The 54,421-nt window shown below is 72.6% G+C and carries 48 protein-coding genes, 2 tRNA genes and 2 pseudogenes; 13 read left to right on the top strand and 39 right to left on the bottom strand.

Annotation, left to right across the window (positions count from 1 at the left end; all coding sequences use genetic code 11):
- Window positions 1-74: 74 nt before the first annotated feature.
- The 4 genes from ACO1BR_RS19315 to ACO1BR_RS19300 form a co-directional block, all read right to left on the bottom strand.
- A complete protein-coding gene (locus tag ACO1BR_RS19315; RefSeq protein WP_426796303.1) occupies window positions 75-1,304 on the bottom strand; it encodes an MAB_1171c family putative transporter in 1,230 nt (409 codons plus the stop codon).
- Entirely contained in the window at window positions 1,297-1,968 is a 672-nt protein-coding gene (locus ACO1BR_RS19310) for a hypothetical protein (protein WP_426796302.1), read from the bottom strand. The genes ACO1BR_RS19315 and ACO1BR_RS19310 overlap by 8 nt, the downstream gene beginning before the upstream one ends.
- Entirely contained in the window at window positions 1,931-2,437 is a 507-nt protein-coding gene (locus tag ACO1BR_RS19305; RefSeq protein ID WP_426796301.1) for a helix-turn-helix domain-containing protein, read from the bottom strand. The genes ACO1BR_RS19310 and ACO1BR_RS19305 overlap by 38 nt, the downstream gene beginning before the upstream one ends.
- Before the next feature lie 330 nt (window positions 2,438-2,767).
- Window positions 2,768-2,841: transfer RNA gene (locus ACO1BR_RS19300), tRNA-Pro, on the bottom strand.
- 246 nt (window positions 2,842-3,087) lie between these two features.
- On the opposite strand from ACO1BR_RS19300, the gene ACO1BR_RS19295 reads away from it, so the two are divergent.
- On the top strand, window positions 3,088-3,828 hold the full coding sequence (locus ACO1BR_RS19295) for a transketolase (RefSeq protein WP_426796300.1): 741 nt from the start codon (window positions 3,088-3,090) through the stop codon (window positions 3,826-3,828).
- Between the two features lie 83 nt (window positions 3,829-3,911).
- On the top strand, window positions 3,912-4,814 hold the full coding sequence (locus tag ACO1BR_RS19290) for a transketolase family protein (protein WP_426796299.1): 903 nt from the start codon (window positions 3,912-3,914) through the stop codon (window positions 4,812-4,814).
- 28 nt (window positions 4,815-4,842) lie between these two features.
- Here the strand turns inward: ACO1BR_RS19290 and ACO1BR_RS19285 are convergent, their stop codons facing one another.
- Window positions 4,843-5,757 (bottom strand): alpha/beta fold hydrolase, encoded by a 915-nt coding sequence (locus ACO1BR_RS19285; RefSeq protein ID WP_426796298.1) that lies wholly within the window; start codon window positions 5,755-5,757, stop codon window positions 4,843-4,845.
- A 167-nt stretch (window positions 5,758-5,924) separates the two neighbouring features.
- On the opposite strand from ACO1BR_RS19285, the gene ACO1BR_RS19280 reads away from it, so the two are divergent.
- A complete protein-coding gene (locus ACO1BR_RS19280; RefSeq protein WP_426796297.1) occupies window positions 5,925-9,140 on the top strand; it encodes an amidohydrolase family protein in 3,216 nt (1,071 codons plus the stop codon).
- Window positions 9,141-9,436: 296 nt separating this feature from the next.
- A complete protein-coding gene (locus ACO1BR_RS19275; RefSeq protein WP_426796296.1) occupies window positions 9,437-10,687 on the top strand; it encodes an acyl-CoA dehydrogenase family protein in 1,251 nt (416 codons plus the stop codon).
- 91 nt (window positions 10,688-10,778) lie between these two features.
- On the opposite strand, the gene ACO1BR_RS19270 is transcribed toward ACO1BR_RS19275, so the two are convergent.
- From ACO1BR_RS19270 to ACO1BR_RS19240, 7 genes and pseudogenes are all read right to left on the bottom strand, one after another.
- On the bottom strand, window positions 10,779-11,375 hold the full coding sequence (locus tag ACO1BR_RS19270) for a GAF domain-containing protein (RefSeq protein WP_159510236.1): 597 nt from the start codon (window positions 11,373-11,375) through the stop codon (window positions 10,779-10,781).
- 68 nt (window positions 11,376-11,443) lie between these two features.
- On the bottom strand, window positions 11,444-12,064 hold the full coding sequence (locus ACO1BR_RS19265) for a GTP-binding protein (protein ID WP_426796295.1): 621 nt from the start codon (window positions 12,062-12,064) through the stop codon (window positions 11,444-11,446).
- On the bottom strand, window positions 12,042-12,401 hold the full coding sequence (locus ACO1BR_RS19260) for a DUF742 domain-containing protein (RefSeq protein ID WP_426796294.1): 360 nt from the start codon (window positions 12,399-12,401) through the stop codon (window positions 12,042-12,044). The genes ACO1BR_RS19265 and ACO1BR_RS19260 overlap by 23 nt, the downstream gene beginning before the upstream one ends.
- Window positions 12,402-12,442: 41 nt before the next feature.
- Window positions 12,443-12,892, bottom strand: coding sequence for a roadblock/LC7 domain-containing protein (locus ACO1BR_RS19255; protein ID WP_159507060.1), 450 nt, complete (start codon window positions 12,890-12,892; stop codon window positions 12,443-12,445).
- Window positions 12,882-14,924: a sensor histidine kinase gene (locus tag ACO1BR_RS19250; RefSeq protein ID WP_426796293.1), complete on the bottom strand. Its 2,043-nt coding sequence runs from the start codon at window positions 14,922-14,924 to the stop codon at window positions 12,882-12,884. Before ACO1BR_RS19250 ends, ACO1BR_RS19255 begins: the two co-directional genes overlap by 11 nt.
- Window positions 14,925-15,250: 326 nt before the next feature.
- Window positions 15,251-15,415 (bottom strand): annotated as a pseudogene (locus tag ACO1BR_RS19245) (MBL fold metallo-hydrolase); the annotation flags it as partial.
- A 402-nt stretch (window positions 15,416-15,817) separates the two neighbouring features.
- The gene (locus tag ACO1BR_RS19240; RefSeq protein ID WP_426796292.1) at window positions 15,818-17,041 is read right to left on the bottom strand and encodes an MBL fold metallo-hydrolase; all 1,224 of its coding nucleotides are present in this window, start codon (window positions 17,039-17,041) and stop codon (window positions 15,818-15,820) included.
- Window positions 17,042-18,281: 1,240 nt separating this feature from the next.
- Here ACO1BR_RS19240 and ACO1BR_RS19235 point away from each other — a divergent pair.
- The gene (locus ACO1BR_RS19235) at window positions 18,282-19,256 is read left to right on the top strand and encodes a carbohydrate kinase family protein (RefSeq protein WP_426796291.1); all 975 of its coding nucleotides are present in this window, start codon (window positions 18,282-18,284) and stop codon (window positions 19,254-19,256) included.
- Here ACO1BR_RS19235 and ACO1BR_RS19230 read toward each other — a convergent pair.
- Window positions 19,206-19,322, bottom strand: coding sequence for a hypothetical protein (locus tag ACO1BR_RS19230; protein ID WP_426796290.1), 117 nt, complete (start codon window positions 19,320-19,322; stop codon window positions 19,206-19,208). The two genes, ACO1BR_RS19235 and ACO1BR_RS19230, sit on opposite strands and share 51 nt — an antisense overlap.
- Window positions 19,323-19,359: 37 nt before the next feature.
- Between ACO1BR_RS19230 and ACO1BR_RS19225 the strand changes: the two are divergent.
- Window positions 19,360-19,542: pseudogene (locus tag ACO1BR_RS19225) on the top strand (STM4011 family radical SAM protein); the annotation flags it as partial.
- Between the two features lie 46 nt (window positions 19,543-19,588).
- Here ACO1BR_RS19225 and ACO1BR_RS19220 read toward each other — a convergent pair.
- Genes ACO1BR_RS19220 through ACO1BR_RS19210 form a run of 3 tightly spaced genes read right to left on the bottom strand, consistent with a single transcriptional unit; the run spans window position 19,589 to window position 21,642 of the window.
- Window positions 19,589-20,494, bottom strand: coding sequence for an SAM-dependent methyltransferase (locus ACO1BR_RS19220; protein WP_426796289.1), 906 nt, complete (start codon window positions 20,492-20,494; stop codon window positions 19,589-19,591).
- Between the two features lie 10 nt (window positions 20,495-20,504).
- Complete coding sequence (locus tag ACO1BR_RS19215; protein WP_426796288.1) at window positions 20,505-20,768, bottom strand: DUF397 domain-containing protein; 264 nt, start codon at window positions 20,766-20,768, stop codon at window positions 20,505-20,507.
- Between the two features lie 7 nt (window positions 20,769-20,775).
- On the bottom strand, window positions 20,776-21,642 hold the full coding sequence (locus tag ACO1BR_RS19210) for a helix-turn-helix domain-containing protein (protein WP_426796287.1): 867 nt from the start codon (window positions 21,640-21,642) through the stop codon (window positions 20,776-20,778).
- 136 nt (window positions 21,643-21,778) lie between these two features.
- Between ACO1BR_RS19210 and ACO1BR_RS19205 the strand changes: the two genes are divergently transcribed.
- Window positions 21,779-22,240, top strand: coding sequence for an ATP-binding protein (locus tag ACO1BR_RS19205; RefSeq protein ID WP_426796286.1), 462 nt, complete (start codon window positions 21,779-21,781; stop codon window positions 22,238-22,240).
- Between the two features lie 72 nt (window positions 22,241-22,312).
- Here ACO1BR_RS19205 and ACO1BR_RS19200 read toward each other — a convergent pair whose 3' ends face one another.
- Window positions 22,313-23,113: an SGNH/GDSL hydrolase family protein gene (locus ACO1BR_RS19200; RefSeq protein WP_159507066.1), complete on the bottom strand. Its 801-nt coding sequence runs from the start codon at window positions 23,111-23,113 to the stop codon at window positions 22,313-22,315.
- A gap of 264 nt (window positions 23,114-23,377) precedes the next feature.
- Between ACO1BR_RS19200 and ACO1BR_RS19195 the strand changes: the two genes are divergently transcribed.
- Complete coding sequence (locus ACO1BR_RS19195; RefSeq protein ID WP_426796285.1) at window positions 23,378-24,187, top strand: tyrosine-protein phosphatase; 810 nt, start codon at window positions 23,378-23,380, stop codon at window positions 24,185-24,187.
- 421 nt (window positions 24,188-24,608) lie between these two features.
- Here ACO1BR_RS19195 and ACO1BR_RS19190 read toward each other — a convergent pair whose 3' ends face one another.
- The 16 genes from ACO1BR_RS19190 to ACO1BR_RS19115 form a co-directional block, all read right to left on the bottom strand.
- A complete protein-coding gene (locus ACO1BR_RS19190) occupies window positions 24,609-25,991 on the bottom strand; it encodes an aspartate aminotransferase family protein (RefSeq protein ID WP_426796284.1) in 1,383 nt (460 codons plus the stop codon).
- On the bottom strand, window positions 25,988-27,871 hold the full coding sequence (gene dxs / locus ACO1BR_RS19185; protein WP_426796283.1) for a 1-deoxy-D-xylulose-5-phosphate synthase: 1,884 nt from the start codon (window positions 27,869-27,871) through the stop codon (window positions 25,988-25,990). The genes ACO1BR_RS19190 and dxs overlap by 4 nt, the downstream gene beginning before the upstream one ends.
- Before the next feature lie 102 nt (window positions 27,872-27,973).
- The gene (hpnH, locus tag ACO1BR_RS19180) at window positions 27,974-28,999 is read right to left on the bottom strand and encodes an adenosyl-hopene transferase HpnH (RefSeq protein WP_426796282.1); all 1,026 of its coding nucleotides are present in this window, start codon (window positions 28,997-28,999) and stop codon (window positions 27,974-27,976) included.
- 5 nt (window positions 29,000-29,004) lie between these two features.
- Complete coding sequence (locus tag ACO1BR_RS19175) at window positions 29,005-29,661, bottom strand: 1-hydroxy-2-methyl-2-butenyl 4-diphosphate reductase (RefSeq protein WP_426796281.1); 657 nt, start codon at window positions 29,659-29,661, stop codon at window positions 29,005-29,007.
- Entirely contained in the window at window positions 29,661-31,733 is a 2,073-nt protein-coding gene (gene shc / locus ACO1BR_RS19170) for a squalene--hopene cyclase (protein WP_426796280.1), read from the bottom strand. The genes ACO1BR_RS19175 and shc overlap by 1 nt, the downstream gene beginning before the upstream one ends.
- A gap of 106 nt (window positions 31,734-31,839) precedes the next feature.
- Window positions 31,840-32,904 carry a polyprenyl synthetase family protein gene (locus ACO1BR_RS19165; RefSeq protein ID WP_426796279.1) on the bottom strand — a complete coding sequence of 355 codons (1,065 nt, stop codon included), beginning with the start codon at window positions 32,902-32,904 and terminating at the stop codon, window positions 31,840-31,842.
- Window positions 32,905-32,957: 53 nt separating this feature from the next.
- On the bottom strand, window positions 32,958-34,385 hold the full coding sequence (gene hpnE, locus ACO1BR_RS19160) for a hydroxysqualene dehydroxylase HpnE (RefSeq protein ID WP_426796333.1): 1,428 nt from the start codon (window positions 34,383-34,385) through the stop codon (window positions 32,958-32,960).
- Between the two features lie 115 nt (window positions 34,386-34,500).
- Window positions 34,501-35,454, bottom strand: a complete 954-nt coding sequence (gene hpnD, locus ACO1BR_RS19155) for a presqualene diphosphate synthase HpnD (RefSeq protein ID WP_426796278.1) — start codon at window positions 35,452-35,454, stop codon at window positions 34,501-34,503.
- Window positions 35,451-36,317, bottom strand: a complete 867-nt coding sequence (gene hpnC / locus ACO1BR_RS19150; RefSeq protein ID WP_426796332.1) for a squalene synthase HpnC — start codon at window positions 36,315-36,317, stop codon at window positions 35,451-35,453. Before hpnC ends, hpnD begins: the two co-directional genes overlap by 4 nt.
- 450 nt (window positions 36,318-36,767) lie before the next feature.
- Window positions 36,768-37,559, bottom strand: a complete 792-nt coding sequence (locus ACO1BR_RS19145; protein ID WP_426796331.1) for an ABC transporter ATP-binding protein — start codon at window positions 37,557-37,559, stop codon at window positions 36,768-36,770.
- Window positions 37,560-37,563: 4 nt separating this feature from the next.
- Entirely contained in the window at window positions 37,564-38,493 is a 930-nt protein-coding gene (locus tag ACO1BR_RS19140; RefSeq protein ID WP_426796277.1) for an ABC transporter permease, read from the bottom strand.
- A 78-nt stretch (window positions 38,494-38,571) separates the two neighbouring features.
- On the bottom strand, window positions 38,572-39,444 hold the full coding sequence (locus ACO1BR_RS19135) for a glycosyltransferase family 2 protein (RefSeq protein ID WP_426796330.1): 873 nt from the start codon (window positions 39,442-39,444) through the stop codon (window positions 38,572-38,574).
- Window positions 39,445-39,458: 14 nt separating this feature from the next.
- Window positions 39,459-40,238 (bottom strand): CDP-alcohol phosphatidyltransferase family protein, encoded by a 780-nt coding sequence (locus tag ACO1BR_RS19130; RefSeq protein ID WP_426796276.1) that lies wholly within the window; start codon window positions 40,236-40,238, stop codon window positions 39,459-39,461.
- On the bottom strand, window positions 40,216-41,277 hold the full coding sequence (locus ACO1BR_RS19125; protein ID WP_426796275.1) for an iron-containing alcohol dehydrogenase family protein: 1,062 nt from the start codon (window positions 41,275-41,277) through the stop codon (window positions 40,216-40,218). Before ACO1BR_RS19125 ends, ACO1BR_RS19130 begins: the two co-directional genes overlap by 23 nt.
- Window positions 41,265-42,023 (bottom strand): sugar phosphate nucleotidyltransferase, encoded by a 759-nt coding sequence (locus tag ACO1BR_RS19120; RefSeq protein ID WP_426796274.1) that lies wholly within the window; start codon window positions 42,021-42,023, stop codon window positions 41,265-41,267. The genes ACO1BR_RS19125 and ACO1BR_RS19120 overlap by 13 nt, the downstream gene beginning before the upstream one ends.
- Entirely contained in the window at window positions 42,020-43,702 is a 1,683-nt protein-coding gene (locus tag ACO1BR_RS19115; RefSeq protein WP_426796273.1) for a DUF5941 domain-containing protein, read from the bottom strand. Before ACO1BR_RS19115 ends, ACO1BR_RS19120 begins: the two co-directional genes overlap by 4 nt.
- On the opposite strand from ACO1BR_RS19115, the gene ACO1BR_RS19110 reads away from it, so the two are divergent.
- Entirely contained in the window at window positions 43,670-43,870 is a 201-nt protein-coding gene (locus ACO1BR_RS19110; RefSeq protein ID WP_426796336.1) for a hypothetical protein, read from the top strand. The genes ACO1BR_RS19115 and ACO1BR_RS19110 overlap by 33 nt on opposite strands.
- A gap of 475 nt (window positions 43,871-44,345) precedes the next feature.
- Complete coding sequence (idi, locus tag ACO1BR_RS19105) at window positions 44,346-44,957, top strand: isopentenyl-diphosphate Delta-isomerase (RefSeq protein WP_426796272.1); 612 nt, start codon at window positions 44,346-44,348, stop codon at window positions 44,955-44,957.
- Here the strand turns inward: idi and ACO1BR_RS19100 are convergent.
- The 4 genes from ACO1BR_RS19100 to ACO1BR_RS19085 all read right to left on the bottom strand — a co-directional run bounded on the left by ACO1BR_RS19100 (window position 44,932) and on the right by ACO1BR_RS19085 (window position 48,171).
- Window positions 44,932-45,423, bottom strand: a complete 492-nt coding sequence (locus tag ACO1BR_RS19100) for an ATP-binding protein (RefSeq protein WP_426796329.1) — start codon at window positions 45,421-45,423, stop codon at window positions 44,932-44,934. The genes idi and ACO1BR_RS19100 overlap by 26 nt on opposite strands.
- 123 nt (window positions 45,424-45,546) lie before the next feature.
- Window positions 45,547-46,215 carry an HdeD family acid-resistance protein gene (locus ACO1BR_RS19095; RefSeq protein WP_426796271.1) on the bottom strand — a complete coding sequence of 223 codons (669 nt, stop codon included), beginning with the start codon at window positions 46,213-46,215 and terminating at the stop codon, window positions 45,547-45,549.
- 161 nt (window positions 46,216-46,376) lie between these two features.
- Window positions 46,377-46,450: transfer RNA gene (locus ACO1BR_RS19090), tRNA-Met, on the bottom strand.
- A gap of 68 nt (window positions 46,451-46,518) precedes the next feature.
- Window positions 46,519-48,171, bottom strand: coding sequence for an ABC-F family ATP-binding cassette domain-containing protein (locus tag ACO1BR_RS19085; protein WP_426796270.1), 1,653 nt, complete (start codon window positions 48,169-48,171; stop codon window positions 46,519-46,521).
- A 54-nt stretch (window positions 48,172-48,225) separates the two neighbouring features.
- Between ACO1BR_RS19085 and ACO1BR_RS19080 the strand changes: the two genes are divergently transcribed.
- Window positions 48,226-48,996, top strand: a complete 771-nt coding sequence (locus ACO1BR_RS19080; RefSeq protein WP_426796269.1) for an enoyl-CoA hydratase/isomerase family protein — start codon at window positions 48,226-48,228, stop codon at window positions 48,994-48,996.
- A 33-nt stretch (window positions 48,997-49,029) separates the two neighbouring features.
- On the opposite strand, the gene ACO1BR_RS19075 is transcribed toward ACO1BR_RS19080, so the two are convergent.
- Both ACO1BR_RS19075 and ACO1BR_RS19070 read right to left on the bottom strand, forming a co-directional pair.
- Window positions 49,030-49,701: a DJ-1/PfpI family protein gene (locus ACO1BR_RS19075; protein WP_426796268.1), complete on the bottom strand. Its 672-nt coding sequence runs from the start codon at window positions 49,699-49,701 to the stop codon at window positions 49,030-49,032.
- A 92-nt stretch (window positions 49,702-49,793) separates the two neighbouring features.
- On the bottom strand, window positions 49,794-50,756 hold the full coding sequence (locus tag ACO1BR_RS19070; RefSeq protein ID WP_426796267.1) for a GlxA family transcriptional regulator: 963 nt from the start codon (window positions 50,754-50,756) through the stop codon (window positions 49,794-49,796).
- 131 nt (window positions 50,757-50,887) lie between these two features.
- Here ACO1BR_RS19070 and ACO1BR_RS19065 point away from each other — a divergent pair, with 131 nt between their 5' ends.
- The gene (locus ACO1BR_RS19065; protein ID WP_426796266.1) at window positions 50,888-51,775 is read left to right on the top strand and encodes an SCO6745 family protein; all 888 of its coding nucleotides are present in this window, start codon (window positions 50,888-50,890) and stop codon (window positions 51,773-51,775) included.
- A gap of 141 nt (window positions 51,776-51,916) precedes the next feature.
- Window positions 51,917-54,397 carry a Tex family protein gene (locus tag ACO1BR_RS19060; protein WP_426796265.1) on the top strand — a complete coding sequence of 827 codons (2,481 nt, stop codon included), beginning with the start codon at window positions 51,917-51,919 and terminating at the stop codon, window positions 54,395-54,397.
- The last annotated feature ends 24 nt before the right edge of the window (window positions 54,398-54,421 follow it).

The following is a 54,421-nucleotide window of genomic DNA, read 5'->3' as shown; positions in this document are numbered from 1 at the left end:
ACGAGCCGGTCCCGCCGCTGTGCAAGGGCGGCCCGGACCCCCGTACCGGGCCACCCCGTCTGTGCGACTGCGCGTCAGGTGCGCGGCCGGGCGCTGCGCTCCCGCAGCTCGGTCAGCACGGTCTCGATCAGCGGCGAGCGGTAGACGTCCGCGACCAGCGCCAAGTGCTCGTACTCAGCCGCGAGTTGGGCGCCCTCCCGGCCGGTGGGGGCGGCGTCGACCACGACGCTGTCGGCGCCGTGGGCCGGGACATGGCCCACCGCGCGGTTCTCCAGGCCGCGCCGCAGCGCCGCCGCCTCGGCGACCGCGGCCAGCTGCCGGTCGTCCAGGGCGACCGCGCGGGCCCGTTCGAGGACGATGTCGACCGCGTCGGACTCCACATGGCGGCGGATCCCGCGCTGTACGTCGCGGATCTCGGCCATCTGCCGGTTGGCCCGCCACTCCAGGTCGGCGAACGGCCAGCGGCCCGACCAGCGCGAGCCGTCCATGGTGACCTCGGGGCTCTGCGCGGTGACGGTCCGCCAGAGCGGGGACAGGCGGCGCAGCCGGCGCCAGGCGGCGACGCGCGGGCCGGCCGCCGGCAGCGAGAATCCGGCCAGGACCAGGATCGCGGCGACGGAGGCGCTCAGCGGGGCGACGCCGTTGGAGAGCCAGCGCGCCGGATGCCCGGACCAGGACAGGACGAAGCCGATGACCTTGCAGGCGCAGTAGACCAGGCCGAGCCAGCAGCCGGCGCCCAGCACCCGCAGCCCGCGCGCCAGCCACGATCCGCCGAGCCGGGCGGCGTAGCGCGGGCAGAGGGTCCCCAGGCCCGCCAGACTCGATCCGAAAACGGCCAGATACAGCAACAGGAAGAGCATCACGCCGGGTGCGTCGGTGTAGGCGGTGCTGAAGTCGCGGGGGTGCTCGACGGCGTCCGGCCGGCCGACCGCGAAACCGGTGACGGCCACCGCCCAGAGCGCGGCCACCACCCCGACCGCCACCCGTGCCCTGACCCGCGCACGGGCCCGCGCCGCCTCGCCGTCCCCCGCCGTCCAGCGCAGCAGCAGCACCAGCGCTCCGGCCGCGAAGACCACCACGGAGGAGTAGAGGAAGACCATGGCGAGGTTGGCCACCCCGAGCAGCCGGTCGAATCCCCGGTAGAGGCTGGGCGCGGAGAAGAGGAAGACGGTCGCCACGCCACCGGTCATCACACAGGCGAGCCCCAGGTCGGTGTTGCTGCGGTCCCGGAACCAGGCGACGGACTTGTACGCCACGAGCGCCCAGGCGGCGGCCCCGAAGCAGAGGTAGACGATGTCAAACACGGGTGCCTCCCGCCTGCCCGGCGTCCTCCTGCTGGCGCCGGATGTGCTGGAGCGCGGGCCCGAGCGCCGCCGCCACCTCGGCGGCCGGCCCCTCCAGGGGGACCTCCCGCTCCGCCTCCGACGGCACCACCCGCTCCATCAGGAGCGTGCCGAGCACCTCGGTCTCCCGCTCGGCGAGGCTGTCATAGCCGTGGTGCCGGGCGAAGCCCATGGTCAGGCCCATCCGCCGCATGGCGGTGGCGACGTCGACGGACGGTGTCCAGATCCGCAGCGCCTCTTCGGTGACGGCCGGGTCCTGGGCGTGCCCGAGGAGCAGGTGGCTGAGTTCGTGCAGCACGATATGGGTCTGGTGCCAGGGGGAGGTCTTGAGTTCGTAGAAGACCCAGTAGCCGTCGTCCGTGGTGGCGGTCATCCCCGAGACCACCCCGCCCAGGCTCATCGGCACCAAGTGGACCGGCTGCTCCACCCGTGCCGCGACGATGTCGCAGACCCCCCGCAGATCGGTCGAGGCGGGCAGCTCCAGTTCCTTGATGAGCTGCTTGCACCGCCTGCGTATCCGCCCCACTCGCATGCTCGTCCCGTCCTCGTCTGCGGCCCGCCGCCAGGTAGTGAAGATGCGGTCGTGCTCAGCGGTCCGTATCGGGCCGTTCGCCACGCCGATCACCACCCTGCTCCGGCGGGTCGGCCGGCAGGTTCATCTGCCGGCGGAACTGGGAGATGATCGTCGTCAGGCTGTCCTGCACCTCCGGCGGCAGCCCGACCGAGCGCAGCGCGATTGCCCGTACCCGCTGGTCCCGCATGGCGGCCAGGAACCGGACCTCCTCCTCCACCCGCGCGGCCTGCGGCTGCGAGAGGTCACCCAGCAGATACCCGACCGGCACCGCGAAGAACTTGGCCAGCGCGCGCAGGAGTTCGGGGCTCGGATTCGTCCGCCGTCCGTTGCGCAGCATCGACAGATACTGCTCGGTGACCCTGACCCCGCCGTACTCCGCCGCCCCGCTGCTGATCTCGTCGGCCACGAAGGCGTTGGTGTACGGCGCGCCGGGCGGGTGCATGTGCGCGAAGAGGTGGTTGAGCCGTTCCGCGAGCAGGCCCCCCACCCCCTTGGACCGGCCGTCGCCCCCCACTGCCATGCCACCGTCCCATCGATCGAGCCCAACGAACAGTTAAGGCCGCGGAAACCGTGCTCTCCATCCTGTCATGCCCGGAACGCGCCGCACCAGTCCACATACGGACAGTGAGGGCGGTCGGGCTTAACCACGAGTTGAGTGACCGGACAACGGCCGCGCGCCGGGACAGCCCTGGCGAGAGGGACGGAAGGGGCGCGCGGGACGGCGGGGGCTGCGAGCGGGCCGGGAACGGCGGGCGCGTCCGGGACGGCGGGCTGCGACGCACCCGGCGGGGACGACGAAAAAACCGCCTCCTCTGATGAGGAGACGGTTTCCGACCTGTGCTGTCACAAGTCGGGACGACAGGATTTGAACCTGCGACCCCTTGACCCCCAGTCAAGTGCGCTACCAAGCTGCGCCACGTCCCGATGCCCGTTCCGCCAAAACCCCGGGCGGTCGTGCACGAGAACAATACCCCATGTCAGAGGGTCCGCGTCGCCACATTCCGGCCGGACCGGGCACGAGGGACGGCGGACGGGGTGAGCGGGCGCACCGCCGCCGGCCGCACCACCCTCCGGCCGCACCGGCGATCGGGATCACCGGGCCGCAGCGGCCCACGGGATCCACGGACCTCACTTGACCTCGACCAAGCTTGAGGTTGCACCGTTTCCGACATGACGAACACAGCGACGGACACCACACCGGAAGCCCGCACCGGCGACGCCCCGATCGGATTCGGCGAACTGCCCCGCCTCATGGGCCTGATGACGGGCGATGAGAAGCACGGCCCGGCTGCCACCTCCACCCTCGACGCCCTATGGGTCCTCTACGACCGGGTGCTGCGGGTCTCCCCCACCACCGCCACCGACCCCGGGCGGGACCGCTTCCTGCTCTCCAAGGGCCACGGCCCCATGGCCTACTACGCGGTGCTGGCCGCCAAGGGCTTCTTCCCGACCGACTGGCTGCCGGGCTTCGGCGCGTACGATTCGCCGCTCGGCCACCACCCCGACCGGGAGCTGGTGCCCGGCGCCGAGATCGGCAGCGGATCGCTCGGGCACGGGCTCCCGCTGGCCGTCGGCACCGCGCTCGGGCTGCGTGCCCAGGGCCGCCCGGAGCCGGCGGTCTGGGTGCTGATCGGCGACGCGGAACTGGACGAGGGCAGCAATCACGAGGCGCTCGCCTTCGCGGGCGCCGCGGGCCTCGACCGGCTGCACACCCTCGTCATCGACAACTCCTCCGCCACGCACGGCTGGTACGGCGGCATCGCCTCCCGGTTCACGGCCGCCGGCTGGTCCACGGCGACCGTGGACGGCCGCGACCACCAGGCGCTGTACGAGGCGTTCAGCGCACCGCACCCGGGCCGTCCGCATGCGGTGGTGGCCCGCGTGGAGCCCAAGGAGAAGCAGGTCTTCTGACCGCTCTCCCCAGCAGCCTCACCTGATTTCCCCGACTTCCCCCAACTTCCCTGATATCCCCCGACTTCGAGAGGTTCCCAGTGATGGACACCATGCGTGAGCGTTTCGCCGCGGTCACCTCGCGGCTGCTGGACGAGGACCCGCGGCTCGCCCTCGTCCTCGCCGACATCGGCGTGGACGGCTTCGCCGACGCGGCCCGACGGCACCCCGAGCGGGTGGTCAACGTCGGCATCCGCGAGCAGTTGCTCATCGGCGTCGGCGGCGGGCTGGCGCTGACCGGACTGCGGCCGGTCATCCACACCTTCGCCAGCTTCCTGGTGGAGCGGCCCTTCGAGCATCTGAAGCTGGACTTCGGCCACCAGGGCACCGGCGGCGTCCTGGTGAGCGCCGGCGCCTCCTACGACTGGCCGAGCGGCGGTTTCACGCACATGGCACCGGGCGACGTGGCCCTGCTGGACACCCTCGACGGCTGGACGGTGCACGTGCCCGGCCACCCGGACGAGGCCGAGACCCTGCTGCGGCGGGCCACGGCCGCCGGCGACGACAAGGTCTACGTGCGACTGTCCCTGCAGGTCAACGCGGCCCCGCGGCCGGTGGGCGAGAACCGGTTCCTGACCCTGCGGCAGGGACGCCGCGGGGTGGTGGCCGCCGTGGGGCCGATGCTGGACAACGTGCTGGCCGCCACCGAGGGCCTGGACGTGACCGTGCTGTACGCGACGACCGTGCGGCCCTTCGACGCCCGGACCCTGCGCGCCGCCGCCGGGGCCGCCGACGCCGCCGACGTGGTGCTGGTCGAGCCGTACCTGGCGGGCACCTCCACCCGGTACGCCAACGACGCGCTCGCCGACCGGCCGCACCGGGTGCTCGGGCTCGGCGTGGGCCGCCGGGAGCTGCGCCGCTACGGGCAACTCGACGAGCACCTGGCGGGGCACGGGCTCGACCCGCAGGGCCTGCGGGCCCGCATCACCGGGTTCCTGGGCGGATGACACCCCCGGGGGACCGGCCGCGGCGGGGTCAGATGTGCTTGTCGAGCCAGCCGACCAGATCGTGCTGGACCTCGTCGCGGTGGGTCTCGTTGAGGATCTCGTGGCGGGCGCCGGGGTAGCCGCGCCAGGTCAGCTCGCGGATGCCGAGATAGCGGAAGTCCTCCAGGAGTTCATGGACCAGGGTCATCCGCTGGTGGCAGGGGTCCTGGTCGCCGACCGCGACATGGACGGGCAGGCCGCGCGGGATGCGGGCGAGGTGGGCCGGGTCGTTGACCTTGCGGACGGCCCGTACCCAGTCGAGGGCGAGCCCGGCGCAGAACGGGAAGCCGCACTGCTCGTCGGCCACATAGCGGTCCACTTCGGCGGTGTCGCGGGAGAGCCATTCGTAGCCGGTGCGGTGCGGGAAGGCGTCGTTGAAGAAGCCGAAGGTGCGCGGGATGAAGGACGAGAGGTGGGCGCGGCCGTGGGCCGTGATCTCCGCCTCCAGTTCGGCGGACGCGGCGTCGATGTCCAGGCCCGGCAGCGTGCGGAAGGTGCCGGTGAGGATCAGTCCGGCGAGGTCGGCGCCGTATTCCTGGGCGTAGTCGCGGGCCAGCATCGCGCCCATGCTGTGGCCGAGGAGGACGAGCGGGACGCCGGGGTGGGCCGCGGCGGCGTGGTCGCCGATGCCCTTGAGGTCGCCGACGATCGCCCGCCAGGCGTCCTCGCCGACCACGCCGAGGCCGCCGGTGGTGGCGGCGGTGGCGCCGTGGCCGCGGTGGTCGGAGGCGACGACGGCGTAGCCGTGGCCGGTCAGGAAGCGGGCGAAGCGGTCGTAGCGGCGGCCGTGTTCGGCGGCGCCGTGGGCGATCTGGACGAGGGCGCGCGGCGCCCCGGACTCCGGGAGCCAGGTGTAGGTGGCGATACGGGCGCCGTCGGGGGCCTGGTGGAAGTCCTGCTGCATCGTTGCCTCCTGGGGGCTGGCGGGCATCGGTCGCGCCCACTCTGTCCCGCCGGGCGGCGGTGCGCCACGGGGCGCGCGGCGGAGTTGGCCCGCGGCCCGTGCGGCGTGGCACGATCGGGCGGTTCTGTGTCGGCCCTGTGCCGCAACCCCCTTTCGCAGGAGGACCGTTGGACACCGCAGACCCTTCCGGCGACGCTCCGATCCGGCGTTCGCCGCTGTCCCGCCGCAGATTTCTCCAGGGCACCGCGTCGGCCGCCGCGGCGGCCGGGCTCGCCGGGGTCGCCGCCCCCGCGCCCGCGGCGGCGCAGCCCGCCGCCGGCGCGTCCGGCACCGCCCTCTCCTTCACCGCCGCGACCAATGGCGCGGCCTCCCTGGCCCCCTCCGGCGACCGGCTGGTCGCCGAGGTCCAGAACGTCCTGTGGTCGCTGCCCCGCACCGGCGGCGACGCGGTGGCGCTCACCCCGCCCGACCTGGAGCCGACCCGTCCGGTGTACTCCCCCGACGGCCGCCGGATCGCCGTCTGCGCCTACCGGGGCGGCACCTTCCACCTCTGGACGCTGCACCCCGACGGCTCCGGCCTCCGGCAGCTGACCGACGGCCCCTGGGACGACCGCGGGCCCGCCTGGTCGCCGGACGGGACCCGGATCGCGTTCGCCTCGGAGCGCGGCGGCGACGCGGTGAGCGGCAGCCCGTACCGGTTATGGGTGCTGGAGGTCGAGAACGGGCGGCTGACCCGGGTGACCGGGCTGCCCGGCCAGGAGGGTCCCCATCAGGACGGCGCCTGGGAGGACTTCGACCCGTGCTGGTCGCCGGACGGCTCGCGGCTCTTCTTCGTCCGCGGGCAGGTGGCCGGCGCCGCGCTGGCGTCCCGTACGGTCGCGTCGGTGCCCGCCGACGGGCGGGGCGCGGTGCGCACCGAGCACACCGAGACCGCCGCGGCCCAGGTGATGGTGCCGGCGCTCTCCCCGGCCGGCCGGCTGGCGTACCTGCGGACCACCGACTATCCGGGGCCGACCTGCACGCTGGTGGTGGACGGTGCCGCGGTCGCGGTCGGCGGCGACGTGGAGCCGGTGCCGCCGCGCTGGGTGTCGCGTGACGAGCTGCTGCTGACGGTCGGCGGCCAGTTCCGGGTCGTGCGGCCGGACGCCCCGGAGCGGGCCGAGCACATCCCGTTCACCGCCCGGCTGCCGCTGCACCGCCCCGATTACCGCGTCAAGGACTACGGCTTCGAGCGCACCGCGGCCGGTCCGGTGCGCGGGGTCCATCTGCCCGCGCTCTCCCCCGACGGCCGCAAGGTCGCCTTCGCCGCGCTCAACTCCCTCTGGCTGGCGCCCACTTCGGGCGGCGGTGCACCGCGCCGGATCACCGCCGCCGACGCCACCCGCTATGTGCTCGCGCCGAGCTGGGCGCGCGACGGCCGGTCGCTGGTGTACGCGGACGACCGGGACGGGCTGTTCGCGGTGCGCCGCCGGGACCTGGAGTCCGGGGCGGAGACGGTGCTGGCGGCCGGCGGGCGGGTGCAGCCGGCGCTGTCCCCGGACGGCGGGCGGCTGGCCGCGCTCGACATGTCGGGCAATCTCGTCGTGCGGACCCTGGCGGACGGCACGGAGAAGGTGCTGGCCGCGCCGATGGGCGCGGGCGGGCTGCCCGGCCGGCCCAGCTGGTCGCCGGACGGGCGCTATCTGGCGCTGTGCGACCGCAACCGGCTCAACCGCCGGTTCCGCGAGGGCTACAACGTCATCCGGATCGTCGACGCCGAGTCCGGCAAGGACCGGCTGCACCCGGTCGCCGAGCATGTCTCGATCGCCGACCGCTACGACTCCGGCCCGGTCTGGTCGCCGGACGGCCGGCAGCTGGCGCTGATCGCCGAGTCGGCGCTGTGGGTGCTGCCGGTGCGCCCCGACGGTACGCCGGACGGTGCCCCGCGGCAGCTGACCGAGGAGAGCGCCGACCATCCCTCCTGGTCCGGGGACTCCGCGACGCTGCTGTACCTCTCCGCCGGGAAGCTGCGGCTGATCCCGGCGTCCGGCGGTCCGGCGCGGACCGTGCCGGTCGCCCTGCAGCGTCGCGGGTCGCGCGCCCGGGACACCGTCGTGCACGCGGGCCGGTTCTGGGACGGGACCGGCGAGGCGGTGCGCGACGACGTCGACGTCGTCGTACGGGAGGGGCGGATCACGGCCGTGGAGCCGCACCGGGCGTCCCGGGCCGGTACCGCCCGGCGGGTGGACGCCTCGGCGAGGACCGTGCTGCCCGGCCTGTGGGACGCGCACACCCATCCCTGGCAGACGACCTACGGCGGCCGGCAGACCGCGCTCCAGCTCGCGTACGGCATCACCACCACCGTCTCGTGCGGCGGCTTCTCCTACGAACAGGCCCGGCTCCGGGAGGCGTTGGCCGCCGGGGCGCTCACCGGGCCGCGGCTGCTGAGCTGCGGTGAGCTGCTGGACGGCGGCCGGGTCGCGTACAGCATGGGGCGGGCGCACCGCACCCGCGAGGGACTGCGGCGGTCGCTGGAGCGCGGCGCGGCGCTGGACTGGGACTTCGTCAAGACCTATGTCAGGGCGCCGGGTTGGGTGATGGCGGAGGCCGCACAGTTCGCCCACGAGCGGCTCGGGGTGCGCTCCGGGAGCCATCTGCTCACCCCGGGCATGCAGCTGGGGCAGGATCTGACGACCCATCTCCAGGCCACCCAACGGCTGGAGTTCGGGCACGCCGTGTCCAGCACCGGGCATGCGTACCAGGATGTCGAGGAGGTCTACACGGGCGGCGGCTTCCACATGCTCGCCACCCCGTTCTCGGCGACCGCGCTGATCGGCGAGGATCCCGCGCTGGCCGAGGACGTGCGGGTGACCAGGCTGATGCCGCCGTGGGACACCGCGGTCGTACGGGAGGGCGCCGGGCACCGGCCGACGCCCGCGCAACTGGCCGACATCCAGACCGAAGTGGGCGTCTACCGGCGGATTCTGGGCGGCGGCGGGCTGATCGCGCTGGGCACCGACCAGCCGCTGGTGGCGGTCGGGCTGTCGCTGCATCTGGCGCTGCGGGCACTGCACCGCGGCGGGCTGACGGTGAGCCAGACGCTGCGGACGGCGACCGCGCTGCCGGCCCGGGTGTTCGGCGCGGAGGGGGACCTGGGGACGCTGGAGGTCGGCAAGCTGGGCGACATGACGCTGGTGGACGGCGATCCGTTCAGCGACTTCAGCACCCTGGTGCAGACCTCGGCGGTGGTCAAGGGCGGACGGCTGTACGAGCAGCGGGCGTTGGTGGACGCCTTCCCCGCGCCCGGCGGGCCCACACTGCGCTCGGCGGCCGCGGCCGGTACCGACTGGCTGGAGGTGGGCCGCCAGCAGCGGCGCGAGTCCTGCTGCGGCGGCGGCCACTGACCTGCGGTATCGCTCACCGCGGGGGCGGGTGGCGCGCGGTGGCGCGGTTCCGGGACGGTCCGGGGCCGCGCCACCGGCGTTGCGGGCACGGGGGGTTGTGCGGCCGTTCCGTGTGCGCCAGCCGCTGACACGAACGCACCCGGTTGATGTTTTATGCCGGCCGCAGTAGGTATGCCAACGGGTGTTGCACGCGGTAAGCGACACATCACGTTCCGGTACGACCACAGGCGGCGCCGCCGGTGCCGCCCCGAGGAGGGAGCGGCCGGCGCGGGCCAGTTCGCGGAGGAGGGCTAGCCTTGCAGCGCTACTTCACCGACCAGCGGCACGAGGCACTCCGGCAGCGGGTGCGGGACTTCGCCGAGCGCGAGGTGCGGCCCCGGATTGCGGAGATGGAGGCGCACCGCACGGTCTGCCACGACCTGTCGCGACTGATCGCCCGGCAGGGCTGGATCGGCGCGACGGTGCACCGCGCCTACGGCGGGATGGGCGCGGGCCATGTCGCCAAAACCCTCGTCATCGAGGAGATCTCGCGGGTCAGCGCCGCGATGGGCGCCATGGTGCAGGCGTCCCAGCTGGGCGTCGCGAAGATCGTCCACTTCGGCAGCGAGGAGCAGAAGAAGACCTGGCTGCCGGCCATCGCGTCCGGCGACTGCCTGCCGACCATCGCGGTGACCGAACCGCAGTCCGGCGGCCATGTGCTGGGCATGGCCTCCACCGCGGTCCGGGACGGCGACGACTACGTCCTCAACGGGCGCAAGATCTACGTGGGCAACAGCCATGTCGGCGATCTGCACGGTGTGGTGGTCCGCACCGGCGAGGGCTCCAGGGGCCTGTCGGCCTTCCTCGTCGAGACCGGCACCCCCGGCTTCCGGGTCGGCGCCGAGCAGCCCACCATGGGACTGCACGGCTTCAGCTTCGGCGAGCTGTTCTTCGACAACTGCCGGGTGCCGGCGGCCAGTCTGCTGGGCGGGGAGGGCGACGGGCTGTCCGTGGCGTACTCCTCCAGCGTGCTGTACGGGCGGCCCAACCTGACCGCGGTGTCCCTGGGCATCCACCAGGCGGTGCTGGACGAGACCACGCGCTTCTGCACCGAGCGGCAGCGCTACGGAAAACCGCTGGCCGCCCTGGGCGCCGTCAAGCTCAAACTCGGCCGGATCCAGTCCCGGTTGCTGCTCGCCCGGCTGTCCGCGTACCACGCGGTCCATCTCCTGGACCAGGGGCTGCCGTGCGACGCGGAGCTGATGAACGCCAAGCTGGTCAACGTGGAGTCGGCCCTGGAGTCGGCGCGCGACGCGATGGACATCCACGCCGCCTGCGGGCTGTTCACCGACCGGCCCGTGGAGCGCTTCCTGCGCGACGCGCACCACATCTTCGCGCCGGCCGGCACCTCGGACATCCAGCTGCTGCGGCTCGGCGAACTGGCGCTGGGCCAGGCCAAGGGCGAGTGGTCCAGCCGGCTCGCGGAACTGGTACGGCGGGATCCGGCCGACTGGCCGGAGGAGGCGGAGCTGCCGGACGGACCGGCGCCGCTCGCGCGCCTGATCTAGGGTCCGTCCGGCGGCTCGGCGCCGGACGCGGCCACCGCCGTGCCGGGCCCCGGAGCCGGCCCGGACGGACCCCGGGGCCGGGCGCTCCGGCTCAGGACTCCCCGGACTCGGACGCCTTCTGCCGCCGCTCCATCTCGTGGATCTGCTCGACGAGTTCGGCAGCCAGCGACTTGATCGTGTGCAGTCCCTCCCGCCCCCAGGGACGCGGTTCGAGGTCGACGACGCAGACGGTGCCCAGCGTCGTCCCCGTATGGTCGATCAGCGGCGCGCCCATATAGGTGCGGATGCCGAGCTCGTCGACGACGGGGTTGCCGGCGAACCGCGGATAGTCGCAGACGTCCTCCAGGACCAGCGCCTTGCGCCGTACCACGACGTGCGGACAGTAGCCGTGGTCGCGGGCCATCACCCGGCCCGGCCGGCCGCTGGCGGGCGCCGGGCCCAGCTCGACGGCCTTGTCCTGGCCGGGCACATAGAGACCGGCGAAGTACTGCTCGTGCTCGTCGATGAAATTGACCATGGCATACGGGGTATCGGTGGTCCGCGCGAGCTTGCGCGCGAAGTCGTCGAACGCGGGCAGCGGATCCTTGCCGATGCCCAGCTCGCGCAGCCGGCGGACCCGGGCCGGGGCCTCGTCGTCCTGCGGGGTGAGCAGCAGATGGCGGGTCGGGTCGTACGACGCGTAAGGGATACGGGAAGAGGGGTAGCGCGAGGCGGGGAAGTGGGGGAAATGGGCGAAGGGGTAACGGGCCGGGTGGTTCACGGTAGCTCCGGGGTGGCGGCGAGGGCGGGGGTGAGCAGGTACTCGACGAGGGACACCAGGACATGGGTGCCGGAGGAACACTGCCGGGCGTCGCAGAGGACGACGGGGATCTCCGGCGCGAGGTCCATGGCGGCGCGGACCTCGTCGGGCTCGTAGTGGTAGGAGCCGTCGAACTCGTTGACGGCGACGATGAATTGGATGCCGCGGCGCTCGAAGAAGTCGACCGCGGCGAAGCACTGGTCGAGGCGCCGGGTGTCGGCGAGGATGACCGCGCCGAGCGCGCCGTCGGACAGCTCGTTCCACAGGAACCAGAAGCGGGTCTGACCGGGCGTGCCGAAGAGGTAGAGGACATGGTCCGAGTCGAGGGTGATCCGGCCGAAGTCCATCGCGACGGTCGTGGTGGTCTTCTCCTCGACCCCGGCCAGGTCGTCGGTGCCGACACTGATCTGGGTGATGACTTCCTCGGTGCTGAGCGGCTCGATCTCGCTCACCGCACCGACGAAGGTGGTCTTGCCGACCCCGAAACCGCCCGCGACCAGGATCTTGAGCGCGGTCGGGAAGGGATCGGGTCCGGGTTCCCCCGTGGCCGGGGGGTCACAGTCGTTGACGAAGTCCATGCAGCACCGCCTCCAGCAGCGCACGGTCGGTACGGGACGCGGGCCCCGCCGAAACGGCGACGGGGGCCCGCGCGGTGAGCGCGCCGCAGGCGACGAGGTCGGCGAGGAGCACCTTGGTGACCACGGCCGGAAGCCGTATGTGCGCGGCGATCTCGGCGACCGAGACCGGCCGGTCGCACAGCCCCAGGACGCGGACGTGGTCGGGTCCCTGGGAGCCGGCGGGCCGCCGTCCGGTCGCCAGCACCAGGGTCAGCAGGTCGAACTGCGCCGTGGGGCGGGTCCGGCCGGTACTGACGGTGAACGGGCGGATCATCTCGCCCGCGGCACCGTCGTACATGGGTTGCCCGCCCGGCCATCGTCGGCGAGGCAGGGCCACGGTCAACGACCGCCCGCCGGAGCCTGATGGCGCGCGGGGGTGGACAGATACGGCCGGACGCTCTTGACGAGCATCCCCATCTCGTAGCCGAGCACCGCGGCGTCGGCGTCGCGCCCGGCGAGCACCGCCAGGCAGGCACCGGTGCCGGCGGCCGAGACGAACAGGAAGGTCTCCTCCAGCTCGACGACGACCTGGAGGACGTCGCTGCCCTCCCCGAAGCGCGCACCGGCGCTGCGGGCGAGCGAGTACAGGCCGGAGGCCAGCGCCGCCATATGGTCGGCGACATCCGGTTCGAAGCCGTGGGATGCCTTGACGAGGCCGTCGGAGGACAGCAGAACGGCGCTTCGGGTGTGCGGTACGCGCTGTACGAGTCCGGTCAGCAGCCAGGAAAGGTCGGTGTGCTGACTGCCGCGGAACTCGGCGTGCGTCTGCGCATGCACATCACTCACCATGGTTGTGGTCGTCTCCTCGGGGGCGGGCCTTCGGGGCGTCGTGGTCAGGGTCGAAGAGCGGGTCGGGGTCGGCGGGGCCGCCGTCCCGGCCCGGGGTGTGGCCGGGGCCGGCGGCGGTCTGTCCGCCCGTCGTGAGGCCGGCCGCGTAGCTGGGGTCGCCGAGGCTGAAACCGCGCTGGAAGGCGGCCATCAGGTTGGGGTCGTGGATGCGCTCGGTCCCCTCGCGGCGGGGCAGCAGCCGCGGGTCGTCGCGGAGTTGGGGCGCGATGTGGGTCTGCTTGATCCGCCGCGGCAGCCGCGGCCGGGACCCGTCGTCGTCGACCGGCGGCGGGGGCGGCAGGACGACGGGGCCCGGGTCCGCGGGCCGGCGCTCGGCGGGGGCACCCGGACGCGGGTCGGCGGGCGGAGTGGGCCGGCCGTCGGCGGGCGCGGCCGGGCGGGGGGCTGCGGGCGCGACGGGCGCGACGGGACGGCCCTCGGCGGGCGCGGCCGGGCGGGCCTTGGCGCCGGCCGGCGGGCGGATCTCGATCGCGCCGGCGTCGATGTCGGCATCGGTCGCGAGCCGGGCCATCGCCCGGTGATAGGCGACCATACGGGCGGCCTCGGTACCGGCGTCGGTCGTCGCGTCGAACCCCCCGCCGGGGTAGATGAGGTCGTCGTGCCGTCCGCCCCCGCCGTCGTACGAGGGGCCGGCGCCGCCCTCGTCGTACCCGTCCCCCTGGGCGCAACCCTGATCGGCGGCGGGTTCTTCGCGGTGGTCCAGGGACGCCTGGGGCACCACCGAGCCGTCGAACTCGTCCCGTACCTGGGCGGAGTTGGCGCCGAGCAGAGACGGCGGCAGGATCAGCACGGCCTGCACGCCGCCGTAGATGTTGCTCTGCAACTGGACGACGATGCCGTGCCGCTGGGCGAGCGAGGAGACCACGTAGAGACCGATCCGGCCGTCGTCCAGCAGCTCGGTGAGATCCATCTGCTCGGGGTCGGCGAGCAGCCGGTTCATCTGCTCCTGCTCTTCCGCCGACATGCCCAGGCCGCGGTCCTCGACCTCGATCGCGAGGCCCGCCTTGACGTGCTGCGCGCGCACCGTGACCGGCGTCTCCGGCGCGGAGTAGATGGTGGCGTTCTCGACGAGCTCGGCGAGGAGGTGGACGACATCGGCGACGGCGGTGCCGCGCAGGGTGCCCTCCACCGGCGGCACCAGCTTGATCCGCGGATACTGCTCGACCTCGGCGGTCGAGGAGCGCAGTACCTCGGTCATGGTGATCGGGCGGGTCCACTGGCGGCGGGAGACGGCGCCGCCGAGCACGGCGAGGTTCTCGGCGTGCCGGCGGACCCGGGTGGCCAGATGGTCGACGACGAACAGGCCCTTGAGCAGGTCCGGGTCCTCGACCTGGTGCTCCAGCTCGTCCAGCACCTGGATCTGACGGTGCACCAGGGATTGCAGCCGCCGGGCGAGGTTGACGAAGACCTCCAGCTTCTGCTCGTTCCCGGTGGCGTTGGAGCGGGCGATGCCCACCGCGTCGATGACGGCCGCCTCGGCGGCCCGGCCCGCGGCGGCGACTTCCTGGGCGAGCAGGTCGAGGGCGTCGCCGCCGGGCTCCGGCACCGGCTCGGGTTCGCGGTGCTCGATCCACTCGTCACGGCGGACGCGGTCGAGGAGGTCGTACAGCTCGGACTGACTGCGGGCGCACACCTGGCGCAGCCGCGCATAGCGGTTCACCACCGCGCGCGCCTCGGAGTTCCCGGCGACGCCGGCGATCAGCACGATGACGCAGACCACGACGAGTCCGCTGGTGAGCACCGGCCATTCCCGGCCGGTCAGTCGGGCGCCGCCGCTCTGGACGACGAAGGCGGCGACGCCGGTGCAGATGACGGCGACGAGCAGACAGGGAACGGCGGCGAGTCGGACCAGCCGGGAGCGTATCGCCGAGTCGGCGGCCGTATCGGGGGAGGAGGCCCGACCGTGCCGTCCCCCATGGGACCTCTGAGCCTCCTGGGACGTCTGGGTCCTGTGGGGGGGTGCGGTAGGCATGGGCGCCCTCCGGATCGGCCGTTGGCAGTTCGCGGAGTTCGCACGCTAGTTGGTACGGGGGTGGTGTTCGGACCCACTTCGGGGTTTCGCTACCCCACGCCACCTCCTTGGGTAGGCATGGCGCGCACGGCAGTGCGAAAGGATACGAACTCTCGTTCAGCGAACGGGAATTGAAACCTCAACCACCGCATCCGGGCGACGGCTGCCCCGCACCGCCACGCCACCCCAGCCGCGAATTCCCCTTCCGCACCCCTGGCGGGTTCCTCGCCGACGAGGTCGTCGCCCACGAACGCGTCCGCCGCCCCCGCGGCCTCCCGGGTCGCCACCACCGGCGGCCAGGCGGGCCGGCCATGGACCGGCGGCACCGCCACCGCCCGCCACCACGGGTCCACGGCCGGCTCGAACGGCTCCCCCGGCCGCGGCGCGACGGACGCGACGCCCGCCTCGTGGGCCGCGGACATCATCCACTCCGCCGGCTCCGCCCACGGATGCGCGAGCGGCGTTCTGGCTCGCTAGCTGGCCGCGCCGGGGCCTACCGTCGTTGGTGAAGGGAATAACGGGCTGCCACTGCATACACCAGAGCCCCCGGCCTTACGAGCCGGGGGCGGTCTGTGAATCTCGTCAGGCGGCTTCGCCGAGCTGCTCATCGGAGGTCCCGAAGTAGGCCCCAACCCTCGCGTGGCGTCCGAGAGTCCCATCCGGCGAAGCGGCGGATTCCCCATGTCTTGCTGTCAGGGCTTCACGATCCGGGTTCGGGCCACGACGCGAGAGCGCGCTCTGGTGACGCCGGCTGTTCCTTCCGAGGCAACCCGTCAATGGCTCGGCGCAGTTGTTGCCGCTCAACCTCGGGATGGCTGCGAGGACTCCCCTTACGCGTCTCAGCTCGTCCACGATCAGCCCTCGTTCACCAGGTCGAGGTCTTCACGGCCCTCCTCGGCAACGCTCGCCACGAGGGGCCACTTGCGATTCAGGGGAAGGGACAGGTCCCGCCACCATGGGTGTGTGGGGATGTCCCCATCGGGCTCGAAGGGCTGTCCTGGAACAGGGAAGGCCACGGCTTGTCCGACTGCCTTGGCAACAGCCATCGTCCACTCGCCCGGCTCGGCCCACGGATGTGGCGCGAGTTTGAAGGTGCCCCAGTGGATTGGCAGCATGACACCACTTGCCTGGCTTTGTTGCAGGTCGAGGTGCGATTGCAGGCCCTGAGTGGGGTTCATGTGTATGTCGGGCCAGATGCCGGGCAGTGGTGTGCAGTCCGGGTGGCTGTCGGGCCAGAAGTCCGAATACGCGCCGACCTGGATCATGGTCAGGTCGAACGGGCCGTGCGCCGCCCCTATCTCCGCGAAACCGGGGAAGTAGCCGGTGTCGCCGCTGTGGAAGATCCGGTGCTCGGCACCGGCGACGACCCAGGAGGCCCAGAGCGTGTGCTGCGGGCCGCGCAGGCCGCGCCCGCAGAAGTGCTGGGCGGGCGTGGCGGTCAGCGTCAGCCCGCCGACCCGGGTCGATTCATGCCAGTCGAGCTCGGTGATGCGCTCCGCGGGGACACCCCAGAACTCCAGGTCGGCGCCGACGCCGAGCGGCGCGACGAAGGCCGCGCCGGAGCGGATCAGGCCCCGGATCGTGGGCATGTCGAGGTGGTCGTAGTGGTCGTGCGAGATCACCACTGCGTCGACCGGATCCAGCTCCGCCAGCTCCACCGGCACCGGATGCAGCCGCTTGGGCCCGGCCCAGCTGAAGGGGGAGCAGCGCTCACCCCAGACCGGGTCGAAGAGCACCCGATGGCCGTCGATCTCGGCGAGCACGCTCGAATGCCCCATCCAGGTGATCCGCAGCCCGGAGGCGGGCGGGCGGCCCCAGTCCGCGGCGGTCGGGCGGTGCACCGGGATCCGGCCCACCGGTGCCCGCCGCAACCGGCCCTCGCGGCTCAGCTGCGTACGAGCCATCGGCAGCGCGGCACCCCGGAGCAACTGCCGGGTGGGCGCCGGATTGCGGAACTGCCCGTCCACGAACTGCGGCGAACTGCGCATCCTGGCCAGCCGCTCCCCGGTGGGCTCGGCGCCGAAGCTCGCGGGGCGCAGCGCGGTGAGCGGAGTACGGCGGGGTCGGGATGCGGTCACGGCACCTCCATGGTCGGGGCGGTCGCGAGGTGAACGGGCCGGGTGAGCGGAGGGTTCCGGCAGGCCCGGGCCGCCCCACACCGCCGTACGGCGCGGCACGCGGCCACCGGACTCAACACCATCGCCTTCCGATACCAACCGCGCGACCGGCCGCGACATTCCGGCCAGCGGTGTGAGCTGCGCTGCATCAGACGTGCCCCTCCGTGTCAGGCATCCCCCTCCCGGGCCCGCCGTGCCGGTCCGCCGCCCCGGTCCGCCGTAGGTGTCCGGCGCTCACGGGCGCACTGCGGCCCCGTGCCGACCGACCGCTACGGCACCTCGACCCTTGCGACCCCCGGATGCATACCGCAACTCGGACGCGGCCATTCGGGTGAGAACGAGGACGGAACGGAACCGGGCGCCGCGTCGTCGAATCGCACCCGGGGCGCCCCGGGCAGCCGCGGCGCGAGCGCCCGCCCCGCCCGACCCCGTACACGCGCCACCCCCACTCACCCCGGTCCCCCACTCGCCCCGCCCACCCCGGTCACCTGCCGCCCCCGCCGACCCCTGCCGGGGCCGGGCCCGGCCGCACTCCCTCCGCCGTCGTCCGGCAAGCGGCCGCTCCGGGGACCGGGGCCCGCTCCGGACCAGGGCCCGGCCGTCCCGGTGGCAGGCGCGTTCGACGGCGGCTGCCGGCCTCTGGGCAGGCCGGGGCGGCGGGGCAGGAAGACGGTGCACAGGAGGACGCGCGGGGCCATCAGGCGGGAGGGCGGGGCGGTGAGCCGACCGCCGCCCGCAGTGCGCGTTCGCCGACCACGGCGTCCAGGACCGGTCGGGTGACGCTGAGCGTCGGATACCCGCGGTCGCCGAAGCGGCGCTGCCGGCCGGCCGGCCCCTGCCACCGTTCCCGGGGACCTCGATCCCTGACGGCCCGCAGGCTTCAGCGCCCTCCGCATCCCGGCAACGACCGTCCCAACGCCCCCTTCCCACCGTCGAGTAGAGCTCTTCCGCAGCTCCGGGACGGGCCTCGCGCCGCGCATCACGCACCGTCAGCCGCGCCGCTGCACCCACTCACCTCCGGGCGCCGCGCCACCGCACAGGTTTCGGCGCACCCCCGTCCCTCCCGCGGGTCACACCCGTCCCTGACATCCCGATATGCGGCGACTGTGCGTCTACACTCCCGACAGCGGGCGCGCCGCGCCCGCAGCCGCTCCCACCAGCAACGGGATTCGTCTCTTCAGCAAGGGATTCAGGGACGCTTGTGACCTTCGAGCAGGAATCTGAGCCGTATGACGTCCTCGTCGTCGGCGGATCGGGCGTGGACACCACCGTGCGGGTCGACGCACTGCCCGTACCGCCCGCCGACAGCCACGGAGTGCCGCCCATCCGCGAAGACGCGGGGCACACGGGCACCGGTGTCGCGCTCGGCTGCGCGGCGCTGGGGCTCACCACCGGATTCGTCGACTTCCTCGGCGACGACCATCCAGGCACCCTGATCCGCGAGCGCCTCGCCGGCAGCGGTGTCGACTTCCATCCGCTGATCTCTCCGCACGGCACCCGGCGGGCCGTCAACCTCGTTTCCCCCGACGGCCGTCGGATGTCCTTCTACGACGCCCGCGACCCGCTCGATCTGCGGATGCCGCCGGAGCACTACCTCCCCCTCCTGCGCCGCACCCGGCACGTCCATCTGTCCATCACCCACTTCGCCCGCTTCCTGTACGACGACATCGAGGCCCTGGGACTGCCCGTCTCCACGGACCTGCACGACTGGGACGGCCTCACCGAGCACCACCGCGATTTCGCGCTCCGCTCGGACCTGGTCTTCCTCAGCACGGTCGGCGCCGGGGAGCGGATCAGCTCCGTCATGCGGGAGATCCTCCGCGACGGTCGCGCCGAAGCGGTGATCGCCACGGCCGGCGCCGGCGGTGCCTACCTCCTCACGCCCGAGGACCGCACCCCGCGTCTGGTGCCCGCCGCGGTCCCGCCCGGCCCCGTCGTGGACAGCAACGGCGCCGGCGACGCCTTCACCTGCGGATTCCTCTACGGGCGGCGCAGGGGCCGGGACCTGGAGGAGTGCGCACGCCTGGGCGCGGTCGCGGGCGCCTACGCCTGCACCGCGGAGGGCACCCACACCGCCCTCGTCGGCCGGGCCGCACTGCGCGCCGTGCTCACTCCTTCTCCCCCGTCACCGGTGCCGGCCGCGGCCGACGCCGAGGTCTCCGCTGCCGGCGCATAGCCCTCCGCCCCCCCGCTCGAAGGTCCAGGCGACGCCCTCCCGGGCCGCAGGCGTCCGCGGCGGCACCCGCAGCCCATACGCGCGGTGGGTGCCGTCCGGTTCGGATCCGCCCTTCCCGTACAGCCGCCTTCCGCACCGGAGCGCCGGACTCCCGTGCCACGCGGGCGAGTCGGTGATCCCGGTGGACGGCGACGGCACGGTCCGGCGCTGCCACTTCGTCCGCGCCGAGCCGGGCGATCTCCACGACGACCGGATGCGCGGCGCGCCGGGCCCGCACCCCTGCCCGCGGCGAACCGGATCGTGGCAGGGGCACCGATGCCGGACGGGACGGTTCAGTCCTTGCGCCCCACCACACCGTAGAAAACGGTGTTGTTGAGCTCTTCCGGAGAGGGCACCGGACCGTCCGGCCGCCAGAGCGGGACCCGGACGATGCCCGGCTCCAGGGGCGCGAACGGCCCGAGGATCGCGGCGATCTGGGACTTCGTCCGCAGCACCAGCGGAGTGCTGGCGCTTTTGTAGACGTCCTCCACGTTCGACCGCGCCGCCTCGTCGGTGCGGCCCTGCGGGTATCCCTCGTAGGGCTCGTGGGTCCCGTGCGAGAGCATCAGATGGCTGCCGGCCGGCACCGCTTCGGCGAGCCGGGCGATCAGGCCGGCCGGGTCGTCCTCGTCCGCGATGAAGTCCATGACGCCGCCGATCAGCAGTCCCACCGGCCGGTCGAAGTCGATCAGTTCGCGGACCACCGGGTGGTCGAGCAGCGCCTTGGCGTCGCGGATGTCGCCCAGGACGAATCCGGTCTCGGGGGTGTTGGCGAGCCGGGCCCGGGCGTGGGTGGCGACGATCGGGTCGCTCTCCACGTACACCACCCGGGTGTCGGCTGCCGTCTCCCGGGCCACCTCATGGGCGTTGGGCGAGGTGGGGATGCCGGTGCCGATCTCGACGAACTGCCGGATGCCGGACGCGACCACCGTGCGGACCGCGCGCTGGACGAAGGCGTGGTTGGCGCGGACGCTGTCCCGCACCTGGGGATGCACCTCGATGACCCGGTCGGCGGCGACCCGGTCGACCTCGTAGTTGTCCCAGCCGCCCAGGAAGTAGTCGTACATCCGGGCCGGATGCGGGCGGCTGGTGTCGATCTCCTCGGCGGAGAAGCCCAGGTGCTCGGGTCCGGGGGCGTACGGCCCGATCTCGGGTACGTCGGACCCGGCCGCCTCCGGAGTGCTGCGCTGGTCGCTCACGGCATCCTCCTCAGTGCGCCGGGCACGGCGCGGCGGAGAGCAGGAAGTCGGCGTCGCCGGCCTTCGCGCCCTCGATGAAACTGACCATCTCGCGGTGCGTGTAGATCAGTGCGGGACCGTCCGGGTCGGTGGACTGGCGCAGCGCGACCCGGCCGTCCCGAAGGCGCATGGCCTCCAGGCACTCTCCGCCGTTTCCGCCGCTCCACGGCTTGTGCCAGCCCTCGCTGCCGAGTTCGTTGGCGGGCATGCCGTTGTAGATACGTATGCGATCCATGGGGGGTTCAGATCTCCTTGCGAAAGCCACCCAGAATGGCCTGGGTCGCGTGTGCCGGCGCGGCCTGCGCACACATCCGGTCCAGGGCCTCCAGGTACTGCGAGACGTCGTTGCGCTGGTCGAAGTACACGGCTCCGACGAGGCTTTCCGCATACGCGATGTCCGGAAGCTCCGGGATCGGGAAGCGGAAGATGTGGAACGGCCCGTACATGGCGGGGTGCGGGCCCGCGGCGAAGGGCATCACCTGGAGCCGCACGTTGGGCAGCTCGGTGGCTTCCATCAGCCGGGAGATCTGATCGCGCATCACCTTGGGACCGCCGATGGGCCTCCGCAGCACGGTCTCGTCCATCACCGACCAGAGCATCGGCGCGCTCTCGCGGGTCAGCAGCGCCTGCCGCTCCATGCGCAGCGCGACGATCCGGTCAATGTCGGCGGGGGCGGCGTGCGGCATGCCGGCGCGCAGCACGGCGGCGGCGTAGTCCTCGGTCTGCAACAGCCCGGGGACGTAGTGCGGTTGGTAGGAGCGGAGGAGGTTGGCCTCGCTCTCCAGGCTGACGAACGCGCTGAACCACTCGGGGAGTACGTCGCGGAAGCGGTGCCACCAGCCGGGCCGGTTGGCCTCGCGGGCGAGGGAGAGGAAGCCCTCGATCTCCGCTTCGTCGGTGACGCCGTAGGTCGCCAACAGCTTTTCGACGTAGGGGAGTTTGAGGCCGACCTCGGCCTTCTCCATCCGCCTTATCGTGGCGTGGGTCACATCCAGCGCCGCGGCGGCCCGCTCGAAGGAGAGCCCCGCCTTCTCCCGCAGATCCTGCAGTCGCTTGCCGAGCACCACCCGCAGGACGGTCGGTGCACCTGCAGACCGTGGGTCCGCCACGTCCCATCCCCTCCAACCAGCTTCAGTGTTCAGCAGTGTGTCATGCCGTCATCAGCTCGAACAGACTGCACTTTCAATTCTGCAAATTACAGAGTGATCCTTGCCAACGGTGACCAACATCGCACATAGTTATGTCGTGGCTTCCTACAAAAACGCTCCCTCGTTAGGGCGATGCGGCGGATTCCTCGCCCAGAGCCCGCAGGACGCGTTCCACTTGCCGGCGCGATGTACGTCCGTGCCCGAGGCGCGCAGGCGCGTCAGCACGCTGCTGCGCGAGTGGGGTGCGGCTGAACAGGTCCGCGACGACGTGGAGTTGGTGGTCACCGAGCTGTTCACCAACGCGGTCCGGCACACCGACAGCGAGAAGGTCGGCTGCGAGGTCACCGTCGTCGGCGCGCACATACGGATAGAGATCACCGACGAGGGCGGCCCCGGGGCGGCCTCGCCGCACGCCCAGCCGGGCAGCCTCGACCAGGAGGGCGGACGCGGCCTGTTCCTGGTCGGCGCGCTGTCCGACAGCTGGGGCACCCGGCCCGACGACGGCGGCCGGGGCCAGGTCGTCTGGGCCGATCTTCCGTACCGCGGCACGACGCACTGAGGCCCCGCGCCGCCGTCAGGGCGGACATCGGGGCCTTCTCGTACGGGAGCGCCCTCCCGTGCGGCGGGGGTGCTACAGCGGCAGCAGGTCCGGCCGCTTGGGCTCGACGTGGTCGCCGGAGGACTCACCGCGCAGTCGGCGGCCGATCCACGGCACGAGGTGCTCGCGCGCCCAGTGGATGTTGTCCCGCCGCGCCTCGGCGGCCGACCGCTCCGCTTCCGGAGGCCACGGCTGGTCCGGGTCGGCCGGCACCGTCAGCCCCAGCACCTGCGCGGCGCGCAGCGCCACCCGGGTGTGCCCGTCGGCGGACAGGTGCAGCCGGTCGTCGCTCCACGCCCGGCGGTCCTGCACGGACTTCAGCGACCACAGGTCGAGCACCGGGCAGTCGTGCCGGTCGGCGATGGCCCGCACATGGGCGGTATAGGTGGCGATCTTGCCGCGCAGATGCTTGAGGACCGGGACCCCGCGGGTGTCGAAGCCGGTGCACAGCAGCACCGTCCCGACCGACTCGCGCAGATCCACGACCGCCGCCTCATAGCGCTCGGCCACCGCGTCCGGGTCCGAGCCCGGCCGCAGGATGTCGTTCCCCCCGGCACAGAACGTCACCAGCTCGGGGGCGAGCTGCTGGGCCCGGGGCACCTGCTCCTCGACGATCTGGTCGAGCAGCCGCCCCCGGACGGCGAGGTTCGCGTAGCGGAAGTCCCCCTCGTTCCGCTGGTCAGAAAGCAGGACCGCCAGCCGGTCCGCCCAACCGATGTACGCCCCGTCACGGCCGGGATCCCCGACCCCCTCGGTGAAGCTGTCCCCGACGGCTGCGTACGACCCGATGGCGCTTTTCGCGCCGTTGCTGTTGTTCTTCGAATCGTCTGCCACGTCAGGACATACTTCACCTTCCGAAGTGACTTACGCCACCGTAACCAGGGGTTGACGCGAGGTGATTAATGCCACCAGGCCAAATTCCATTCAAGTTGGAATAAGAATCGAGCATGCAGTGCTCACCCAGCGCGCTAAATCGGCGATGATGCCCGCCGCCACCGGAGCGTTGGCCTCCGATTGCCTATTGCATCAATGTCGTATCGTCGAAGCAGTTCCGCTTCGTCGACGAGCAGCGTCGGCGGCCGACCACAAGGAGCGCCCGTGACGCAGCAGACGCCGCAGGTCCCCCAGGCCCAGCCCGAGCTCGCGGAGGTCCGCAACTTCCGTGACGTGGGCGGACTGCCGACCGTGGACGGGCGTCGCATCCGGTACGGCAGGCTCTATCGCAGCGGTCATCTGGCACATGCCACCGAAGAGGACGCCGCCTATCTCACCGGACTCGGGCTGCACACCGTCTTCGATTTCCGCAACGCCTCGGACATCAAGCTGGAAGGCCCGGACGTCACGCTCCCCGGCGTACGGAACGTCAACATCCCGCTCACCGACCCGGCCGACGGCGCCGAGTTCTGGACGATGGTGCGCGACGGCGAGCTCGACCACCTGCGGGTGGCGCTCGGTGACGGGAAGGCCGCGGCCCGCATGGCCCACACCTACCGCGAGATCATCACCACCCGCACCGAGGACCACAGCCGGGTGCTGCACGCCCTCGCCGAGGACAGCGTGCCGGCGCTGATGCACTGCGCGGCCGGCAAGGACCGGGCGGGGCTGTCCATCGCGGTCACCCTGCTCGCCGTCGGCGTGGAGCGGGACGCCATCGAGGCGGACTACCTCAAGTCCAACGACCCCAGCCGCCGCTACAAGATCCGCCGCTCGGACAGCACCTCGGTGGGGATGTCCCCCGAGGTCATGGAGCTGCTCTCGCCGCTGTTCGGGGCGGACGCGGACTATCTCTCGGCCGCCTTCGCCGCGATCGAGGAGACCTGGGGCTCGACCGAGTCCTACCTCTCCGACGGCCTCAAGCTGGCGCCCGCCACCCGCGAGCGGCTGCGCGACCGGCTGCTGGAGGGCTGACCCCGGCATCGCCCCCGGCCGGGTGGGTCACGGCTCGCCGACCCACCCGGCCGCGAGGACCAGCCCGACTTCCGGGGCACGGCGAGAACGCCGAACGGCCGGTCGTAGGCGACCGGGACCCGCTGTGCCCGGTACGAGGGGGCCATCGGCACCCCCGCTGCCAGCGCCGGCATCGCGGTGAGCAGCCGGATGGACGTCCAGGCCGCTGTCGCCCTCGCCCCGTACGGCGGTCAGCGGACCGTCGGGCGTGGGCATCTCCTGGACGACCCCGCCGGCCGGCCATGCGGGACGCGGCTCCACCGGGCCGGTCGCGGTCAGGGCCGTACCGCCCTCCCCCACGGCCTGGCGGGCCCAGCGGACCGTCAAGTCGTGACGGCCCGCCCCGTCGTCCCGGCGACCGTCCCGTCCCCCACACGTGCCGTCAGCGGTTGGCGACCGCCTGCTTGACCAGCGTCCGCCCGAAGTCCCACATCAGGCCGCCGCCGCTGTGGGCGTCGTCCATGACGGCCGTGAACGCCGTGACGAAGCGGTCCACTTCCCGTTCGCCGATGGTCAGCGGCGGGATCAGCTTGATGACCTCCAGATGATCGCCGGAGACCTGGGTCAGGATGCGGTGGCGCTGGAGCAGCGGCACCACGACCATCTGCGCGAACAGGCCCTTGCGCGCCGCCTGCAGCATCGTCCAACGGCTGCGCAGGCCAAGGGACTTGGGGCGGCCGAACTCGATGCCGACCATCAGCCCGCGCCCCCGGACGTCGTGCAGCAGCTCGTAGTCGCCGATCAGCGCCGCGAGCCTGTCGCGCAGCAGGTCGCCGGTGCGCCGGGCCCGGGCGACGATGCCCTCGTCCTCCATCACCGCGAGCACCGCGAGGCCCGCCGCCATCGCCTGGGCGTTGGCGCCGAAACTGGCGGAGTGCACCAGTACCCGGTCCATGGACGAGTAGACCTTCTTGAAGATCCAGTCCCTGCCGAGGGTCGCACCGACCGGGACATAGCCGCCGGACAGCGCCTTGGCCACACACACCAGGTCCGGCTCCACCCCCTCCTCGTGCTGGTAGGCGAAGAAGTCGCCGGTGCGCCCGAGGCCCGTCTGCACCTCGTCGGCGATCAGCAGGGCCTTGTGCCGGTGCAGCAACTCCTGTGCGGCCCGCAGGAATCCGGGCGGTGTGGCGTGGACGCCCTTGCCCTGGATCGGCTCGACGATGAAGCCCGCCACATCGCCGCGCCCCAACTCCCGTTCCAGCGCCGCCAGATCACCCATCTCCACGGCGGTGTCCGGCAGCAGCGGCGCGAAACCGTCCCGGAAGCCGTCCTCGCCGTTGACGGAGAGCGAGCCGGTGGTCAGGCCGTGGAAGGCGTGGGTGCAGTACAGGACGCGGGGCTTGCCGGTGGCGTAGCGGGCGAACTTCAGGGCGGTCTCGACGGCTTCGGTCCCGCTGTTGCCGAAGAAGACCCGGTCGAGGTGGGGTGCGTGGCCGAGCAGCTTCTCGGCGAGCAGACCGGGCAGCGGCGGGCAGTCGAAGCGGGTGAGATCGGCCAGCTGGGCGTCGAGGACGTCGTGCAGGGCCTGCCGGACGACGGGGTGGTGCCGGCCGAGGCCCATCACCCCGAACCCGGCGAGCATGTCCAGGTAGTCCCGTCCGTCGACGTCCCAGAAGTAGGCGCCCTCGGCCCGCTCGTAGACCTTATCGAAGCCGATGGTGTGCAGCGTCCGCGGCAGCTGGTGGTTGAGGTGACGGGCATGCAGGTCGTAGCGCTCGGCGCCGCGTTCGGCGAGCAGCTGCCGCAGATCGAATCCGGTCACGTCGCGTTCTCCTCACGGGCGGCCGGCGCGCCGCCGATCCGGGCGGCGATCCCGGCCGGGGTGAGCCCCAGGTCGGCCAGCAGCTCACGGCGGGTGGCATGCGGCAGGAACCGCTCCGGGATGCCGATGGTCCGCAGCGGCACATCGACTTCCGCGTCCCGCAGCGCCTGCGCCACCATCCAGCCGACCCCGCCGGTACGGCAGTTGTCCTCGACGACGGCCACCAGGCCGTGTTCCGAGGCCAGTTGGACGAGCGCCGGGTCAACGGGCTTGACCCAGCAGGGATCGACGACCGTGACGCCCACGCGGCGCTCCGCCAGCAGCTCGGCGGCCCGCAGGCACATCGGCGCCATCGCCCCGACCGCGACCAGCAGCACATCCGGCCGCTCCGACCGCCGCAGCACGTCCGTTCCTCCGGTACGCGCCACCGCCGGAATCGGCTCGCCCACCGTCTCCTTCGGGTAGCGCAGCACGGTCGGCGCGTCGTCCACGTCCAGGGCTTCCCGCAGCTGGGCGCGGAGCCGGTCGGCGTCACGCGGTGCGGCGATCCGCAGTCCCGGTACGACGCTCAGCAGCGACATGTCCCACATGCCGTTGTGCGAGGCGCCGTCGGTGCCGGTGATGCCGGCGCGGTCCAGTACGAAGGTCACGCCGCACTTGTGCAGCGCGGCATCCATCAGGACCTGGTCGAAGGCGCGGTTGAGGAAGGTGGCATAGACCGCGAAGACCGGGTGCAGCCCGCCGGTGGCCAGTCCCGCGGCCGACACCGCGGCGTGCTGCTCGGCGATCCCGACGTCCCAGATCCGGTCCGGATACGCCGCGGCGAACCGCTCCAGCCCGAGCGGCTGGAGCATGGCCGCGGTGAGGACGACGACGTCCTCCCGCTCGGCGCCGATCCGGACCATCTCGTCACCGAAGACTGACGTCCAGGACGCCGCACCGGCCGGTGCGGCGGGCGCGCAGGTCAGCGGGTCCAGCACCCCGACGGTGTGGAAGCGGTCCGTCTCGTCCTCCACGGCCGGGCGACAGCCGCGGCCCTTCTCGGTCAGGCAGTGGACCAGCACCGGGCCGTGGAATCCCGCGGCCCGGCGCAGCGCGGATTCGACGGCCGCGATGTCGTGGCCGTCGATCGGGCCGACGTACTTCAGCCCCAGGTCCTCGAACATGCCCTGCGGCGCGATGAAGTCCTTGAAGCCCTTCTTGGCACCGTGCAGCGATCCGTAGAGCGGCTGCCCGACGACCGGGGTGCGCTGGAGGACGTCCTTGCCCCAGGCCAGGAAGCGCTCGTAGCCGTCGGTGGTGCGCAGGGTTGCGAGGTGGTCGGCGAGGCCGCCGATGGTGGGCGCGTAGGAGCGCTCGTTGTCGTTGACGACGATGATCAGCGGGCGGTCCTTGGCGGCGGCGATGTTGTTGAGCGCCTCCCAGGCCATGCCGCCGGTCAGCGCCCCGTCGCCGATGACGGCCACCACATGCTCGTCGGTGCCGCGCAGCCGGCGTGCCTTGGCCAGGCCGTCGGCCCAGCCCAGCACCGTCGAGGCGTGGCTGTTCTCGATGACGTCGTGCGCGGACTCGGCCCGTGCGGGGTAGCCGGACAGCCCGCCCTTGGACCGCAGCCCGGAAAAATCCTGACGTCCCGTCAGAAGCTTGTGTACGTACGACTGGTGGCCGGTGTCCCAGAGAATCCGGTCGGTGGGCGAGTCGAACACCCGGTGCAGGGCGATGGTCAGCTCGACCACCCCCAGATTGGGCCCCAGGTGCCCGCCGGTGCGCGCGACCGCCTGCACCAGGAACTGCCGTGCCTCCACGGCGAGTTCCCTGAGCCGCTCGGCCGGCAGTGCCTTCAGATCGCGGGGCGAGCGGATCTGCTCCAGCAGCGTCATGGGCGGTCCCCCTCCAATGGTTCGGCGGACGGTGGCGTCGGGGGTGCCGGGCGGGCCGGGACGCCGGCGGGCCCCGGCGTCACCGGTTCACCCCGCGACACCTCACCCGCGGTTTCCCGCGACGGTCTCCCTGGCGGCCCGGAGGGACTCCTTCAGAGAGCTCATGGTCGCCAGGACGGCGGTGGGCTCATAGCCGCAGTGCGCCATGCAGTTGGCGCACCGCGGATCCTTGCCGCGGCCGTACTTGTCCCAGTCGGTCTCCTCGATCAGCTCCCGGTACGTGGGGACATACCCGTCGCTCATCAGGTAGCAGGGCCGCTGCCAGCCGAAGAGGGAGTAGTTGGGGATCGCCCAGGCGGTGCACGGGAAGTCCGCCTTGCCCTCCAGGAAGTCCAGGAAGAGCGGGCTGTGGTTGAGCCGCCAGCGCCGGCGGTTGCCGCCCGCGAACGCCTTCCGGAACAGCTCCCGGGTCTGCTCGACGCCCAGGAAGTGCTCCTGGTCGGGGGCCTTCTCGTAGGCGTAGGCGGGCGACAGCATCATCTCGTCGACCTGCAGGTCGTCGTTGAGGAAGTTCAGCACCTCGATGATCGTCTGCGGGGTGTCGGTGTTGAAGAAGGTGGAGTTCGTGGTGACCCGGAAGCCGCGCCGCTTGGCCTCCTTGATGGCCTCGACCGCCTCGTCGAAGACGCCTTCCTTCGCGACGGATTCATCGTGCCGCTCGCGCATCCCGTCGATGTGCACCGCGAAGGCGAAGTACGGCGAGGGCCGGAACAGGTCCATCTTGCGGCGCAGCAGCAGCGCGTTGGTGCACAGGAAGACGTACTTCCGGCGCGCCACCAACTGCCGTACGATCTCGTCGATCTGAGGGTGCATCAGAGGCTCGCCGCCGGCGATGGAGACCATCGGGGCGCCGGATTCCAGCACCGCTCCCACCGCCTGGGCCACCGGCATCCGCTGCTTGAGCACTCCGGCCGGGTGCTGGATCTTCCCGCAGCCCTCGCACTTCAGATTGCACGCGAAGAGCGGCTCCAGCTCGACGATCAGCGGAAACTTCTCCCGCTTCCGCAGCACTTTCTGTTCAAAGAGATAGGTCCCGACCCGGATGGTCTGGCGGAGCGGCATAGCCATCTGGCTCACCTCCTGGGGAGCGGCAAAGAACGGTGCCATTCAAAGAGAACCGGAACCACGGAGCGCAGCACCCGGAAGGCCGATATTCCACCGCGCAGGGTCCCGATGCGTACGAGTTCATGTTCTGGAGCGTCCACGACCACCCGGACGGCCGCAACCGGGCGGCGGCCGGCGCGCACCGCCGCCCGGAGCGTGGCGGCGGACTCCATGTCCACCGCGACCGCGCCCTGGGCGTGCAGCTCGGCCCGCTCCGCCCCGCGCACGACATGGTCGGAGCCGCGCAGCAGCCCGGTGTGCACCCGCAGCCCGCGCTGCCGCAGGGACCGCAGCAGCGGCCCGTTGTCCCGGCACGGCACGTCCGGTACGCCGGCCCGGTGATCGCGGGTGGCGTCGGCGACGACCACGTCCCCGGGCCGCATCCCGGGGGCGAGGCCGGCGCAGAAGCCGCTCGCCACGACGGGCGAGCCCGCGGTGGCCGAGCCCGCGGTCAGCGCGGCGGCGATGGCGCGCTCGGCCGCGTGGGGGCCCATACCGGTCCGGAGGGTGACCACGGGAGGATCCGCTCCCCCGGCGTCCCCACCCCGCAGCGCGAACCGCTCGATGCCGAGCGCGCAGGCGACCAGCAGCGGCGGATCCGCGTCCGGCGGGGACCGTCTCGGCATCAGACCCCCACCGGCACACCGGCCGGGCCGCCGTTGACATAACGCCCCAGGGCCGTCAGCGGGAAGACCTGGCGGTAGAGGTGGTAGTTGATGGAGAAGTCCCAGGGGAAGCCGGTACCGGTGAAGTACGGCTCGTCCCAGGAGCCGTCCGGCAGCTGGGCTTCCACCAGCCAGCGCACCCCGCGCCGGACCGCCTCGCCGTCCCGCTCGCCGGCCGCGAGCAGCGCCATCAGCGCCCAGGCGGTCTGCGACGCGGTGGAGACGCCGCGCCCGGCCCACTTCTCCTTGTCCTGGTAGGAGCGCTGGTCCTCGCCCCAGCCGCCGTCCTCGTTCTGCACCCGCTCCAGCCAGCCGACGGCCCGGCGAACGGCGGGGTGGGAGCCGGGGACGCCGGCCTCGGCGAGCGCCGGCAGCACCGACCCGGTGCCGTAGACGTAGTTGGTGCCCCAGCGCCCGAACCAGGCGCCGCCGGGCTCCTGTTCGGCCAGCAGCCAGGCGATGCCGCGGCGGGTGCGCGGGTCGTGGGAGCGGCCGGCGTCGGCGAGCATCTCGACGACATGGGCGGTGACGTCGGCCGACGGCGGGTCGATCACCTCGCCGAAGTCGCAGAACGGCAGCCGGTTGGGAAACGGACTGGTGTTGTCGGCGTCGAACGCGCCCCAGGCACCGTTCCTCGACTGCATGCCCGCAGTCCAGCGCACCGCCCGGTCGACCGCCGCCGCGACCCGCTGCGGGTCCGGGTGCCGGACCCGGCGCAGCGCGAGCACCACCTCGGCGGTGTCGTCGATGTCCGGGTAGTTGTCGTTGTGGAACTCGAACGCCCAGCCTGCGGAGGGGAGTTGGGGTCTGCGGACGGACCAGTCGCCGGGCCGGTCGATCTGCTCGGCGAGCATCCAGTCGGCGGCCCTGACCAACTGCGGGTGGTCGGCGGGCAGTCCGGCGTCGGCCAGCGCGATGGTGGCCAGGCAGGTGTCCCACACCGGCGACTGGCACGCCTCGACCATCCGGGCGCCGTCCTCGCGCCATACCGCGAACCGGTCCAGGGACTCCAGGCCGCTGCGCAGCACAGGGTGGTCGAGGTCGTAGCCGAGCAGGTGCAGGGCGATGACGGAGTAGACGGCGGGGGGCTGGATACCGCCCCAGCAGCCGTCGTTCTCCTGCCGCTCGACGATCCAGCGGGCGGCCGAACGCATCGCCGCGGCACGCGGCTTGCGCAGCGCGACCTTGTGGTACAGGTGCAGCGCCTTGTCCAGCCGCTGGAAGACGCCGTCCCAGGTCGTGGCGGGCGCCTGCGGGCGCGGCGGGTTGGGGCGGCGGCGATCGGTGTGCAGCTCGTCGAGGGCGAACGGCGCCGGGCGCACCGGTCGTTTGGCCGAGACGATGGTCAGCGGCACTATCGTCTGCCGCGCCCAGCAGCCGAAGGCGTGGATGCTGAGCGGGAACCACTTGGGGAAGTAGATGAGTTCCGGGGGGAGTTCGGGCAGGTCGTCCCACTTCCACCAGCCGAAGAGGGCCAGCCAGATGCGGGTGAAGACGCGGGCGGCGGCGACTCCACCGTGCGCCCGGACCCAGGCGGACGCCTGCGCCATGTGCGGAGCCTCGGGGTCGTCCCCGGCGAGCCGCAGCGCCACGTACGCCTCGATGGTGGTGGAGAGTTCGCCGGGGCCGCCGTAGAAGGTGGCCCAGGTGCCGTCCGCGCGCTGTTCGCCGCGGATGTAGCGGGCGCTGGCCTCGGTGAGCTTGGGGTCCTGGATGCCCAGGAACTGACGGAGCAGCAGATCTTCCGCGTCCATCGTGACGTTGGTTTCGAGGTCGCCCTTCCACCAGCCGGCGGGGTCCTGGACGGAGAGCAGGAAGTCGGTGGCACGGGCGGTCGCCTCCCGTGCGGCGTCCGCCGTGTCCTGCACCACGGCGGTAGGTGCCCGGCCGGCTTTGCCGGCCTTCCCCTTCACGCGGGGCTTCGCCCTTCCGCGGGTCTTCGCGGCCGGTGCGGTCTTCTCGGCGGTGTCGTCGCCGGCCGAGGGGGCCCGGGGCGGCTGCGCCCCGGCGCTTCCGTCGGTCGTCGCTGTCATGGCTTCCCCTTCTGCAGTGAACTGTCAATGCGTGTTCAGGGATTCCGTCGGCCGGCGCCCGGCTGGCACCGGCCGGCGACTGCGAGCTACTGCGTGGTGATGGCCATCATCTCTCTCGTACGACGACGAAGTCCGCGAGCGCGACGAGCTGCGCGCGGACCTGCTCGGGCATCTCGACCTCGTCCAGCGCGGCGACGGCGGTGGCGTGCTGGCGGCGGGCCTCCTGGGAGGTCCACTCCCGGCCGCCGGCCTCCTCGATCAGCGCCGCGCGGGAGGCGAACTCCTCCTCGGTGAAGTCCGCGATCTCGGTCTCGCTCTTCTTGGCGTCGGCCGCCAGGATCTGGGCGAGCCGCTCGGAGGCGGACCCGCCGGCCGCCAGTGCGGCCACGACCGGCAGCGACTTCTTGCGCTGGCGCAGGTCGCTCCAGGTCCGCTTGCCGGTGGACTCCGGGTCGCCCCAGATGCCCAGCAGGTCGTCGACGGCCTGGAAGGCGAGGCCGAGGTGGTAGCCGTACTTCTCCAGGATGTCCGCGGTACGGTCGTCGGCGCCCCCGAGGACGGCGCCGATGGAGACGGCACAGGCCAGCAGCGCACCGGTCTTGTTGCCCTCCATCTCCAGGCACTCCTCGACGGTGACCCGCTCGCGGTGCTCGTACGAGATGTCCTGGGCCTGACCGTCGATCAACTTGCGGGTGGCCAGGGTCAGTCGGCGGGTGGCGCGGCCGGCGTCGACGGTGCCGAGCTCCAGCAGTATTTCGTTGGCCAGCGCGAACAGCGCGTCGCCGACGAGGATCGCCTGGGCCGGGCCGTGCACCTTCCAGACCGTGTCGCGGTGCCGGCGCTGCTCGTCGCCGTCCATGAGGTCGTCGTGCAGCAGCGAGAAGTTGTGCACCAGCTCGACGGCGACCGCGCCGGGGATCCCGACCTCGGGGGCGGCGCCCGCGGCCTCCGCCGACAGCAGCGCGAGCGCCGGCCGCACCGCCTTGCCGCCGTCGCCCGCGGTGGGGCGGCCGTCGACGTCGATCCAGCCGAAGTGGTACGCGGCGACCGCGTCCATGGGAGAGGCGAGCCGGTTCACGGCGGCACGCAGCACGGGAGTGGCGAGCGTGCGCCCGCGCTCCAGCAGCGCGGTGACGCTCGCGGTGTCGATAGCTGGGGAAGCCGGGGTCACGGTTTCTCCTCTGTTTCCGATGCTCGTGCTCGTGCGATCGCTCGTACTCGTTGTCATGCCGCCTCCTGAGGCAACTGGCCCTGGGGGAAGCCGAGTTCGGTGAGTGCCTCGCGAGCGGCGGCAGTGCCGCTGCGAACAGCGCTTTCCATGGTCGCGGGCCACCCGGTGGCGGTCCACGCACCGGCCAGGAACAGGCCGGGGGCTTGGGTGCGGGCGGCGGGGCGGAGCCTGCCGACGCCCGGCGTGGGCGCGAACGTCGCGGTGCGCTCGCGGGTGACGAAGAAGTCGCGGATCCGGGCGCCCCGGGCGGCCGGCAACAGCCGCTCCAGCTCGGGGAGGTAGCGGGCGCGCAGCGCGGCGACCGGATGGTCGATCTCCTGCTGCGCGGCGGACTGCGAGACGGCCAGGTACTGCCCGCCACCGGTCAGTCCCGAGGCGTCGGTCCGGTCGAAGACCCACTGGACCGGGGAGCCGACCGCGGCGAAGAAGGGGCGGCGCAGCACCTTGCGGTCGTAGACGACATGGAGGTTCAGGATCGGCGCGGTGCCGATGTCCAGCAGCCGGTCCTTGCCGGACAGCACGCCGTCGGGGAGGAGGGCGTGCGCCTCGCGCTGGGGTACCGCGAGCACGACGGTGTCCGCGGTGAGCGTCTCCCTGCCGTGCGGGCCGTTCTCCACCGCGACCTGCCAGCCGCCGTCGGCGGCGGAGACGGCGGCGGCGCGGGTGCGCAGCGAGATCCGGACGCCGGCCTTGCGCAGCGCGGTGCCGGCGAGCGTGTCGTGGACGGCGCCCAGCGGAACCCGGGACCAGCCGATGTCGGCGGCTCCGGGCGCGGAGAGCAGCCCGGTCTTGAAGACCTTGGCGGCCAGCCCCAGCGAGGCGTCGCCGGCGGTGGCGTTGAGCGTCGCGATGCCGACCAGGTCCCAGAGCGCTTCGACGGCGCGCGGCGACTGGCCGTAGCGGCGCAGCCAGCTGCCGAAGTCCAGCCCGTCCAGCGCGGGATCGGCCGGGTCGAGGTTCTTGAGCGCCAGCGTCGCGCGGACCACACCGGCCCGCTCGGCGGGTGAGAGGTGCGGGTACACCGCCAGGCTCCTGGCCAGGTGGAGCGGCACCGGCAGCGCGGTCCGCCGTAGCCGGCCGAGCCGCCGGCGGTCCGCGTCCAGGACGGGGACGTCCATGCGGTCCTGGAGGGGGGCCAGGCCGGCCGCGCCGATCCGCGTCAGGTGCGTGCCGTAGGCGGTGCAGCAGCGCAGGTAGACGTGCTGGCCGTTGTCGACGGTCAGCTCGCCGGCGGCGGAGTCGCGGCGGAAGGAGAAGACCAGCCCGCCGAGGCGCGGCCGGCCCTCGACGAGGGTGACCCGCAGCCCGGCGTCGGCCAGCGCCAGCGCCGCTGTGGTACCCGCGAGACCGCCCCCGACGACCACCGCAGCCGCCCCTTCGGGACGGCCGGAGGGACGGGCGGTGGCGCGCCCGGGCAGCATGGCTCCCGATGTCATGGGCTCTCCCCCCTTACGCCTGACATGGACGCAGCCACCCGGCGAGGGGTTGCCCGCCGCGCCGATGCCGGATCACCGCAGGTGCGCGCGGTCGGGCGCGTCATCCGCGCCTCCTGACCGACTCCCGGCGGCCGATCGCCCGCGCGTCGAGCCCGGACAGTCCGCGCACCGCGACGAACGCCTTCTCCCTGCCCGGGAGCGACACCCGGCCGCGCAGCACCGCCTCCGGGTCCGCGGCGATCCGCGAGAGCAACCGGTGGTAGATCCCGGCCATCGCCGCCACGCAGGCACCGCTGCGCCGGTCGAGCATCGGCAGCAGCCGGAAGCCGTCGGCGAACAGCGCGCGGGCGCGCCCGACCTCGAAGTGCACCAGCCCGGCGAAGTCGGCACCGGGCGGCGGGACCGGGCGGTCGAACCCCGCCGAGCAGCCGAACTTGGCGAGATCCTCGGCCGGCAGATACGTCCGGCCGTTCCCCGCGTCCTCGCGAACGTCCCTGAGGATGTTGGTGAGTTGGAGCGCGAGCCCGAGCGTGTCGGCGTACTCGGCGGCGTGCTCGGCGCCCGGCGCCCCCGGTACGGTGCCGAACACGCCGAGGGAGAGCCGGCCGATGCCCCCGGCGACACAGCGGCAGTAGACCTTGAGCTGCTCCCAGGTCTCGTACGTCTCACCGCGCACATCCGCCAGCACCCCGTCGATCAGCTCGTCCAGCGCGTCGAGCGGGATCGGGAAGCGGCGGGCGGCGTCGGCCAGCGCGACGGCCACCGGGTCGGTGTCGTCCTCGCTGATCGCGCCGTCCTTGACGCGGGCGAGCAGGGCGCGGGTGTCCTCCAGGCGCTGCTGCTTGGCGGCGGTCGCCAGGCTGCCGTCGCCGATGTCGTCGACCCGGCGAGAGAAGGCGTAGAGCGCCGACATGGCCTGGCGCCTCTCAGTCGGCAGAAGCCGGATGCCGTACGCGAAGTTCCGTGCCTGCTGCCCGGTGACGGCCTCGCAGTAGCGGTACGCGGCGAGCACCGGTGCGGACACGTGTGCAGTTGTCTCCACGGTCCGACTCACCCCTCTCTTCGCAATGTCGCCCGCATCTCGCGCAGCAGGCTGAGCTTGGTCGGTTTGGGGGGTCCGGGGAGGACATCGTGATCGGCGGTGGCCACCGCCCCGAGTGCGGCGCGCCCGCCGGCCACGAAGCCGGCCAGCAGCAGCTTGAGTCTGCCGTGCACGCTACCCACCAGCGGGGTGCCTTCATTCAGCAGCTCAAGGGCGCGTTCCGCTTCGAACGCGATCAACGCGCGCACCGATGCGCCCCCGGTCGGGGCGGCCAGATCGGCCTCGGTGACCCCGAAGCGCTTCATGTCCTCGGCCGGCAGATAGACGCGGTCGCGGCCGAGGTCCTCGGCCACGTCCTGGATGTGCTCGACGATCTGCAGCGCCGTGCAGATCGCATCCGAGAACCGGACCCGCTCGGGGCTGGTGGTGCCGGTGATGCCGAGGACGAGCCGCCCGACGGGGTTGGCGGACAGCTCGCAGTAGGCGACCAGGTCGTCGTAGGTGCCGTAGCGGCTGATCCGCTGGTCCTGCCGGTTGGCCTCGATCAGGCCGAGGAAGGGCTCGGGGGTCAGTCCGCAGCGGCGGACGGTCGGGCCGAGCCGGCGCATCAACGGATGGCTCGGGCCGGGGGCGCGGTCGGCGAAGCAGCGGTACAGGTCGGCTTCGAGCGCGTCCAGCAGGGCGGGCCGGTCGTCGTACCGGTCCCGGTCCAGGCCGAGGAGGACGGCATCGCCGCCGCCCGGCGCCAGATCGCCGTCGCCGATGTCGTCGACGAGGCGGGCGAAGCCGTAGACGGCCATCAGATCGGCGCGCCAGGCGCGCGGCAGGAAGAACGGCGCGACCGGGAAGTTCTCGTGTGCGGCCTGGTCGAGCACGGTGCGCGTCTGGTCCCTCCCGCCACTCAACACCGCCCTCCGCGGGAAGGCGCGACGCGCCTGCTCGTCTCCACGGCTCACCGGGGGCTACCCGGCGCGTTGTGGAGCCGGAGCGAACCAGTAGCCATTGCCGTCACGTCTCCCGTTCTACACCGCCAAACCAAAACATCCCATTTCGGACACGCCGCGGTCCGCGACGCGCTCCGATCGAGCCCTCAACGCCCACTTGGGAGGGGTCTGCCTGACTTGCACCACTTGCGCCATTCGGCGACCAGTACAGCTTACGCCGTACACCTGTGCCACCTCGGGGCGGGTGCCGAAGCCCCGGACAACCCTTCGATCAACCCCATGGAGATCCGAACCGTTCCCGGGATCCGCGGAGTTGACCATCTCTTAACGGTCGGAAGCCCCCGCGAACCGGACTCGCGAGGGCCTTCCGCCGCAAACGGACTATTTGCCCGTCTGCTTCTCGTACGCCTTGATGACCTCGTCCGTCGGGCCGTCCATCAGCAGCTCGCCCCGCTCCAGCCACAGCACCCGGTCGCAGGTGTCCCGGATGGAGTTGTTGTTGTGGCTGACCAGGAAGACCGTACCGGCGTCCTTGCGCAGCTCCCGGATACGGGCCTCGGAGCGCTTCTGAAATGCCCGGTCGCCGGTGGCCAGCGCCTCGTCGATCAGCAGCACGTCGTGGTCCTTGGCCGCCGCGATGGAGAACCGCAGCCGGGCCGCCATACCGGACGAATAGGTGCGCATCGGCAGCGAGATGAAGTCGCCCTTCTCGTTGATGCCGGAGAAGTCGACGATCTCGTCGTAGCGCTCGCGGACCTGCTCGCGGGACATGCCCATGGCCAGACCGCCGAGGATCACGTTCTTCTCACCGGTGAGGTCGTTCATCAGGGCCGCGTTGACGCCGAGCAGCGAGGGCTGGCCGTGCGTGTAGACCTTGCCGCGCTCCGCGGGCAGCAGACCGGCGACGGCCTTGAGGAGGGTCGACTTGCCGGAGCCGTTCGAGCCGATCAGGCCGATCGACTCACCGCGGTAGGCGGTGAAGGAGACACCCTTGACCGCGTGCACCTCGCGCACGCCCACCGACGGCCGGCGGCGGACGATGCGGCTGAGCGCCGCGGTCGCGCTGCCCTTGCCCGTACCGGTGCCGTACACCCGGTAGACGATGTGCAGCTCGTCCGCGATCACGGTCGGGATCCGCTCCTGCGCCGCCGCCGTCGGCTGGACGGCGTCCATCTGCTCAGCCACGTCCGTACCGCTCCTCAGCCTTCCAGAAGTACACAAAGCCCGCGACGCCCGCCAGCACCGCCCAGCCGGCCGCGAACGCCCACACGTGCGGCGGGAGCTGGTGCGCCTTGAAGCTGTCGATCAGCGCGAACCGCACCAGGTCGATGTAGACCGCGGCGGGGTTGGCGTAGAGCAGCACCTCGACGATGTGCGGGACGTGCTTGCCCTTCATGATCAGGTCGATGCTGAACATGACGCCGGACGCGTACATCCACGTCCGCATGATGAACGGCATCAGCTGCGCCAGGTCCGGCGTCTTGCTGCCGAGCCGGGCCATGACCATCGCCAGACCGGTGTTGAACACGAACTGCAGCGCCAGCGCCGGGATCACCAGCAGCCAGGACCAGGTGGGCACCTGGCCGAAGCCCAGCAGGATGGCCACCAGCACGCCCATGGAGATCAGCAGTTGCTGGAGCTGCATCAGCGAGAACGAGATCGGCAGGCAGGCCCGCGGGAAGTGCAGCGCGCGCACCAGACCCAGGCTGCCGGAGATCGCGCGGGTACCCGCCATCACCGAGCTCTGGGTGAAGGTGAAGATGAAGACGCCGGTCACCAGGAACGGGACGTAGTCCGGGACGCCCTTCCGCGTGCCGATCAGCAGGCCGAAGATGAGGTAGTAGACGAGCGCGTTCAGCAGCGGCGTCGCCACCTGCCAGACCTGGCCCAGCTTCGCCTGGCTGAACTGCGCGGTCAGCCGGGCGCTGGAGAAGGCGGAGATGAAATGCCGGCGGTCCCACAGCTGCCGGATGTACTCCGCGAGGCTGGGGCGGGCACCGCTCTGCGCAAGCCCGTACTTCTCGGCCCGCTGGGCCGCCGTGAGTCCTTCATCGGCGGATGGCGGGGCACTCATGGCGACCGCACTGTCGTGCGTGGTCTCGCTCACAGTTGACACTTTCGTCCTCAAGGTGCGCTGCCGGGGGCTCGCCCCGGTTCGCGCCTGATGCTCTCAGATACGAGCTTGTCAGATGATGGGAGGGCGGCCCAGTCGGGTCAGTCGCCAAACGGTAGCCCACTTCATGGGGCGCCTGGGACCGCACGCGGTGGCCCAGCCCTCCTTGAAGCCGCCCAGCCAGGCCCGCAGCGCCGGCCGCGACGGCCGGCGGGCGAGGGTGAGCAGGAACCAGACACCGAGGTAGACCGGAACGAGCAGGGCGGGAAGGTTGCGGCGGGCCAGCCAGACGCGGTTGCGGGCCACCATGCGGTGGTAGACCGCGTGCCGGGCCGGGGCCGTGGTCGGGTGGTGCAGGACCATGTCCGAGCGGTAGTCGACCATCCAGCCGGCGTTCAGCGCCCGCCAGGCCAGGTCGGTCTCCTCATGGGCGTAGAAGAAGTCGTCGGGCAGCCCGCCGACCTCCGCGAACACCTTCGTACGGACCGCGTTCGCGCCGCCGAGGAAGGTGGTCACCCGCGACGAGCGCATCGGGTCGGAGGCACGCAGCCGCGGGACGTGCCGGCGCTGGGTCTGCCCGGTGTCCGGGTCGGCGATCCGGAAGCTGATGATGCCGAGCGCGGGGTCCGCGGCGAACGCGGCGCGGCACAGCTCCGCGGTGTCCTCGTTGGCCAGCAGCCCGTCGTCGTCGAGGAAGAGCAGTACGTCGACCTCGCCGCCGTGCGGGCCGAACGCCTCGATGCCGACGTTGCGGCCCGCCGGGATGCCGACGTTCTCGGGGAGTTCGACGGTCCGTACGCCGTCGGGCAGTTCCGGCAGCGGCGAGCCGTTGCCGACCACCACGATCTCGACCGGATCGCCGTGCTGCTTGGCGACCGAGTCCAGCAGCGCACGCAGCTCCTCGGGGCGGTTGCCCATGGTCAGGACCACCGCGCCGAGCCGCATCCGGGGAGCCGCGGTCACTTGAGCCTGCTGGAGACGAGGATGGACACCAGGTGCAGCACGGTCTGGAGGAGCGCGATGCCGGCCAGTACCGCGACGCCGAGCCGGGAGAAGAACAGGTCGCCCCGCACCGCGTCCACGATCGCCAGGACCAGGATCAGCAGGGACGCCTCGATCCCGAGGACCAGCCGGTGGAACTTCAGTGCCGCGGCGGCCCTGCGGGCCAGCGCCAGTCCGGACGAACGCGGCTCGGACGCCGCCTCCTTGACCGGCGGCAGCCCGCCCTGGTGCCGGGCCACGCCGACGAGATCGGTCTCCGCCTTGATCAGGATCGCGCCGAGAGCGGCCAGCGTGCCGAGAAACGCCCAGAGCCAGTCGATGCGCCCGGGGCCCCACAGGTCGGCGGCGCGCAGGCCGAAGCCGACGAGCACCGCGGCGTCGCACAGGTAGGCGCCGACCCGGTCCAGGTAGACGCCGCCGAGCGAGAACTGCTTCTTCCAGCGCGCCACCTCGCCGTCGACGCAGTCGAGCAGCAGGTAGAGCTGGACCATCAGCACGCCGAGCACGGCGCCCCAGATGCCCGGCACCAGCAGCGCCGGGGCCGCGAGGACGCCGAAGACGGTCATCAGGTAGGTCAGCTGGTTGGGCGTGACCCGGGTGTTGACCAGGTACCGGTCGCAGCGCAGCGAGATTTCCCGCATGTAGAGGCGGCCGGCCCAGTGCTCACCGCTGCGCCGGTCCTTCACTCCCTCGGGGTGAACGACCGGGCGGAGTTCAGCTACTGATGGTTTCGGCATAGTCGGCGTATGCGTCCCTGATCTGGTCGGTGGACAGGTCCAGGTGCTCCAGGATCGTGTAGCGGCCTGGGCGGGTCTTCGGGGCGAACTCGACGGCCTGGACGAACTCCTCGTCGGTGAAGCCGATTTCGCCGGGGGTGACCGGCAGCCCGTGCCGCTGCAGCACCTCGACCATCAGCGCGGAGGTTTCCCGGTCCCCGCGCAGATGGGTGGCGAACGCGGCACCGAGGCCGCACTGCTCGCCGTGGCTCGCCGCCCTCTTGGGGAAGAGGATGTCGAAGGCGTGGTTGATCTCGTGGCAGGCGCCGGACGCCGGACGGCTGTCGCCGGCCACCGACATCGAGATGCCGGTGAGGACCAGCCCCTCGGCCAGCACCTGCAGGAAGCTGTCGTCGCCGACGCCCCCGGGGTGGCGCAGCACCGCCTCGCCGGCCTGGCGTGCCATGGCGGCGGCCAGCCCGTCGATGGCCTCGCCGGTCTCGCGGTGCGAGAGCTCCCAGTCCGCGACCGCGGAGATGTTGGAGATCGCGTCGCCGATGCCGGAGCGGACGAAGCGGACCGGCGCCTCGCGGATGATGTCGAGGTCGATCACCACGGCGATCGGGTTCGGCACGCCGTACGAGCCGCGGCCCGCGTCGTTGTCGAGGGTGGCGACCGGGGAGCACAGCCCGTCGTGCGAAAGGTTCGTCGCGACCGCCACCAGCGGCAGGCCGATACGCGCCGCGGCGTACTTCGCACAGTCGATGATCTTGCCGCCGCCGAGGCCCACGACCGCGTCGTAGTGCCCCTTCTTCATGGCGTCGGCGAGCTTGATCGCCTCGTCCAGGGTGCCGCCGCCGACCTCGTACCACTCGGCGCCGGGCAGCGCGGGGGCCAGCCGCTCGCGCAGCCTCGCCCCCGAGCCGCCGCTGATCGCGATGGCGAGCTTGCCGGACGCGGAGATGCGCTGATCGGCCAGCAGGCCCGCCAGGTCGTCCAGGGCGCCGGCGCTGATGTCGACGACGACCGGGGACGGAATGAGGCGGGTCAGTACCGGCATGCGATGTCACGGCCCTTCGCGAGGTCGTCGTGGTTGTCGATCTCGACCCACGTGACGTCGCCGATCGGTGCCACGTCCACCGTGAAACCGCGGTTGACCAGCTCCTGGTAGCCGTCCTCGTAGTAGAGGTCGGGGTCCCGCTCGAAGGTGGTCTTCAGGGCGTCGGCCAGGTCGGCGGCGGCCGAGCCCTCGATGAGGGTGACGCCGATGTACTCGCCGGTGGCCTCGGCCGGGTCCATCAGCTTGGTGATCTTCCGGACGCCCTTGGCGGGGTCCGCGACGACCTTCATCTCCTCGTCGGCGAGCTGCTTGACGGCGTCCAGCGCGAGGATGATCTGCCGGCCGTCGCCGCGGGCGGCGAGCAGCGTCTGCTCGACGGAGACCGGGTGCACGGTGTCGCCGTTGGCGAGGATCACCGAGTCGTGGGCCGCGATCACGTCACGGGCGCACCACAGGGAGTAGGCGTTGTTCCACTCCTCGGCCTTGTCGTTGTCGACGAGGGTGAGCTTGAGGCCGTACCGCTGCTCCAGGGCCTCCTTGCGCTCGTACACGGCCTCCTTGCGGTAGCCGACGACGATCGCGACCTCGGTCAGACCGATCTCGGCGAAGTTGCCGAGGGTCAGGTCCAGGATCGTCTTCGCTTCCCCGTCCGTTTCCGGACCCACCGGCACCAGGGCCTTGGGCAGGGTGTCGGTGTAGGGGCGCAGACGCCGTCCGGCGCCGGCCGCCAGCACGAGGCCGATCATGCGGGTTCTCCTTCATCGTGTACGGCGGGTGCGCCGCCCAAGTGAGCAGACACCCAGAAGCGGATGCTCTCACTGAGCACCAGCAGCGCCAGGACCACAGCGAGTGCCGTGAGCGCGATTGTGAAACCTGTATCGGGCAGCAGGGCGGCCAGGACCGTGACCACGAGGATCCGTCCTTCGCTCCCCCCGGTCGCCCGGACCAGCCACCTCGGTGGGGCCCCGGTGCCACCGCGGATGCGGTAGACCGTGTCGTAGTGATGGTAGGCGACGGCCGCGATCAGCCCGAACGCCGCGGGCAGCGCTCCGGGGGCGTCCGACCGGGCGGCCAGCACCAGAACCGTGAGGTATTCGCCGGCCCGGAAGAGGGGCGGTACGAGCCAGTCGAGAGCGCCCTTGAGCGGGCGGGACACGGCCGCGCCGGCGAGCAGCGCGGAGCAGCCGGCGACGCCGACGGTGAGCCAGGAGGCGGGGTTCTTCTGGAAGATCACCCAGACCAGCAACACCGCGGACGAGAGAAACGCCATAACGGGCGCGAGGAGGGAACCGGTGCGGCCCCGGCCGCGGGCGCCGCGGGAGACCAGCTCGACCAGCGGCCCGGTGTCCGCGAGGTCGGCGAGCGCCCGGGCGGCCCGGTCGGTGCGCCGGGCCCGGCGGGTCAGCGAGCGCAGCACCCGGCCGGCGGTGGTGTAGCAGGCGGCCAGCGCGCAGCCGATCAGCAGCGCCAGGAAGACGGTGCGCGGGGTGGTCAGCGCGGTCAGGACGGCGATCATGGCCCAGCGTTCGCCGATGGGCAGCACGATCATGCGGCGCACCCAGATCGTCCAGCCGACGCTGTCGAGCCGGTCGGAGAGCGCGGCGGTGGGGCTGGTGTTGGCGGTCGCACCCCCCTCAACGTGAATCGCCTCGTTGAACGCGAAGTCGACCACATGCCGGCAGGTCTGCAGGATCATCGCGCCGAGCGCCAGCGCCCAGACGTCGTCGCCGGAGCACCGGGCGGCGCCGAGCGCGAGCCCGGCGTAGTACGCGTACTCCTTGGCCCGGTCGAAGGTGGCGTCCAGCCAGGCGCCCATCGTCGAGTACTGGAGCGAGTAGCGGGCGAGCTGCCCGTCGGTGCAGTCCAGGACGAAGGAGAGGAGCAGCAGCACCCCGGCCGCGACGAAGCCGGCGCGGGTGCCGGTGGCCGCGCAGCCCGCCGCGGCCAGCGCGGTGAGCAGGGACGCGGTGGTGACCTGGTTGGGGGTGAAGCCGCGGCGGGCGCACCAGCGGGCGAGGTAGCGGGAGTACGGGCTGATGCAGAAGGTCGTGAAGAAGCCGTCGCGGGACTTGACGGCGGTGCGCAGCCGGACCGCCTCGTCGTCGACGGCGGCGACCGCCTCCCGGGCCTCGTCCCGCTGGGCCGGGGTCAGCGCGAGGGTGGCGACCAGGCTGCCGGGCTCGACGCGATGGAGTCCGATGTCCTCGCGGTCCAGGGCCTCGGTGAGGGTGTCGGTGAGGACGTCGGTGAGGTGGGCGGTGCCGGCACCCACCGGGATCCGGCCGGCGGCGCGGGCCAGTGCCGGGCGGGCCTCGGGCTGCGCGGTGAGCGCGCCGGGCACCGCGGCGGCCGGGAAGCGGGGGTCGGTCAGGGCGAGCCGCAGGGCGTGCAGATGGCCGACGAAGCGCGGGTCCACGAGGGCCACCCGCTGCTGTGCGGGGACGTCGGCGAGCAGCCCGGCGACGTCCGCCGGGTCACTGGCCGTACGGACGTCGAAGCCCAGCGTGCGCAGGTCGGCTTCGAGCGGCGACCCGGCGACCGGCGGACCGGTGAGGATGGCGGTCGACAGACGAACTCACTCCTTGGATGCTGACCAGGCAGCGCCGGTCGGTCCGCATTCGGCACGGACTACCCGGGCGGCGGGCGTGGCACACCTCGCCCGCGGAGGGCCGGGTGGCACGTCGGCAGAGGCTATCGGATCGCGGGATGCGGCCGTTCACCACGCATTCACCGCTCGATCGGGTGACCGACGGCTGCGCCTGCCGCGATCATCATGGTGGATCGGACGGCGCATGAACAACTGGCCGCCGCTCCGGCGCACGCCCCGGTGCCGGTTATGAGTGGGCTGGTCACGGGTGGGGCGGCTTGGTGCCGGGGTGGGTGCGGCGGAGGCCGGGCCGGGCCGGTGTGGAGCTTCTCACGGGACGGCGGGCGGGCCCGGGGAGCCCCTGCGGCCTCCGTTTCCCGCCCGGACGCGTCAGCGCCGCGGATGTCCTGGCAGCGCTCTGCCACTGATGAGGACGCCGGTGGGGCAGACTTGGCGTCGACGACCGACGACAAGGATGGGCATGCCGATCACACCTGCCAACGGACAGACCGCCGGGACCCCGGCGGTGGGCGCACCGGACGGCGCCGTCGAGCCGATCATGCTGGAGCTGGTCGACGAGGACGGTACGACGATCGGCACCGCGGAGAAGCTCGCGGCGCACCAGCCCCCCGGCCAGCTGCACCGGGCGTTCTCGGTGTTCCTCTTCGACGAGAAGGGGCGGCTGCTGCTGCAGCGCCGGGCGCTGTCCAAGTACCACTCCCCCGGCGTGTGGTCCAACACCTGTTGCGGTCACCCGTATCCGGGCGAGACGCCGTTCGCGGCGGCGGCCCGGCGGACCGCGGAGGAGCTGGGGCTGGCGCCCGCGCTGCTCGCGGAGGCCGGCACGGTGCGCTACAACCATCCCGACCCGGCCTCCGGGCTCGTGGAGCAGGAGTACAACCACCTGTTCGTCGGGCTGGTGCGGGCGGAGCCGGCGCCGGACCCCGAGGAGATCGGCGAGATCGTGTTCGTCACGCCGGAGGAGCTGGCCGAGCGGCATGCGCGGGCGCCGTTCTCCGCGTGGTTCATGACCGTGCTGGACGCGGCGCGCCCGGCGGTCCGCGAGCTCACCGGACAGTCGGCGGGCTGGTAGCGAGCGGGGTGAGCGGCAGTTCGGCCCAGATGGCCTTGCCGCCGTTCACGGTGTGCTCGACGTCGCACTTGCCGCCCGCTTCCGTGGTGAGCATCTTGACCAGCCACAGGCCGCGTCCGCCGACGTCGCCCTCGTCCGCCTCCAGTGCCTTGGGGCGGTAGGGGTGGTCGTCCTCGACCGCGACCCGCAGCCAGTTCGCGCCGACGGTGAGCTGTACGGCGATCTGGGGGGAGAGCAGCGCGGCGTGCCGGACGGCGTTGGTGACCAGTTCGGAGACGATCAGCAGCAGTCCGTCCACGATGCCCTCGGCGACGGGCACATGCTGTGCGTCGAGCAGATCCCGGACCGCGTGGCGCGCCTGGGGCACCGAGGACTCCAGTGCCGGTGCGGTGAACCGCCAGACACCTTCGTACGCGAGCGGGGAGGTCAGCTCCTCGGGGGGTTCTGCTGGGGGTCCGGAAGGCATCCTCACACGAAGAGTGTTGAGAATGCGCTGGTCCGGACCGACCCCCTGAACACAAGTCAGCGCCTATCGACGCCTTTTGGCCGATTCTGCCGGAACTGATCGATCTCGCGACGCGTTCTGTCGCTACTCTTTCTTGTTCCGAGGCCGGCGCTCGGCGGGCGTCGCGGCGTCTCCGGCGGAGCCGCCGGAAAGGGGTCCGGATCCGGCCACTCTGCTCCCCTCGACCATACCGACGACCCGGCGACCGCCGACCCCCATCGCGATCAGCCCCAGCCCGTCGAAGAGCAGCGCGAGCGAGAAGAAGCAGCCGATGACGTAGAGGCTGCTGTGCGGCCAGTTGCCGAGCACCAGGACGCCCAACAGGATGCCGAAGGCGCCCTGCACCAGCAGCCAGCCGAACTGCGGCCCGCGCACCACCACCGCGCCCACCAGGCGGAACAGTCCACCGGTCAGGAACAGCAGGGCGGCGAACATGGTCAGCGCGGCGGCGGTGGCGTCGGGCCGGCGGATCACCACCACACCGGCCGCGATGTTCAGCGCCGCCACGATCACCGCGAGCCAGAAGAAGTTCGAGCCGCGGGACTGGAGGGCGTGCAGCAGACCCACCACACCCCCGATCAGCAGCAGCCAGCCGAAGAGCAGCATGGTCGTGAGGGTGGCCACCCCGACGTAGACCAGGCCCACGATGCCGGCGAGGGCGAGGACCGCACCGAGCACCGCGAGGACGACGAAGCCGCGCCCCAACCGGGCCGTCTCCGGGTCACGCCGAGGGGTTGTGGACCTGCCGACCATCGCCGCCTCCTCCGTCCGGTGCCTTATGTCCCGGTATACCCCGTATCGGAGGGTGGGGCAGGGTGAGCGGTCCGGGCCCCCGGCGCTCGGCGGCGGACGGTGCGACGGCACAAAAGCAGCAGGTCCGGTGCCTGAGCACCGGACCTGCTGTTCTTCTTCAGTAGCGGGGACAGGATTTGAACCTGCGACCTCTGGGTTATGAGCCCAGCGAGCTACCGAGCTGCTCCACCCCGCGTCGGCTCGGAACACCTTACGGGTCTCCCGCCCCGGAACCAAATCGATTGTCCGAGCGAGCGCCGCGCCTCACACCGTGCGGTCGGCGATCCGCCCGCCCGCGACCTCGATGCGGCGCGCGGTGTGCACCGCTTCCAGCATCCGCCGGTCATGGGTGACCAGCAGCAGCGTGCCCGGGTACGAGGCGAGCGCGGACTCCAGCTGCTCGATGGCGGGCAGGTCGAGATGGTTGGTCGGCTCGTCCAGGACCAGGAGGTTGACCCCGCGGCCCTGGAGGAGGGCCAGTGCGGCGCGGGTGCGCTCCCCCGGCGAGAGAGTGCGCGCCGGGCGCAGCACATGGGCCGCCTTGAGGCCGAACTTGGCGAGCAGGGTGCGGGCATCGGCGGGCGCCATGTCCGGTACGGAGGCCCGGAAGGCGTCCATCAGCCGCGCGTCGCCGTGACCGTCGAAGAGCTGGCCGCGGGCCTGGTCGATCTCGCCGACCACCACACCCGGACCCAGCGTGGCCTGGCCGGCATCCAGCGGCAACCGGCCCAGGAGGGCCGCGAGCAGGGTGGACTTGCCGGCGCCGTTGGGGCCGGTGATGGCGACCCGGTCCGCCCAGTCGATCTGGAGGTCCACGGGGCCGAAGCGGAAGTCGCCGCGGCGCACCTCGGCGTTCCGGAGGGTGGCCACCACGGCGCCGGCCCGAGGTGCGGCGGCGATCTCCATCCGCAGCTCCCACTCCTTGCGCGGCTCCTCGACGACGTCCAGCCGCTCGATCATGCGCTGGGTCTGCTTGGCCTTGGCGGCCTGCTTCTCGGTCGCCTCCACCCGGCCCCTGCGGGCGATCTTGTCGTTGTCGGTGGCCTTGCGGCGGGCGTTGCGGACGCCCTTGTCCATCCAGTTGCGCTGGGTGTGCGCCCGGGTCTCCAGGGCGGCTTTGGTGTCCGCGTACTCCTCGTACTCCTCGCGGGCCCGGCGCCGCGCGCGGGCGCGCTCCTCCAGATAGGAGGCGTAGCCGCCGCCGTAGGTGTTGACCTGCTGCTGGGCGAGGTCGAGTTCGACGACGCGGTTGACCGTACGGGTCAGGAACTCGCGGTCGTGGCTGACCAGGACCGTGCCGGCGCGCAGCCCGGTGACGAAGGACTCCAGCCGTTGCAGGCCGTCGAGGTCGAGGTCGTTGGTCGGTTCGTCGAGCAGGAAGACGTCGTAGCGGGAGAGCAGCAGTGAGGCGAGCGACGCGCGGGCGGCCTGGCCGCCGGACAGCGCGGTCATCGGCTGGTCGAGGCTGATGGCGAGGCCCAGTTGGGCGGCGGTCTCCTCGGCGCGTTCGTCCAGGTCGGCGGCGCCGAGAGCGAGCCAGCGCTCCAGGGCGGTGGCGTAGGCGTCGTCCGCGCCGGGGCGTTCGTCGACCAGCGCCTGGGTGGCGTCGTCCAGGGCGCGCTGTGCCTCGGCCACGCCGGTACGGCGGGCGAGGAAGGCGCGTACCGACTCTCCGGGGCGGCGGTCGGGCTCCTGCGGGAGGTGGCCGACGGTGGCGGTGGGCGGGCTGAGCGCGAGCGTGCCGTTCTCCGGGGACGCCAGGCCGGCCAGCAGGCGCAGCAGCGTGGACTTGCCCGCGCCGTTGGCGCCGACGAGGCCGACCACGTCGCCGGGGGCGACGACCAGATCGAGACCGGAGAACAGGACGCGCTCGCCGTGGCCAGCGGCGAGGTCTTTGGCGACGAGTGTTGCGGACATCAGACCGCCGATCGTATCCGGCCGGGCGGTGCGCGGTCGCTCTAGTATCCGGGCATGGAACCGGCTCTGAAGACGCACGTCAGCGACGGCACGGCGACCGTCACCATCAGCAACACCGGCAAGCGCAACGCGATGACCGTCGAGATGTGGCGGGAGCTGCCGCCGCTGCTGGACCGGCTCGCGGCGGACGGCTCGGTGCGGTCGCTGGTGCTGACCGGGGACGGCGGGACGTTCTGCGCGGGGGCGGACATCGGCTCGCTGCGGGACGCGTCGGGGGCGTCGCAGGGGCTGGCGGTGGCGGCCGAGGAGGCGCTGGCGGCTTTTCCCCGGCCGACGCTGGCGGCGATACGCGGCTACTGCGTGGGCGGCGGCGCCCAGCTGGCCGCCGCCTGCGATCTGCGGTTCGCGGAGGAGGGGGCGCTGTTCGGGGTGACGCCGGCCAAGCTGGGGGTGGCCTATCCGGCGGCCGCGACCCGGCGGCTGGTCCGGCTAATGGGGCCGTCGGCCGCCAAGTACCTGCTGTTCTCGGGCGAGTTGATCGACTGTGCGCGGGCGCTGCGTACGGGGCTGGTGGACGAGGTGCTGGCCGAGGGCGGGCTGGACAAGCGGGTCGCGGAATTCACGGCCGTACTGGCGAGCCGGTCGCTGCTGACGCAGACCGCGGCGAAGGAACTGGCGGACGGGACCTGGGACGTGCCGCCCGCGGAGGCCGAGGAGCGCGGGGCGTACTGGGCGGCGCAGGCGCGGGAGAGCGGCGACATCCTGGAGGGTGCCGCCGCCTTCCTGGAGCGCCGGGCGCCGCGGTTCACCTGGCCGGCGGGCTGAGCCGGGGCCGGCCGCGGCTCGGCGGACGCGCCGTCACCTCTCGGCGGCGGCCTCGTCCCGCCAGCGCTTCCCGGCCAGGATGAGGCGTCCGTGGCCCCGCAGGGCCGCGACGACCTCGGCCGGGGCCTTGTCCGGGGCGCCGGCGTCGTAGGGCGGCTGCGGGTCGTACTCGATGCCGAGCTGGATCGTCTGCGCGACGAAGTCCCCGGCGATCCGGCCGGCCAGGGCGAGGCCCATGTCGACACCGGAGGAGACGCCGGCGGCGGTGACGTACTTGCCGTCGAAGACCACCCGCTCCCCGGTCGGCTCGGCCCCCAGGGCGGGCAGCTGGTCCAGCGCGAGCCAGTGGGAGGTGGCCCGGCGGCCCTTGAGGAGGCCGGCGGCGGCGAGGACCAGCGAGCCGGTGCACACCGAGGTGGTCCAGGTGGTGCCGGCGTCCACGGCCCGGATCCAGTCGTGCAGCGGGCCGTCCTCCATGAGCGCGGTCTGCCCGGGTCCGCCGGGGACGACGAGGACGTCCGGCGCGGTGACGTCGCTCAGCGCGGCGTCGACGACCAGCCCGAGGGAGCCCTTGTCGCTGCGGTGAAGGCCGGTGCGTTCGGCGACGAACACCACCTCGGCGCCCGGGAGGAGACCGAGGGTCTCGTACGGGCCGATGGCGTCGAGGGCGGTGAAGCGGTCGTAGAGGAGGATGGCGATCTGCATGGTGGCTCCTGTTCTGCGAAGGGGCGTCGGTGGTGCGGAAGGGCCGGGGCCCGTCCGATGGGTCCGGGCCCGTCCGATGGGTCCGGGCCTGGTCAGGTGGGTGGTGTGGCGGGCCGGAAGCGGCGGCGGTATTCGGCCGGGGAGGCGCCGAGGGCGCGGAGGAAGGCGCGGCGCATCGCCTCCGGGGTGCCGTAGCCGCAGCGGCGGGAGACCTGCTCGATGCCGTCGGCGGTGTCCTCCAGGCGCCGCCGGGCGGCTTCCAGGCGGACCCGGTCGACGTAGCGGCCGGGGGTCGTCCCGACCTCGTCGCGGAAGGCGCGTGCGAAGTGCCGGGGGGAGAGCCCGGCGCGTGCGGCGAGGGCGTCGACGGAGAGGTCCGCGGCCGGGTTCTCGCTGATCCACTGTTGGACGTCGCGCAGCGGGCGGCGCTGCGCGGTCTGCGCCGCGAGCTGGGCGCTGAACTGGGTCTGGTTGCCCGGCCGGCGCAGGAAGACGACCAGATGGCGGGCGACGGTCAGTGCCAGGTCGCGGCCCAGGTCCTCCTCCACCAGGGCCAGCGCGAGGTCGATCCCGGCGGTGACGCCCGCGGACGTGGCCACGTCGCCGTCCCGGACGTAGATCGGCTCGGGTTCGACGCGGACGGCCGGGTGGCGCCGGGCGAGGGCGTCGCACAGGCTCCAGTGGGTGGTCGCGCGGCGGCCGTCCAGCAGCCCGGCGGCGGCCAGCAGGAACGCGCCGCTGCAGACGGAGACCGTGCGGCGGGTGCGCCGGGCGTTCGCCCGCAGCCAGTCGACCAGGCGCGGGTCGGGGGTGTCGGTGCCCTCGCCGCCCGGGACGACGAGGGTGTGCGGCGGAGTGGCGGCGTCGAGCGTGAGGTCGGGGGTGAGGGTCAGTCCGCTGGTGGTGCGGACCGGCGCGCCGTCCAGGCTCGCGGTGCGGATGCGGTAGGCGCCGGGGACGCCGTGGCAGGCGCCGCTGAAGACCTCGACCGGGCCGCTGACGTCGAGGCTCTGCACCCCGTCGAAGAGAACGACCAGCACATCGCGCTGTTCCATGCGTCCATCCTGGACAGCGGCGCCGATGGCGGCAATGACGGGAATCCCACCTTTCCTGCCATGGCCGCGGAGCCGGCCCGGAATCCCCCTCCCGCCACTCCGCCATACCAACGGGTCGGTAACCTGCTCGCATGACCTCTGCTTCGAGCGCATCCGCTTCCGGCGCACTGCCCGAACGGGCCGGCCGGCACTGCCACAACGCCCTCAACCCGTTCCACTCGGCGCACTACTTCGCTCCCGAACTGCCCGCGGAAATGGCCGCGTTGGGCGTGTCGGGGCGTGCCGTCTACTTCTCCTCGCGCAGCGCGCCGCTCGGCGCGGTGGGCGCCGGGACCGTCGCCGCGACCTTCTACAGCTTCAAGTACGAGCTGATCGCCGGACACCTCCCGGACGTCTGGAAGGTCACCACCCCGCAGGCCGTCCTGGACGCCCGGCTGCGCGCCGTGGACGCCACGCTGCGCCGGCTGCTCGGCGACGAGGCGCTGACGTCCCCGGAGATGGCCGAGGCCGCGAAGCTGGCGCTGCGAGCCGCCGAGGCGGGCGGGCGCCACGCCCGGCCGCTGTACGCCGCGCACGCCGATCTGCCGGTGCCCGACGCCCCGCACCTGGCCTACTGGCACGCGGCGACGCTGCTGCGCGAGCACCGCGGCGACGGCCATCTGGTCGCGCTGCTGAACGCCGAACTGGACCCGGTGGAGGCACTGGTCACGCACTCCGCGACCGGGCGCGGGATGAGCCGGCGCGGCAACCTGGCGACCCGCGGCTGGTCGGAGGAGGAGTGGGCGGCGGCGCAGGAGCGGCTGCGCGGGCGCGGACTGCTGGGCGCCGAGGGCGAGTTGACCGAGGCCGGGGTGCGGCTGCGCAAGGACCTGGAGCAGACGACGGACCGGCTGGACCGGGCGCCGTACGCGCACCTGGGCGCGGAGGGGGTGGCCCGGCTGACCGAACTGGCCACCGCGTTCACCGGGAAGGTGGTGGCGGCCGGGGCGTTCCCCGCGGAGCTGTTCGGCGAGGGCTAGGGCCGGTCCGCCGGGTCGGGGTCGGGGTGTGGTGCGACGTGTCACACCCCGGCGTGCCCGGCCGGGTGGTGCGACAGTGCGGGCCGCGACCCGGCACAATGCAAGGCTCAGGCAAGCGCTGGAAGGCGGGGCAGGATCAACGTGACGGCATCCACCGAGCCCATCGGGGCCCTCGGGACCATCGAAGCGAGGATCGCCGGGGAGCTCGGCGTCAAGGAGCGGCAGGTGAAGGCCGCGGTCGAACTGCTCGACGGCGGCTCGACCGTCCCGTTCATCGCGCGCTACCGCAAGGAAGCCACCGAGATGCTCGACGACGCGCAGTTGCGCTCCCTGGAGGAGCGGCTGCGCTATCTGCGGGAGCTGGAGGAGCGGCGGAGCGCGGTCCTGGAGTCCGTGCGGTCCCAGGGCAAGCTGGACGCCGCCCTGGAGGCGCAGATCCGCGGCGCCGAGTCCAAGGCCCGCCTGGAGGACATCTACCTGCCGTTCAAGCCCAAGCGGCGCACCAAGGCGCAGATCGCGCGGGAGGCGGGGCTTGCGCCGCTGGCCGAGGGGCTGCTGAGCGACCCTTCGGTGGAACCGGCGGCGGCCGCCACGGCGTTCGTGGACGCGGACAAGGGCGTCGCCGATCCCGCCGCGGCCCTGGAGGGCGCACGGGCGATCCTGACCGAGCGGTTCAGCGAGGACGCGGATCTGATCGGTGAGCTGCGCGAGCGGATGTGGTCGCGCGGGCAGGTCGCGGCGAAGGTGCGCGCGGGCAAGGAGGAGGCGGGCGCCAAGTTCGCCGACTACTTCGACTTCGCGGAGCCGTTCACCGAGCTGCCCTCCCACCGGGTGCTGGCGATGTTCCGCGGCGAGAAGGAGGAGGTCCTCGATCTCGCCCTGGAGCCCGAGGCCCCGTCGACGGCCGGCGAGGGCCCCAGCGCGTACGAGCAGGCGGTGGCGCACCGCTTCGGGATCGCCGATCGGGGTCGGCCCGCCGACAAGTGGCTCCAGGACACGGTCCGTTGGGCCTGGCGCACCCGCATCCAGGTACACCTGGGGATCGATCTGCGGCTGCGGCTGCGGCAGGCCGCCGAGGACGAGGCGGTGCGGGTCTTCGCGTCGAACCTGCGCGATCTGCTGCTGGCGGCGCCCGCCGGCACGCGCGCCACGATGGGCCTGGACCCCGGTTTCCGTACGGGTGTGAAGGTGGCGGTGGTCGACGCGACCGGCAAGGTGGCGGCGACGGACACTGTTTACCCGCATGTGCCGCAGCAGAAGTGGGACCAGTCGCTGGCCACCCTGGCGCGGCTGGCGCGGGAGCACGACGTCGAGCTGATCGCGATCGGCAACGGCACCGCCTCCCGGGAGACCGACAAGCTGGCGGCCGATCTGATCGCCGCGCAGCCGGAACTGAAGCTGACGAAGGTGATGGTGTCCGAGGCGGGTGCCTCGGTCTACTCGGCCTCCGCGTTCGCCTCGCAGGAGCTGCCGGACCTGGACGTGTCGCTGCGCGGCGCGGTGTCCATCGCCCGGCGCCTCCAGGACCCGCTGGCCGAGCTGGTCAAGATCGACCCCAAGTCGATCGGGGTCGGCCAGTACCAGCACGACCTCTCCGAGGTGAAGCTGTCGCGCTCGCTGGACGCGGTCGTCGAGGACTGCGTGAACGGCGTCGGGGTGGACGTCAACACGGCCTCCGCGCCGCTGCTTTCACGGGTGTCCGGCATCGGCTCCGGGCTGGCCGAGAACATCGTCGCCCACCGCGACGGCAACGGCCCGTTCCGCTCCCGCAAGGCCCTCAAGGACGTGGCGCGGCTCGGCCCGAAGGCGTACGAGCAGTGCGCGGGCTTCCTGCGAATCCGGGGCGGCGACGACCCGCTGGACGCCTCCAGCGTGCACCCGGAGGCGTATCCGGTGGTGCGCCGGATGGTGCGCTCGGCGGGCACCGAGGTCGGCGGGCTGATCGGCAACACGGCCGTGCTGCGCACGCTGCGCGCGGCGGACTTCGTCGACGACTCCTTCGGGCTGCCGACGGTCACCGACATCCTCCAGGAGCTGGAGAAGCCGGGTCGGGACCCGCGTCCGGTCTTCAAGACGGCCACCTTCAAGGAGGGCGTGGAGAAGATCGGCGACCTGGCGCCCGGGATGCTGCTGGAAGGCGTGGTCACCAACGTCGCCGCCTTCGGGGCGTTCGTGGACGTGGGCGTCCACCAGGACGGGCTGGTGCACGTCTCGGCGATGTCGAAGAGTTTCGTCAAGGACCCGCGGGACGTGGTCAAGCCGGGCGACATCGTCCGGGTCAAGGTGCTCGACGTCGACGTTCCGCGGAAGCGGATTTCGCTGACGCTGCGGCTGGACGACGAGCCCGGCAAGGGCGCGGCGGCCGGCGGCGGCGAACGGCGCGGCGCGGCCGGCGGTGAGCGCCGTGGCGGCAGCGGCGGGGCCCGCGAGGGCGGCCGGGGCGGTGCGCCGCGACAGCGGCAGGGCGGCGGGCAGCGGCAGGGCGGCGGGCAGCGGCAGGGCGGCGGGCAGCGGCAGGGCGGCGAGCGCCGCGGCGGCGGCCGGGACGCCGCGCCGGTCAACGACGCGATGGCGGACGCGCTCCGGCGGGCCGGGCTGCTGGGCGGCAAGGGCGGCCGGTGAGTTCGGCGGCCTGACGGGCGGCGG

It is taken from the genome of Streptomyces sp. YGL11-2 (assembly GCF_050054615.1).
Taxonomy (GTDB): domain Bacteria; phylum Actinomycetota; class Actinomycetes; order Streptomycetales; family Streptomycetaceae; genus Streptomyces.
The sequence above is the reverse complement of the archived record's forward strand: the minus strand, read 5'-3'. Positions and strand labels throughout refer to the sequence as shown.

Coding starts and splice junctions, on each gene's coding strand:
- ACO1BR_RS19305 (WP_426796301.1), bottom strand. CDS start 2,437: ATGGCAGTGGGGGGCGACGGCCGGTCCAAGGGGGTGGGGGGCCTGCTC.
- ACO1BR_RS19295 (WP_426796300.1), top strand. CDS start 3,088: ATGACGAACACAGCGACGGACACCACACCGGAAGCCCGCACCGGCGAC.
- ACO1BR_RS19290 (WP_426796299.1), top strand. CDS start 3,912: ATGGACACCATGCGTGAGCGTTTCGCCGCGGTCACCTCGCGGCTGCTG.
- ACO1BR_RS19285 (WP_426796298.1), bottom strand. CDS start 5,757: ATGCAGCAGGACTTCCACCAGGCCCCCGACGGCGCCCGTATCGCCACC.
- ACO1BR_RS19265 (WP_426796295.1), bottom strand. CDS start 12,064: ATGGACTTCGTCAACGACTGTGACCCCCCGGCCACGGGGGAACCCGGA.
- ACO1BR_RS19260 (WP_426796294.1), bottom strand. CDS start 12,401: ATGTACGACGGTGCCGCGGGCGAGATGATCCGCCCGTTCACCGTCAGT.
- ACO1BR_RS19255 (WP_159507060.1), bottom strand. CDS start 12,892: ATGGTGAGTGATGTGCATGCGCAGACGCACGCCGAGTTCCGCGGCAGT.
- ACO1BR_RS19250 (WP_426796293.1), bottom strand. CDS start 14,924: ATGCCTACCGCACCCCCCCACAGGACCCAGACGTCCCAGGAGGCTCAG.
- ACO1BR_RS19215 (WP_426796288.1), bottom strand. CDS start 20,768: ATGGATCGCATACGTATCTACAACGGCATGCCCGCCAACGAACTCGGC.
- dxs (WP_426796283.1), bottom strand. CDS start 27,871: ATGACGCTGCTGGAGCAGATCCGCTCGCCCCGCGATCTGAAGGCACTG.
- hpnH (WP_426796282.1), bottom strand. CDS start 28,999: ATGGCTATGCCGCTCCGCCAGACCATCCGGGTCGGGACCTATCTCTTT.
- ACO1BR_RS19175 (WP_426796281.1), bottom strand. CDS start 29,661: ATGCCGAGACGGTCCCCGCCGGACGCGGATCCGCCGCTGCTGGTCGCC.
- shc (WP_426796280.1), bottom strand. CDS start 31,733: ATGACAGCGACGACCGACGGAAGCGCCGGGGCGCAGCCGCCCCGGGCC.
- hpnE (WP_426796333.1), bottom strand. CDS start 34,385: ATGCTGCCCGGGCGCGCCACCGCCCGTCCCTCCGGCCGTCCCGAAGGG.
- ACO1BR_RS19145 (WP_426796331.1), bottom strand. CDS start 37,559: ATGGACGCCGTCCAGCCGACGGCGGCGGCGCAGGAGCGGATCCCGACC.
- ACO1BR_RS19135 (WP_426796330.1), bottom strand. CDS start 39,444: ATGCGGCTCGGCGCGGTGGTCCTGACCATGGGCAACCGCCCCGAGGAG.
- ACO1BR_RS19130 (WP_426796276.1), bottom strand. CDS start 40,238: ATGCCGAAACCATCAGTAGCTGAACTCCGCCCGGTCGTTCACCCCGAG.
- ACO1BR_RS19125 (WP_426796275.1), bottom strand. CDS start 41,277: ATGCCGGTACTGACCCGCCTCATTCCGTCCCCGGTCGTCGTCGACATC.
- ACO1BR_RS19120 (WP_426796274.1), bottom strand. CDS start 42,023: ATGATCGGCCTCGTGCTGGCGGCCGGCGCCGGACGGCGTCTGCGCCCC.
- ACO1BR_RS19110 (WP_426796336.1), top strand. CDS start 43,670: ATGGCCGACGAAGCGCGGGTCCACGAGGGCCACCCGCTGCTGTGCGGG.
- idi (WP_426796272.1), top strand. CDS start 44,346: ATGCCGATCACACCTGCCAACGGACAGACCGCCGGGACCCCGGCGGTG.
- ACO1BR_RS19100 (WP_426796329.1), bottom strand. CDS start 45,423: ATGCCTTCCGGACCCCCAGCAGAACCCCCCGAGGAGCTGACCTCCCCG.
- ACO1BR_RS19095 (WP_426796271.1), bottom strand. CDS start 46,215: ATGGTCGGCAGGTCCACAACCCCTCGGCGTGACCCGGAGACGGCCCGG.
- ACO1BR_RS19085 (WP_426796270.1), bottom strand. CDS start 48,171: ATGTCCGCAACACTCGTCGCCAAAGACCTCGCCGCTGGCCACGGCGAG.
- ACO1BR_RS19080 (WP_426796269.1), top strand. CDS start 48,226: ATGGAACCGGCTCTGAAGACGCACGTCAGCGACGGCACGGCGACCGTC.
- ACO1BR_RS19075 (WP_426796268.1), bottom strand. CDS start 49,701: ATGCAGATCGCCATCCTCCTCTACGACCGCTTCACCGCCCTCGACGCC.
- ACO1BR_RS19070 (WP_426796267.1), bottom strand. CDS start 50,756: ATGGAACAGCGCGATGTGCTGGTCGTTCTCTTCGACGGGGTGCAGAGC.
- ACO1BR_RS19065 (WP_426796266.1), top strand. CDS start 50,888: ATGACCTCTGCTTCGAGCGCATCCGCTTCCGGCGCACTGCCCGAACGG.